This is a genomic window from Rhodanobacter sp. Root179 (genome assembly GCF_001428465.1).
GTDB lineage: Bacteria > Pseudomonadota > Gammaproteobacteria > Xanthomonadales > Rhodanobacteraceae > Rhodanobacter.
In genome coordinates, this window is record NZ_LMHR01000060.1 from 1 (window position 1) to 52,882 (window position 52,882).

At 66.7% G+C, this 52,882-nt stretch carries 45 protein-coding genes and 1 pseudogene; 17 read left to right on the forward strand and 29 right to left on the reverse strand.

Annotated elements, in window-relative coordinates; translation table 11 throughout:
• The 5 genes from ASD82_RS17650 to ASD82_RS04945 form a co-directional block, all read right to left on the reverse strand.
• The coding region (locus ASD82_RS17650; protein ID WP_157599187.1) for a Mov34/MPN/PAD-1 family protein at nucleotides 1-484 on the reverse strand (484 nt) is incomplete at its 3' end.
• On the reverse strand, nucleotides 481-2,145 hold the full coding sequence (locus ASD82_RS17315; protein WP_157599188.1) for a ThiF family adenylyltransferase: 1,665 nt from the start codon (nucleotides 2,143-2,145) through the stop codon (nucleotides 481-483). The genes ASD82_RS17315 and ASD82_RS17650, both read right to left, overlap by 4 nt.
• Nucleotides 2,142-3,149: a cyclic GMP-AMP synthase DncV-like nucleotidyltransferase gene (locus tag ASD82_RS04935; RefSeq protein ID WP_056716303.1), complete on the reverse strand. Its 1,008-nt coding sequence runs from the start codon at nucleotides 3,147-3,149 to the stop codon at nucleotides 2,142-2,144. Before ASD82_RS04935 ends, ASD82_RS17315 begins: the two co-directional genes overlap by 4 nt.
• Nucleotides 3,142-4,233 carry a patatin-like phospholipase family protein gene (locus tag ASD82_RS17320; RefSeq protein ID WP_082585245.1) on the reverse strand — a complete coding sequence of 364 codons (1,092 nt, stop codon included), beginning with the start codon at nucleotides 4,231-4,233 and terminating at the stop codon, nucleotides 3,142-3,144. The genes ASD82_RS04935 and ASD82_RS17320 overlap by 8 nt, the downstream gene beginning before the upstream one ends.
• A gap of 634 nt (nucleotides 4,234-4,867) precedes the next feature.
• Complete coding sequence (locus ASD82_RS04945) at nucleotides 4,868-5,758, reverse strand: LysR family transcriptional regulator (RefSeq protein WP_056716310.1); 891 nt, start codon at nucleotides 5,756-5,758, stop codon at nucleotides 4,868-4,870.
• Between the two features lie 203 nt (nucleotides 5,759-5,961).
• On the opposite strand from ASD82_RS04945, the gene ASD82_RS04950 reads away from it, so the two are divergent.
• Nucleotides 5,962-6,561 carry an NAD(P)-binding domain-containing protein gene (locus ASD82_RS04950; protein ID WP_056716313.1) on the forward strand — a complete coding sequence of 200 codons (600 nt, stop codon included), beginning with the start codon at nucleotides 5,962-5,964 and terminating at the stop codon, nucleotides 6,559-6,561.
• A gap of 231 nt (nucleotides 6,562-6,792) precedes the next feature.
• Entirely contained in the window at nucleotides 6,793-7,527 is a 735-nt protein-coding gene (locus tag ASD82_RS04955) for an SDR family oxidoreductase (RefSeq protein ID WP_056716316.1), read from the forward strand.
• Between the two features lie 72 nt (nucleotides 7,528-7,599).
• Here the strand turns inward: ASD82_RS04955 and ASD82_RS04960 are convergent, their stop codons facing one another.
• A complete protein-coding gene (locus ASD82_RS04960; RefSeq protein ID WP_056716418.1) occupies nucleotides 7,600-8,277 on the reverse strand; it encodes a class I SAM-dependent methyltransferase in 678 nt (225 codons plus the stop codon).
• 50 nt (nucleotides 8,278-8,327) lie between these two features.
• Between ASD82_RS04960 and ASD82_RS04965 the strand changes: the two genes are divergently transcribed.
• Both ASD82_RS04965 and ASD82_RS04970 read left to right on the forward strand, forming a co-directional pair.
• A complete protein-coding gene (locus tag ASD82_RS04965; RefSeq protein WP_056716319.1) occupies nucleotides 8,328-8,780 on the forward strand; it encodes an Rrf2 family transcriptional regulator in 453 nt (150 codons plus the stop codon).
• Nucleotides 8,770-9,657: an NAD(P)/FAD-dependent oxidoreductase gene (locus ASD82_RS04970; protein WP_056716322.1), complete on the forward strand. Its 888-nt coding sequence runs from the start codon at nucleotides 8,770-8,772 to the stop codon at nucleotides 9,655-9,657. Before ASD82_RS04965 ends, ASD82_RS04970 begins: the two co-directional genes overlap by 11 nt.
• A 25-nt stretch (nucleotides 9,658-9,682) precedes the next feature.
• Here ASD82_RS04970 and ASD82_RS04975 read toward each other — a convergent pair whose 3' ends face one another.
• The 8 genes from ASD82_RS04975 to ASD82_RS05010 all read right to left on the reverse strand — a co-directional run bounded on the left by ASD82_RS04975 (nucleotide 9,683) and on the right by ASD82_RS05010 (nucleotide 20,102).
• The gene (locus ASD82_RS04975; RefSeq protein ID WP_056716325.1) at nucleotides 9,683-10,495 is read right to left on the reverse strand and encodes an inositol monophosphatase family protein; all 813 of its coding nucleotides are present in this window, start codon (nucleotides 10,493-10,495) and stop codon (nucleotides 9,683-9,685) included.
• Nucleotides 10,496-10,499: 4 nt separating this feature from the next.
• Nucleotides 10,500-11,846 carry an MFS transporter gene (locus ASD82_RS04980; RefSeq protein ID WP_056716329.1) on the reverse strand — a complete coding sequence of 449 codons (1,347 nt, stop codon included), beginning with the start codon at nucleotides 11,844-11,846 and terminating at the stop codon, nucleotides 10,500-10,502.
• Nucleotides 11,847-11,999: 153 nt separating this feature from the next.
• Complete coding sequence (locus ASD82_RS04985) at nucleotides 12,000-13,496, reverse strand: CoA-acylating methylmalonate-semialdehyde dehydrogenase (protein ID WP_056716332.1); 1,497 nt, start codon at nucleotides 13,494-13,496, stop codon at nucleotides 12,000-12,002.
• Between the two features lie 157 nt (nucleotides 13,497-13,653).
• Entirely contained in the window at nucleotides 13,654-14,466 is an 813-nt protein-coding gene (gene iolB / locus ASD82_RS04990; protein WP_056716335.1) for a 5-deoxy-glucuronate isomerase, read from the reverse strand.
• Complete coding sequence (gene iolE / locus ASD82_RS04995; protein ID WP_056716339.1) at nucleotides 14,466-15,356, reverse strand: myo-inosose-2 dehydratase; 891 nt, start codon at nucleotides 15,354-15,356, stop codon at nucleotides 14,466-14,468. Before iolE ends, iolB begins: the two co-directional genes overlap by 1 nt.
• Nucleotides 15,353-17,185: a 3D-(3,5/4)-trihydroxycyclohexane-1,2-dione acylhydrolase (decyclizing) gene (iolD, locus tag ASD82_RS05000; RefSeq protein WP_056716342.1), complete on the reverse strand. Its 1,833-nt coding sequence runs from the start codon at nucleotides 17,183-17,185 to the stop codon at nucleotides 15,353-15,355. The genes iolE and iolD overlap by 4 nt, the downstream gene beginning before the upstream one ends.
• A gap of 1 nt (nucleotide 17,186) precedes the next feature.
• On the reverse strand, nucleotides 17,187-19,124 hold the full coding sequence (iolC, locus tag ASD82_RS05005) for a 5-dehydro-2-deoxygluconokinase (protein ID WP_056716421.1): 1,938 nt from the start codon (nucleotides 19,122-19,124) through the stop codon (nucleotides 17,187-17,189).
• An 87-nt stretch (nucleotides 19,125-19,211) separates the two neighbouring features.
• Nucleotides 19,212-20,102 carry a MurR/RpiR family transcriptional regulator gene (locus ASD82_RS05010; protein ID WP_056716346.1) on the reverse strand — a complete coding sequence of 297 codons (891 nt, stop codon included), beginning with the start codon at nucleotides 20,100-20,102 and terminating at the stop codon, nucleotides 19,212-19,214.
• Between the two features lie 146 nt (nucleotides 20,103-20,248).
• Here ASD82_RS05010 and iolG (ASD82_RS05015) point away from each other — a divergent pair, with 146 nt between their 5' ends.
• Both iolG (ASD82_RS05015) and iolG (ASD82_RS05020) read left to right on the forward strand, forming a co-directional pair.
• Nucleotides 20,249-21,232, forward strand: coding sequence for an inositol 2-dehydrogenase (gene iolG / locus ASD82_RS05015; protein WP_200950220.1), 984 nt, complete (start codon nucleotides 20,249-20,251; stop codon nucleotides 21,230-21,232).
• A 13-nt stretch (nucleotides 21,233-21,245) separates the two neighbouring features.
• Nucleotides 21,246-22,223: an inositol 2-dehydrogenase gene (gene iolG, locus ASD82_RS05020; RefSeq protein ID WP_056716351.1), complete on the forward strand. Its 978-nt coding sequence runs from the start codon at nucleotides 21,246-21,248 to the stop codon at nucleotides 22,221-22,223.
• Nucleotides 22,224-22,280: 57 nt separating this feature from the next.
• Here iolG (ASD82_RS05020) and ASD82_RS05025 read toward each other — a convergent pair whose 3' ends face one another.
• Both ASD82_RS05025 and ASD82_RS05030 read right to left on the reverse strand, forming a co-directional pair.
• Nucleotides 22,281-23,600 (reverse strand): histidine-type phosphatase, encoded by a 1,320-nt coding sequence (locus ASD82_RS05025; RefSeq protein ID WP_200950222.1) that lies wholly within the window; start codon nucleotides 23,598-23,600, stop codon nucleotides 22,281-22,283.
• 103 nt (nucleotides 23,601-23,703) lie between these two features.
• On the reverse strand, nucleotides 23,704-26,109 hold the full coding sequence (locus tag ASD82_RS05030) for a TonB-dependent receptor (protein WP_162253809.1): 2,406 nt from the start codon (nucleotides 26,107-26,109) through the stop codon (nucleotides 23,704-23,706).
• Nucleotides 26,110-26,367: 258 nt separating this feature from the next.
• Between ASD82_RS05030 and ASD82_RS05035 the strand changes: the two genes are divergently transcribed.
• From ASD82_RS05035 to ASD82_RS05055, 5 genes are all read left to right on the forward strand, one after another.
• Nucleotides 26,368-28,428 (forward strand): phytase, encoded by a 2,061-nt coding sequence (locus ASD82_RS05035; RefSeq protein WP_056716356.1) that lies wholly within the window; start codon nucleotides 26,368-26,370, stop codon nucleotides 28,426-28,428.
• 98 nt (nucleotides 28,429-28,526) lie between these two features.
• On the forward strand, nucleotides 28,527-28,817 hold the full coding sequence (locus ASD82_RS05040) for a hypothetical protein (protein ID WP_056716359.1): 291 nt from the start codon (nucleotides 28,527-28,529) through the stop codon (nucleotides 28,815-28,817).
• Complete coding sequence (locus ASD82_RS05045) at nucleotides 28,814-29,590, forward strand: biotin/lipoate A/B protein ligase family protein (protein ID WP_056716361.1); 777 nt, start codon at nucleotides 28,814-28,816, stop codon at nucleotides 29,588-29,590. The genes ASD82_RS05040 and ASD82_RS05045 overlap by 4 nt, the downstream gene beginning before the upstream one ends.
• 100 nt (nucleotides 29,591-29,690) lie before the next feature.
• Nucleotides 29,691-31,073, forward strand: a complete 1,383-nt coding sequence (locus ASD82_RS05050) for a pitrilysin family protein (RefSeq protein WP_056716364.1) — start codon at nucleotides 29,691-29,693, stop codon at nucleotides 31,071-31,073.
• 20 nt (nucleotides 31,074-31,093) lie between these two features.
• Nucleotides 31,094-32,500 (forward strand): pitrilysin family protein, encoded by a 1,407-nt coding sequence (locus tag ASD82_RS05055; RefSeq protein ID WP_056716429.1) that lies wholly within the window; start codon nucleotides 31,094-31,096, stop codon nucleotides 32,498-32,500.
• 249 nt (nucleotides 32,501-32,749) lie between these two features.
• On the opposite strand, the gene ASD82_RS05060 is transcribed toward ASD82_RS05055, so the two are convergent.
• The gene (locus tag ASD82_RS05060) at nucleotides 32,750-33,166 is read right to left on the reverse strand and encodes an NUDIX domain-containing protein (RefSeq protein ID WP_235580639.1); all 417 of its coding nucleotides are present in this window, start codon (nucleotides 33,164-33,166) and stop codon (nucleotides 32,750-32,752) included.
• Complete coding sequence (locus ASD82_RS05065; RefSeq protein WP_056716372.1) at nucleotides 33,145-33,633, reverse strand: 8-oxo-dGTP diphosphatase; 489 nt, start codon at nucleotides 33,631-33,633, stop codon at nucleotides 33,145-33,147. Before ASD82_RS05065 ends, ASD82_RS05060 begins: the two co-directional genes overlap by 22 nt.
• A gap of 100 nt (nucleotides 33,634-33,733) precedes the next feature.
• Here ASD82_RS05065 and ASD82_RS05070 point away from each other — a divergent pair, with 100 nt between their 5' ends.
• Together ASD82_RS05070 and ASD82_RS05075 are read left to right on the forward strand one after the other, a co-directional pair.
• Nucleotides 33,734-34,549, forward strand: coding sequence for a phosphodiester glycosidase family protein (locus ASD82_RS05070; RefSeq protein ID WP_056716377.1), 816 nt, complete (start codon nucleotides 33,734-33,736; stop codon nucleotides 34,547-34,549).
• Nucleotides 34,546-36,957 carry a penicillin acylase family protein gene (locus ASD82_RS05075; RefSeq protein ID WP_056716379.1) on the forward strand — a complete coding sequence of 804 codons (2,412 nt, stop codon included), beginning with the start codon at nucleotides 34,546-34,548 and terminating at the stop codon, nucleotides 36,955-36,957. The genes ASD82_RS05070 and ASD82_RS05075 overlap by 4 nt, the downstream gene beginning before the upstream one ends.
• Before the next feature lie 39 nt (nucleotides 36,958-36,996).
• On the opposite strand, the gene ASD82_RS05080 is transcribed toward ASD82_RS05075, so the two are convergent.
• The 9 genes from ASD82_RS05080 to dapD form a co-directional block, all read right to left on the reverse strand.
• Nucleotides 36,997-37,377, reverse strand: a complete 381-nt coding sequence (locus ASD82_RS05080; RefSeq protein WP_056716382.1) for a response regulator — start codon at nucleotides 37,375-37,377, stop codon at nucleotides 36,997-36,999.
• The gene (locus tag ASD82_RS05085; protein WP_056716385.1) at nucleotides 37,377-38,822 is read right to left on the reverse strand and encodes an ATP-binding protein; all 1,446 of its coding nucleotides are present in this window, start codon (nucleotides 38,820-38,822) and stop codon (nucleotides 37,377-37,379) included. The genes ASD82_RS05080 and ASD82_RS05085 overlap by 1 nt, the downstream gene beginning before the upstream one ends.
• On the reverse strand, nucleotides 38,819-39,472 hold the full coding sequence (locus ASD82_RS05090; RefSeq protein ID WP_082585247.1) for a YfiR family protein: 654 nt from the start codon (nucleotides 39,470-39,472) through the stop codon (nucleotides 38,819-38,821). Before ASD82_RS05090 ends, ASD82_RS05085 begins: the two co-directional genes overlap by 4 nt.
• A 4-nt stretch (nucleotides 39,473-39,476) precedes the next feature.
• Entirely contained in the window at nucleotides 39,477-41,399 is a 1,923-nt protein-coding gene (locus tag ASD82_RS05095) for a TonB-dependent receptor (protein ID WP_162253810.1), read from the reverse strand.
• A gap of 189 nt (nucleotides 41,400-41,588) precedes the next feature.
• Nucleotides 41,589-42,722, reverse strand: coding sequence for a succinyl-diaminopimelate desuccinylase (gene dapE, locus ASD82_RS05100; RefSeq protein ID WP_056716394.1), 1,134 nt, complete (start codon nucleotides 42,720-42,722; stop codon nucleotides 41,589-41,591).
• A gap of 63 nt (nucleotides 42,723-42,785) precedes the next feature.
• The gene (locus tag ASD82_RS05105) at nucleotides 42,786-43,850 is read right to left on the reverse strand and encodes a VIT1/CCC1 transporter family protein (RefSeq protein WP_056716438.1); all 1,065 of its coding nucleotides are present in this window, start codon (nucleotides 43,848-43,850) and stop codon (nucleotides 42,786-42,788) included.
• Between the two features lie 5 nt (nucleotides 43,851-43,855).
• The gene (locus ASD82_RS05110) at nucleotides 43,856-44,353 is read right to left on the reverse strand and encodes a DUF2165 domain-containing protein (RefSeq protein ID WP_056716397.1); all 498 of its coding nucleotides are present in this window, start codon (nucleotides 44,351-44,353) and stop codon (nucleotides 43,856-43,858) included.
• Nucleotide 44,354: 1 nt separating this feature from the next.
• On the reverse strand, nucleotides 44,355-44,711 hold the full coding sequence (locus ASD82_RS05115; protein WP_056716399.1) for an arsenate reductase: 357 nt from the start codon (nucleotides 44,709-44,711) through the stop codon (nucleotides 44,355-44,357).
• A complete protein-coding gene (gene dapD / locus ASD82_RS05120) occupies nucleotides 44,708-45,535 on the reverse strand; it encodes a 2,3,4,5-tetrahydropyridine-2,6-dicarboxylate N-succinyltransferase (protein ID WP_056716441.1) in 828 nt (275 codons plus the stop codon). Before dapD ends, ASD82_RS05115 begins: the two co-directional genes overlap by 4 nt.
• A 143-nt stretch (nucleotides 45,536-45,678) precedes the next feature.
• Here dapD and ASD82_RS05125 point away from each other — a divergent pair, with 143 nt between their 5' ends.
• The 4 genes from ASD82_RS05125 (at nucleotide 45,679) to tssA (ending at nucleotide 48,386) form a co-directional block, all read left to right on the forward strand.
• The gene (locus tag ASD82_RS05125) at nucleotides 45,679-46,233 is read left to right on the forward strand and encodes an NAD(P)H-dependent oxidoreductase (RefSeq protein WP_056716402.1); all 555 of its coding nucleotides are present in this window, start codon (nucleotides 45,679-45,681) and stop codon (nucleotides 46,231-46,233) included.
• 248 nt (nucleotides 46,234-46,481) lie between these two features.
• Nucleotides 46,482-46,766, forward strand: coding sequence for a hypothetical protein (locus ASD82_RS05130; protein ID WP_056716405.1), 285 nt, complete (start codon nucleotides 46,482-46,484; stop codon nucleotides 46,764-46,766).
• Nucleotides 46,767-46,854: 88 nt separating this feature from the next.
• Nucleotides 46,855-47,172 carry a hypothetical protein gene (locus ASD82_RS05135; RefSeq protein ID WP_056716408.1) on the forward strand — a complete coding sequence of 106 codons (318 nt, stop codon included), beginning with the start codon at nucleotides 46,855-46,857 and terminating at the stop codon, nucleotides 47,170-47,172.
• 176 nt (nucleotides 47,173-47,348) lie between these two features.
• Nucleotides 47,349-48,386 (forward strand): type VI secretion system protein TssA, encoded by a 1,038-nt coding sequence (gene tssA / locus ASD82_RS05140; protein ID WP_056716410.1) that lies wholly within the window; start codon nucleotides 47,349-47,351, stop codon nucleotides 48,384-48,386.
• Nucleotides 48,387-48,452: 66 nt separating this feature from the next.
• Here the strand turns inward: tssA and ASD82_RS05145 are convergent, their stop codons facing one another.
• Together ASD82_RS05145 and ASD82_RS17870 are read right to left on the reverse strand one after the other, a co-directional pair.
• On the reverse strand, nucleotides 48,453-49,565 hold the full coding sequence (locus ASD82_RS05145) for a hypothetical protein (protein WP_056716414.1): 1,113 nt from the start codon (nucleotides 49,563-49,565) through the stop codon (nucleotides 48,453-48,455).
• Nucleotides 49,562-52,882 (reverse strand): annotated as a pseudogene (locus ASD82_RS17870) (S-layer family protein); the annotation flags it as partial. The pseudogene ASD82_RS17870 and the gene ASD82_RS05145, both read right to left, overlap by 4 nt.

Here is a 52,882-nt window from a genome sequence, read left to right on the forward strand (position 1 = left end):
CCGCCCAGGGCGCGAGCCGGTTCTCGTCAAGAGTGAGGACGGTGAGTCCCATAGTCGTTTCCGCCTGTCCTTGAATAGCAAGAATGAGGGTTGCAGATGCACGCTCTGAATGTGCGCATAGGCGGGCAAACGCATCAATGTCGCTTCCGGACGGCTGAGGGTATCTCTCGGGGTGGGTATGCCATTCACCGAGATAGATCAGGCCCTTTTTGCGCATAGCACTAATCATACGATCCGCTGCTACAGGGTCTGATCGGTAACTGATGCGCGTTCTTGCATCGCTCTTATAAGGCCCGCTGGCCGCAATGACATGAAGTCCCGTTCCCACTCGTGAGCCAAAGAGTTGACCGCCCGCCTCCTTGGCGAAAGAATCAAGCTGACGATGTCGGCGCAAATGTTCCAGCACCTCTGGAGCAAAGAGGATCTCGTCCGCAAAGTCTTGGTGCACTGCCCGCCAAATGACAGCTTTCGCCGTGGGTGTCATGGAGCATCGATTTCCCTGAAAGCGCCGTCGAAGAATTGGCTAATTGTCGCCCCTCTCTCCTCCGGCACGCGTCGATCGCCGAGCCAGATGCGATGCATGGGAGCTTGTGCATTGCCAAGTAAAGCATCAAGGACGAGACGCGTGGTCGTCTGCACAGTACCAAGCATGTCAGTTGCGGTGTATGGCTGAAAGGAACTTCCACAACCTGCAGGGACGATACTTGCCAATGCCGCCGGCCAATTGCTTGTAAGGTTCGACTTTGGACGCCCACCGTCATCCAGAAATGTTTCAGCAGTAAGGCCCGGCGACAAGAGCATTGCGTGGCCCGCACAGGCGAACTCCTCCACCCAAGCGATGATCAAAGGCGGCGGACCGCTGAGGCTATCTCGCCAGCGCGCGATGCGGGTGATAGCCAAGGCGTCGACACCCGCCCCCAGAATGAGATCACAGCTAGCCAGTTCGTTGAGCGCCTCTGTGGCAAGCGTCTCAAATGCGTAGTGATGCGTGGCTGCTTTGGCAAGGTGAGGGAATTGTTGACCAATCGCCTTAGCAAGAGCAGTCGCTTTCCACTGCCCGACATAAGTTGCGCCGAGGGCGTGACGGGTTGTATTTGCGGACTCGAGGCGGTCCTTGTCGACGAACACGAACTGGCCGACGCCAGCGGCAGCCAGCAAGCGGGCAACTTCACTGCCGAGTGCACCGCACCCAATGATTCCAACAACCATTTGGGCAAGTTTCGCCGCGTCCCTATTGTGGTCGCGTCCGTGGACCCAGGTATGATCTTGGCGCATGACCTTCATACGAATGACCGGAGCCGGGCCGAAGACGGCGTCGCGCCGCTCCTCCCGCACTGGGTGCCTACGGTTCTTCGACAGCCCAGCCACGTCTGGCGGACGAATAACGACGGCGACCTGCACCATGCCCGGGGTCGGCACTTCAAGAAGAATAGGTACCGGGGCACGCGTTTGACAAAGATTCCGGACAAGGGGATCCAAGGCGAAGATCTCCGCGCCCGTGTTCGGATAGGTATCGGGTGCGGGAGCGTGGTCAAGGCGGATTAGGCGTGTGTGTCGCACAGCATCAAGTCGATAACATCCTTGCGCAAACCAGTGTTCGATCGTTGCGTTGTCCTCGGCAAATATGAAAGACCGCCCCCATGGCGCCCAGACAATCGAACGGCTCAAACCACCCGGCGTGATTAGCGAACGAGCCTCGGGAATCTTCCCAACATGGCGATCCCAGTAGGAACTGAACTCGCGAGCGAACTCATTCGTGCGCGAACCCTCGTCCATGCCAAGAATGGCAAAGGCATTCTGCACGGCAACACGAACATGGGATTGGATATCCAGCGGCAAAGGGCCGAGGCAAAGGCGCGCCATGTCCTCGACATGAGGCCAAGCTGGGGCACCCAGAACACTCGCGCCTGGCGCAAAGATTCGCATGCGGCTTAGAGGGAAGTCGCCGTCAACGCAAAGCCATACGAAATCTACATTCTCGTGGCCATGCTCCCCGGGCGAGGCATCAAGTCGCCAGCAGGCGTTGTTACCTTCTCCGGCAGGAGTGGTCTCGCCGTCTAAGGCGGAGCGCCATTCGCCAGGCCACCGATCGTTTAGTACCGCCTCGATGGTTTGGCGAGTGGGCGCGGAGACAAGGGGAATCAACCGTATACCCCGCCGCCATCGTTACGGTGGTCGGCCTTAGATTCATCCACGTCGAGACGCTTGTCGGGTGTCGGTTGCCGCGTGAAGTATGTCGTATCAAAAGTTGTATCCCAAGCCTCTCGTGCCTCCCTGCGTGTGCAATTGGTATCGAGGACTTCAAGTTCTTTGAGCGCATCGCTCAGTTTGTCGAGGAAAAAGCCGACCTTCTCGTCGCCCTCATCGGCAAGGTTCTTTGCACTGACGGGGTGGACGACGATGCAGGACTTCAAGAGGCGCGCCTCGATCGCCTGCCAAGTCTTCCGCAGCGCCTCATCGTCCCGCCCAGGAGCCTTTGCAAACTCATCGCAGACAAGGCGCGTAAGTGCAATTCCGCTGCCCGTCTTCTCCGACCACCCGTCACGACTGCGTGCAAAGGACTTGGTCAGGCGAACGACACGGCGAAGTTGTGCACGATCGTCCTTGTCACCGGCAGCGTCGATTTGTCGAAAGAACCATCGAGTGACTTCGCGAGCATCAGACGGCTCCCATGTGTCCTTCGTGGCGAGCTCATAGGTCTCAACCGTGTTGTTGGAGGCGTCCTTCGACGTCTTGACGCGGTAGACCGGGATGTCGATGTGGTAACCGGCCGGGTAAACCTGACGAACACAATTGTCATGGATGTCCGCTGGTTCCTTGAGGCGCTGGTCCTGGCGAATGGCGTCGCGGACACGTTCCTTGGCCTGCATCGTGGTGAGCTCAACATCGTCGGCATCGGTCAACGCGGCGAAAGAGAAATACGCGCCATCGTCAATGTCGAATTCCTTAGCATCGTCTTGGACCATCGTGTGCATCGCATACGATCCTTGCACGAAATAGCTGGGCGTCTTGTGCCCATCACGTTCCAGCCCATTGTCGAGACGGGTACGCCCGTTATTGCGCCGCTCACGCATCTCATCCTGCGTGTCAATCGAGAGGGTGACCTTGTCACCGTGGAAATTTCTCATTTCCTTGTTACAGTCAAACATGTGTCGGTTCCTCTTTTTGGAAGCACGCGGCCAGCGCGTTGTGGAAGGCGGCTGCATGGCCCTCAGGATCTCGAGCCGCATCGGCCCAGAGCATGTCGACGTCGGAGGCAGCTTGGCGGGACAGTGCACCCAGTACTTGCGGTCGCGCATCGTCCATGTTTTGCAGATAACGATGGAGCTCGCCCGACGGGCACTGAGCCGGTAGGCGATAAGCGAACGAAGAAGGGCGGAGTTCGAGCATCTTCTTAGCCACATAGTCGTAGCCAGCTGCCTGAGCGTTAAGACTGACAGTGACAGCTTTGATCCCTAATCCCCATCCAAAGGCCCCTCGATAGCGCGCAGCATCGGTGATTTCCTCACCACCTTGTACGGGAAGGGATCCGAGCATGAAAAGATGAACTGGACGTTCTTTCTCCTCGCGCTCATTGAGCACTTCGATGGCCTCGATGGCACCAAGCACGCCGGGATTGTTGGCCCAAAGCCCGCCATCGGTATAGACGACCCGAGCTGCGGAGCCAGGTTCACTAACAGCAGCTAACGCACGAAGAATAGGGGCCGCAGAGGTGGCCATGCACGCATCGACGAGCGTGCGCGCATCGTCGCGCCCGTTTGAGCGCTTTAGGTGTCTGGTTTTGAAAACGACGGGAGCATGGCGCGCCATGTCAATGGAGGGAATGGCAAGGGCGATGCCGCGAGTCTGTAGAACATCTGCGAAGGTCATGGCACCGAAAACATCCTCAAGCGCCGAGCGCAACGCTACCTCGCCAGCCTTCGCACCCCAGCCCAGACCGCGAACGATGGTCGAAACGCGTGGTATGGCGCGCAATCGCTGGCCTGGAAAGATGTCGCGCCCCTTCGTTTCGTAAAGCTCCCGTACCCGCATGAGCGGAACGCCTGCTGCGAGTGCGCAGGCGACAATTCCGCCAGTACTAGTGCCAGCGATGAGGTCAAAGCAGCGACCAACATCGGCCGCACCAGACTTTGCGCCTTGGAGTCGGCTCACAAAGGTTTGCAAGTAGGTTGCTTGATAGACGCCACGCATGCCGCCGCCGTCCAGGCAAAGCACCCGGTATGGGTCCGTCATTTGTTTTCCCTATTCCGTGTCCCACGTCACACTTTGAGGTGCATGGAAGGGATTTCAAGACCAAATTCTTGACAACGTGGCAGGCGTCGCTTTTGCAGGGTCCGCAAGCAGGTGCGCTGTAGGGTTGGAAAACCTCAGGGGCGGAGGAAGTTAAATAGAAGAGATAACAGCCGGTGCGCTGCTCCGGCTCTGCACTGGCTCTTCTGAAAAGTGCGGGCCAGGATGGCCCGCTGCTCTACCCGGGGCCCCTGTGCGGCGGTGAGGCGGGGTCGACAGGCCGCGCAGCGGGAGTCGACAGGGATGTCGACTCCTTTTCGCCAGGGCAGGATGCCCTGTCGAAAAGCCCGGCCTCGGCTCACGGACTTGCCGCCCATGGATGGGCGGCAAGCGCCAAGCGGGGTGGCCTTTCTCTTTGGTTATCTTTCTCTTTGGCCACGCAAAGAGAAAGTAACTCGGCTGCCGCAGGCAGACGAAAGCTTTTGCTCTGGGGCCGCACATAAGAGCAAAAGCGTCGCGGCTAAAGCCGCTCCTACCAATGCTCAGGGCAAGAGCAAAGGCGTCGCGCACAGGGTGCGCTACAAGTGCGCGACGCATCGAGTTGCCTCGATGTTGCTGAAGTGTGCTTCGCACGAAGCTAGGCTTCGCCCAGCAACTCCACCAACCGCGCCTCACACGCCGACAAATCATGCCCCCGCCGCTGTGAAACCACGAACGTCAGCGACCGGATGTGCCACGCGCGCCGCTCAAGCTCGACGAGCTGCCCACCGGCCAAATCCTCGGCCACAAGATGCCGCGGCAAGTGCCCCCACCCCAGCCCGGCTTTCAGCAAATCCCGTTTCGCACCGAGGTCGTTGACCAGCCATTGACGCTTGCCGGCCACGCCCTCCTGGGTCTTGTCCGCGCCGGGCTGGTTGTCGGTGACGATGATCTGGGTGTAGCGGCCGAACTCGTCCACGGGGATGGGTTTGGGAGTTGAGGCGAGCGGATACGTCGGCGCGCACACCGTCACCATCTCTTCCTCACGCAGCCAGTGGCGTTCGATGGCTTGCGGGTTCACTTCCGGCACGTCGTTGATGGTGACGGCCAGGGCGCAGACTTTTTCCAGCACCAGTTTTTCGCCACCCTGCATGGTGGTGATGCGCAGATTGATCGCGGCGGTGGGGCATTCTTCCTGCAGCGTGCGCAGGCAGCCGATCAGGTGGGCGCGCGAGAAGTAGGCGTCGACGGCCACCGACACCTGCGGCACGCCGGCCTTGGCGATGGAGCCGGCGCGGTTCTTCATTTCCTCCGTGCGCGAGATCACCGCCCGTGCGTCGGGCAGGAGGCTGCGCCCCGCCGCGGTGAGCTGGGCCTTGCGCGTGTTGCGCTCGAACAGCTCGACGTCGAACGCGCTTTCCAGCGCCTTGATCGCATGGCTGATGGCCGACTGCGCCCGCGCGAGCTTGCGCGCCGCCCCCGAGAAGCTGCCCTGGTCGCACACCGCAACGAACGCGCGCAGCTGGTTGATGGTGACGTTGTCGAGCATCGGCTATCCAGAAAATAGATCGTATCAAGCGATGTTTCGTCAATTGGATTGATGCGTCAAGCGACCCAGATTGGTTGGGCAACCGGTTCGAATCGCTCGGCACGCTCAAGTCACTGGATCCCCGCCTTCGCGGGGATGACGGCGACAAGGCAAGCGCCATTCGGGCCAGACCACTCCATCTCCATACTGAAAAGGACAATGTCATGAGCTACGCCATCATTGGTTTCGGTTCCATCGGCCAGGCCCTCGCCCGCGCTTTTGCCCGCAACAACATCGAAGTCACGGTTGCCAGTCGGCGGCCGCCCGAAGCGCTGTTGCCGCAGGCGCAGGCGATCGGCCCCAAGGTCATCCCCGGGACATTGCAGGAAGCGGTCAAGGCGGACGTGATCATCCTGGCGGTGCTGTTCGAGGGACACCAGGACATCGGCAAGCTGCTTCCGGACTGGACGGGCAAGACGATCATCGACGCGATGAATACGAATGACCCCGTCGAAACGCTCGACAACCTCCCCTCCTCCGCCTTTGCCGCCAGGTCGTTCCCGGGCGCCAGGTTCGTCAAGGGCTTCAATCACCTGCTGTCGCGCACCCTGGCCACCGACCCCAAGGTCGAGGGCGGCCACCGGGTGGTGTTCCTGTCGAGCGACGACGAAGCGGCCGCGGCGCAAGTCGCCGATGTGGCCAAGCGACTCGGCTTCGCCCCCGTCAACCTCGGCAAGTTCGACGAGGGCGGCGCCCTGGTGCAGGCACGCGGCCGCGTCTGGGGCCCGCTGATTTTCCAGGATCTGTTCAAGCAGGAGCCGTGAGCGCGGCTACTGCCGGCGCTGGGACGTAACCACTTATTCCAACCCATGGGACATCGGGTAACTCTCAAACGTCCGTCATTCCAGCGAGGCGCTTTTCAACAGCCGAAGGGCTGGTCAAGCTGGAATCCAGCGTCCCGGCTGTTCAATGGCCTGAAGTCACTGGATCCCAGCTTTCGCTGGGATGACGAGCTTGAAGCAGGGTTAGTCGAGGTTCCGCAGAGGACTTATGACATGAGCAAGTTGAATGGAAAGACCGCCGTCATCACCGGCGGCGCCACCGGCATCGGCCTCGCAGCGGCCGAGCGCTTCATCGAGGAAGGCGCCTTCGTCTTCATCTACGGCCGTCGGCAGGAAGCGCTCGACGCCGCGGTGGCGAAGCTCGGCCCCAACGCCCGCGCAGTGCAGGGCTCGGTCTCCGACCCGGCCGACCTCGACCGGCTCTACGCGGCGGTGAAGGCCGAGCGCGGCACCCTCGACATCGTGTTCGCCAACGCCGGGACCGGCGGCCTGCTTCCGCTGGGGCAGATCACCGCCGAGCACATCGACGAAACCTTCGACACCAATGTGAAAGGCACGATCTTCACGGTGCAACAGGCACTGCCGCTGATGGGCCAGGGCGGCTCGATCATCCTCACCGGATCGAGCGCCGGCACCACCGGCGCCCCGGCCTTTGGCGTCTACAGCGCGAGCAAGGCCGCCGTGCGCAACCTCGCCAAGACCTTTGCGGAGGACCTGAAGGGCACCGGCATCCGGGTCAACGTGCTGTCGCCCGGACCGACGGCGACCGAACTGGCGAAGGCCGCCGTGGGCGAGGAAGGCCTGAAGGTGTTCGCCTCGATGAACCCGCTGCAGCGCATGGCCGAACCGGCGGAGATCGGGGCAGCGGCGGCCTTCCTGGCGTCGTCGGACAGCAGCTTCATGACCGCCAGCGAGCTCGCCGTCGACGGCGGGCTGGCGCAGATCTGAGGCGTTGCGTATGGCCGGGTGCTCCTTCCGATGGATTGGAGCGCCTTGTCGATTGCCCGGTGGCCGCGCGAGTTACAAACCCGCATACGCCACCCACCCCTTGAACGTGAAAGCCGCATAGAACAGTTCATGCCGTTCGAAGCCGGCCTGCTCCAGCAAGTCGACCTCGGCTTCGGGGGAAAGCAGCGGGAGGCGGCTGGCCATCGCTTCGATCGTCGCGGCCATGTTCGCAACCGGCATGCCGTTTGACGTCATGAAGGCCACGTGCCGCCGTAGCCAGCGCAGCTTTTCGTCCGGTGCGTCGGGAACGCTGTGATGGGCCATCACCAGCGGGGCGCCGGGTTTCAACCGGCGCCTCAGCTCGCGCAGCGTGTGCAGGCGTTCCCCGAGGGACAGGAAGTGCATGGTCAGCAGGCAAACCGCGCCGTCGAATTCGATGGCCGGAGCCGCATCGATGTGGCCCTCCAGCAACTCCACCCGCGGCGCCAGCGGCCCCAGCGTCTGGACGGCCAATTCCAGCATCGGCGCGGACGGGTCCACGCCGAGCAAGCGCCACTGCGGATGGGCTTCGGCGAAGGCCTTGAGCTCCAGACCTCCACCGGCGCCCAGCACCAGCACGCGCCCATCGGACGGCACGTGCTCGTGCAGGAGCAGGCCGCTCATCTGGTGGAGCGCATGCAATCCGGGCACCTGCCGCAGCGGCCCGTCCGTGTATCGCGCCACCGCTTGGGGATCGTTGAAAGAAGACATGCTGCCCTCGCCGCTTGACATGGAGGCACTAACGTAACATCGTTTGTTACATGAAACGAGACAGCCGACTTTCCGCCGTACTCCACGCCTTGCTGCACATGGCCGAGCGCGATACGCCGATGACATCCGATGCGCTGGCGCAGTGCCTGGGCACGCATCCGGTGGTGGTCCGCCGCACCATGGGCCTGCTGCGGGAGGCTGGTTTGGTCACGGCGGATCGCGGACACGCCGGCGGCTGGCGCATCTCGGCGGATCTCAGCAAGGTCACGCTGCGCCAGTTGCACGAAGCGCTGGGCGAACCTGCGCTGTTCGCCGTGGGCAACCGGAACGAACATCCCGAATGCCTCGTCGAGCAGGCGATCAATGCGGCGCTGGACACCGCTTTCGCCGACGCCGAGGCACTGCTGCTGCAGCGGTTCGAGTCGGTCACCCTGGCCGCGCTGGCCGCGGATTTCGCGCGCCGCCATGGCGCCCATCGATCGAGGCACCGGCATGAAGCATGACGTCATCATCATCGGCGGCAGTTACTCGGGCATGGCCGCGGCCCTGCAGCTGCTGCGGGCGCGCCGCAGCGTACTCATCATCGACGGCGGCAAGCGGCGCAATCGCAGCGCCAGTCATTCCCACGGATTCCTGGGCCAGGACGGCGTCGATCCCGCCGAGCTGGCCCGTGTCGCCCGCACGCAACTCGAGGCGTATCCCACGCTGACCTGGCTGGACGGCGAAGTCGAGCAGGCGACCGGCGCGATGGACGACTTCCAGGTGGCCTGTGGCGGCACCACGTATTCAGCCAGGCGTTTGCTGCTGGCGATCGGCGTGTCGGACCGGCTGCCCGGAATCCCCGGCCTGGCCGAGCGCTGGGGCAGGAGCATCTTCCACTGCCCGTACTGCCACGGTTATGAACTGGATCAGGGCCGCATCGGCGTCATCGCCACGGGCCCGATGTCGATCCATCAGGCGCAGCTGCTGCCGGAGTGGGGAACCACCACGTTCTTCCCCAACGGCACGTTCGAACTCGACGAGACTGCCGCGCAAGAATTGACGCGTCGCGGTGTGACAGTCGAAACCACGCGAATCGAGCGGATCGACGAAGACGCCGACATCGTGCTCACCGACGGACGACGCATCAGCTTCGCCGGCCTGTTCACCGCGCCGCGGAACGAGCCTTCGACACCGATCGCGGTGCAGCTCGGCTGCGAACTGGTCGAGACGCCGATGGGCCTGCAGATATCGACCGGAGAAACCAAGGAGACCACCGTGCCGGGCGCGTTCGCCTGCGGTGACGCCGCGAAGATGCCGCACTCGGTTTCGCTTGCGGTGGGCGACGGCGCCTGGGCTGGCGCGCAGATCCACCGCTCGCTGGTGTGGCCGGCGTCGTAACCAACTTCCGAACCTGGCCCGCGATTCACGAAGCCGATGTCTCCAGCGCCCGGTTGAGCCGTTCCACCAGCGCGGCCTGGATGTGCCCGTTGGACACGCAGACATTGCCGCCATGCACGTCCACCGGGCCACCGGTGACCGAGCTGGCCACGCCGCCGGCTTCGCGCACCAGGATGATGCCCGGCGCCATGTCCCAGGCGCACAGCGAGCGTTCCCAGTACGCATCCCAGCGTCCGGCCGCGACGTAGGCCATGTCGACCGAGCACGCGCCGGTGCGACGGATGCCGGCGACTTCGCCGGACAGCAGCGCCATCTCGCGGGCGAACACCGGGTGATCGGGCTTGCCGGCGAACGGGATGCCGCAGCCGAGCACGCTGTCGACCAGGCGGTTGCGGGTGGAGACGCGGATCGGTTCGCTGTTGAGCCAGGCGCCCTCGCCTTTCGCCGCCACGAACATTTCACGCAACACCGGCAACCAGGTCACGCCGGCCACCACCTCGCCCTCGCGCGCCAGCGCGATGTTGACGCCCCAAAGCGGCGTGCCGAACAGGAAGTTGGTGGTGCCGTCCAGCGGGTCGACGATCCAGCTCTGCGCATCGTCGCTGCCGCCGGTGGTGCCGCCCTCTTCGCCGATGAAGCCGAACGATGGCTGCGCCTTGCCGAGGATCTCGCGGGTGCTGCGCTCGGCTTCCTCGTCGGCGATCGAGACCAGGTCGGCCGGACCGGACTTGGTGCGCGCCACCAGTTCACCGAGCTGGCCGAAGCGCTGCAGCAGGCCGTCGCCGGCTACCTGGGCGGCCTTGATCATCGCCTTGAGTTCGGGGGAAGCGCGCAACATGGTTTCAGTCCCTGCGTCGTGTGCGCCACAGGCTCAGCGCCAGCAGCATGGAGAGCACCGACGAGCCGATCCAGAACGCGATCGCCGGGCCGAAATTGTAGTGGCGCACGCCATCGACCATGGTCATGCCGTGCTGGATCAGCGTGCCGGACACCTGCTCCTGCACACCGGCGCCGATGTAGCTGCAGATGCCGATCACGCCCATCGCCGCGCCGGCCACGCGCTTGGGCGCGATGTCCACCGCGAACAGGCCGCCCAGCGAGGTGACCAGGCCGGTCAGGCCCATGCCGAACAGCACCATCGCGATGATCAGCGACCACAGGTGATTGGGGCCATAGAAGAACAGCAGCAGGCCAGCCAGTTCCAGCAGCGCGAAGATCAGGTTCACCGGCGGGCGATGCGCGTCGAACAGCTTGTCGGAAATGAAGCCGAACGCGATGGCGCCGGCCATGCCGGCCAGGGTGCTGATCATCAGCAAGGTGCCGGCCATGGTCAGCGAGTAACCGTGGATCTCCTGCAGGTACAGCACGCCCCAGGAATTGATCGCGTAGCGCGTCACGTAGGTGGTGGCCGAGGCCAGGCACAGCACCCAGATCGCGGGCATCTTCAGGATCGACAGCTGCAGCTTCAGCACCGAGGCGATCTTCGGTTTCGACGCTTCGCCGAAGTTGTCGTTCTTCCAGTCGTTGACCGCGGGCAGGCCCAGGGTGGGCGGGCGATCCTGCAGCAGCAGGTAGGCGCCGATCGCGGTGGCCACGCCGATCATGCCCGGCCCCCAGAAACCGAAGCGCCAGCCGAAGGTAGCCACGGTGGCGCCCACGACGAGAAAGGTCAGGCCTTCGCCAATCGAGTGCGCGGTGCTCCAGATGCCGTAGGTGCGCCCGCGCTCGCGGTTGGAGAACCACGCCGTCATCGCCACCACGCCGCCCGGCGCGCCGAAGCTCTGGAACCAGCCGTTGAGCCCCCACAGGATCACCGCCAGCCACACCGTGGTGACGAAGCCCATCGCCAGGTTGCACACCGCGGTGGTGAGGAAGGCGAAGGCCAGGAAACGCTTCATGTTCGCGTGATCGGCGAGGAAGCCGTTGGTGAGCTTGCCGATCGCGTAGGTATAAAAAAGTGCCGAACCGATCATGCCCAGTTCGGCGGGAGTAAAAATGCCGGCGTCGATGATCGGTTTCTTGACCACCCCGAGCGCCAGGCGGCAGGTGTAGATCAGGCCGTAGCCCAGCGTTATCGCAAGCATCACGCGCAGGCGATGCTTGCGATATTGCCGGTCGATGACGTCCCTGTCGGTGATCTCGGGCTGGTCAGCTCCAGTTGCGAAAAACGCCAGCCATCCACGCGCCATCGGACTCCCCCCCTCAGCGGCCGGCGCAGCACGCACCGGCCTCGTTGCAATCAGACTATTTCATATTTGAACAAATTGGAAGAATTATTCCATATACACCGAAACGCCTTGCTTCCCCCGCTGCGCGGAGGAAGGATCGTTCGTGTCACGCCGTCACAAGGTCGGGATCACGAAGCTCTGCTCGATCGCTTCGCCGCCCCGGGGCCAGCGCTGGGTCACCGTCTTGGTGCGGGTGTAGAAGCGCACGCCGTCCATGCCGTACTGGTTGAGGTCGGCGAAGCCCGAGCGCTTCCAGCCGCCGAAGCTGTGGTACGCCACCGGCACCGGGATCGGTACGTTGATGCCGACCATGCCCACCTCGACGCGGTCGGCGAACTCGCGCGCCGCGTCGCCGCTGCGGGTGAAGATGCTGACGCCGTTGCCGTAGGGATGCTGCGACGGCAGCGCCAGCGCTTCCTCGAAGCTGTGCGCACGCACGATCTGCAGCACCGGGCCGAAGATCTCGTCCTGGTAGGTCTTCATCGTGGGCTTCACGTGATCGAACAGCGTGGGCGCCAGGAAGAAGCCGCCTTCGTGGCCGGGCACCTTGAGGCCGCGGCCGTCGACCACCAGCTCCGCGCCCTCGTCCACGCCGAGCTGGATATAGCCCTCGATGCGCGCCTTGTGCGCCGCCGACACCACCGGGCCGTAGTGCGCATCGGGATTGCCGGAGACGCCCACCTGCAGCGCGGCGATCGCCGGCAGCAGTTTCGCGCGCAGCGCCTCGGCGGTCGCCTCGCCCACCGGCACCACTACCGGCAAGGCCATGCAGCGTTCGCCGGCCGAACCGTAGGCGGCGCCCATCAGGTCGGCGACGACTTGGTCGAGGTCCGCATCCGGCAGCACGATGCCGTGGTTCTTGGCGCCGCCCATGCACTGCACGCGCTTGCCGTGGGCCGCGCCGGCCGCGTACACCGATTGCGCCACGTCGGACGAGCCGACGAAGCTGACCGCCTTGATCGTCGGATGCGCTACGATCGCGTCGACGATCTCCTTGTCGCCATGCACCACGTTGAGGATGCCCGGCGGCAGGCCGGCCTCGATCATCAGCTCGGCCAGCCGCACCGGCACCGACGGGTCGCGCTCGGATGGCTTGAGGATGAACGCGTTGCCGGTGGCGATCGCCGGGCCGAACATCCACATCGGGATCATCGCGGGGAAGTTGAACGGCGTGACGCCGGCCACCACGCCCAGCGGCTGCATCGCCGAATAGACGTCTATCCGCGGGCCGGCGCCCTGGGTGTACTCGCCCTTCAGCAGGTGCGGGATGCCGCAGGCGAACTCGATCACCTCCAGCCCGCGCAGCACGTCGCCGTGCGCGTCGGACACCACCTTGCCGTGCTCGCTAGCCAGCAGCTCGGCGAGCTCCTGCTTGTGCACGTTGAGCAGGCGCACGAACTCGAACATCACCCGCGCGCGGCGCTGCGGATTCACCGCGGCCCACGCCGGCTGCGCCTCGGCGGCGTTGCGCACCGCGCGATCAAGCTCCGCGGCGTTGGCCAGCGACACCTTCGCCTGCACCTGGCCGCTGTTCGGATCGAAGACGTCGTTGTGGCGACCGGAGGTGCCGACAACGGTCTGGCCGCCGATGAAATGTTCGATGCTGCGCATGACTCACTCCTGCATGATGTTTTCTGGTGGGCGCCGGATGGCCGGCCCGATGACCCGTTCCCCGCGAGGTCTGGAATCTTTCGCTTCTCCCGCCGGCAGCAGGGCAGGAGACCTGCCCCTCCGCCCCGCCTTTGGTGCCCGCGTGTGGAAATCGGGGTTAGCCGGGCGGACGCCGCGCGATCCAGTCGTGGGCCGGGTCGTTGCGGAAAATCCATTGGCGATGCGGGCCCGCCATCACGTTGAGGTAGTACAGGTCGTAGCCGTGCGCCGTGCCGACCGGGTGGTAGCCGCGCGGCACCATCACCACGTCGCCGTCTTCCACGCAGACGGTTTCGTCGAGCGAGCGGTCATCGGTGTAGACGCGCTGGAAGGCGAAGCCCTGCGGCGGGTTGAGCCGGTGGTAGTAGGTTTCCTCCAGCGCGGATTCCGTGCCTGCCTCGGCGGTGTCGTGCTTGTGCGGCGGGTAGCTGGACCAGTGCCCGCCGGGCGTGATCACTTCCACCACCAGCAGGCTGTCGGCCGGCTCGGTCTGCGGCAGGATGTTGCGCACGTGGCGGGTGTTGGTGCCTGCGCCGCGCACTTCGCGGCTCATCGCGGATTCGGCGATCAGCCGCGGTTCGCCCTGCCCCGTGCCAGGCGCGGTACAGACGGCCAATTCGATCGGGCCACTGGCGACGACTTCATAGGCGACGCCCGCGGGCACGTAGACGGCACCGGGCGCGCGATCCTCGAACGGGTTGCTGCGACCACCGACGTGCGCGAAGTGCAGTCCGCCCGCATCGACGTCGGCCATGCCGGCAACGATCACCAGGCAGGCCTCGCGGCCGGCCTCGCCGCCGGCGAACCGCTCACCGGCCGCCAGTTTCACCAGGCGGAAGCCGACATGTTTCCAGCCGGCGCTGGCCGGAGTCACTTCCAGCACGGTGCCCGTGGCGTCGGGCGCATGGGGGCGGACGCGCAGGCCGGCCATCACTGCAACCCCGCGGCGGCGGCGCGCTCCCGCAGCGTGCCGAGGCCGAGTTGGGCGTAGGTGCGCGGATCGGCCAGGGCCGGGTCCTGCTCGGCCTCGATCACGATCCAGCCGCTGTAACGGATCTTCGCCAGTGCAGCCATCAGCGCCGCGTAATCCAGGCCGCCGTCGCCGGGCACGGTGAACATGCCGGCCAGCACGCCGTCGAGGAAACTCGAACCGGCTGCGCGCAGTTCGTCGAACACCTCGCGGCGCACGTCCTTGCAATGCACGTGGGCGATGCGCGCAGGGTGCTCGGCGATCAGCTGCAACGCGTCGATGCCGCCCAGCGCGGCGTGGCCGGTGTCCAGGGTCAACCCCACCGATGCGCCGGTGTGGCGCAGGAAGGCCTGCAGGTCCGACGCGCGCTCGACCACGGTGCCCAGGTGATGGTGGTAGGCGAAGCGGATGCCCTGCGCCTGGATGTAATCGGCCACCTCAGTCAGGCGCTGGCCGAACACGGTCCACTCGTCCGGGCCGAGTTGCGGCGTGTCCTGCATGGCCTGGTCGCGCTGGCCATGGATCGCGTTGCTGGTTTCGGCGAACACGAACACCGTGCTGCCCATCGCCTTGAGCAGTTCCAGATGCGGCTGCAGCGCCACGATCTCGTCGTGGGCGGACTGCGTCAGCAGCGAGCCGCTGTACCAGCCGCCGATCAGGTCGAGCTGATAGCGCGCCAGCAGCGGCTTCAGCGCGGCCGCCTGGCGCGGGAACTTGCCGCCCAGCTCGACGCCTTCGAAGCCCAGCTCCTGGATGTCATGCAGGATGCTTTCCAGCGACGTGTCGCCGCCCAGCTCGGGCATGTCGTCGTTGGCCCAGGCGATCGGGCTGACGCCGAAACGGATGCTCATGACAAATCCTTCTTCTGTCGGATGCCCTGCTCGTAGGCACGCCGCGCGGCCTCGACTTCAGGGCGTTCGGAAACTTCCGGGACCGCCACGTCCCACCACCAGCCGCCGGCTTCGGTGCTCTTCAGCGGATCGGTGTCGATCACCACCACGTAGCTGCGTGTGGCGGCGCGTGCACGCACCAGCGCGGCTTCCAGTTCGCCCAGCGTCGCGACGTGTTCGGACAGCGCGCCCAGGCTCGCCGCGTGGGCGGCGAAGTCGATCGACGGCAGCACGTCGTGCGCGGCATCGGCCAGCAGGTTGTTGAAGCCGGCGCCGCCGGTGGCGTGCTGCAGGCGGTTGATGCAGCCGTAGCCCCGGTTGTCCAGCAGCACCACGATCAGCTTGCGGCCCAGCATCACCGAGCTGGCCAGTTCCGAATTCATCATCAGGTAGCTGCCGTCGCCGACCATCACCACCACCTCGCGACCGGGCGCCGCCATCTTCACGCCGAGGCCGCCGGCGATCTCGTAGCCCATGCACGAATAGCCGTACTCGACGTGATAGCCGTCGCTGCGCGCGGTGCGCCACAGCTTGTGCAACTCGCCCGGCAGGCCGCCGGCCGCGCACACCACGATGGCGTCCTCGTCCACGCTGCGCTGCACCGCGCCGATCACCTGGGCATCGCTGGGCAGGACCTGTGCGGCGGCGCCGGCGGTGGCCGCATCGACGGCCGCATTCCACGCCCGCACCTCGCCCGCATCGATGGCAGGCGCGCGCCAGCCGGCCAGCTCCGCGGACAATGCCTGCAGCACCGTGCGCGCATCGCCGAGCACGGCCTGCGCATCGTGCTTGTGCGCATCGAACGGCTGCACGTTGATCTGGAACTTCCGCGCCTGCTCGAACAGGCTGCGCGAGCCGGTGGTGAAATCCGCCAGCCGCGTGCCGATGCCGACGACAAGATCGGCACGCGCGGCCGCCGCGTTCGCCGCGCTCGATCCGGTGACGCCGATCGAGCCCAGCGAGCAGGAATGATTCCACGGCAACGCGCCCTTGCCGGCCTGGGTCTCGGCCACGGCCAGGCCGGTGGCTTCGACCAGGGCGGCCAGCGCCGCTTCGGCGCCGCTGTACAGCACGCCGCCGCCGGCGATCAGCAGCGGATGCCGCGCCGCCTTCAGCGCGCTCACCAGCGCCGCGAATCCGGCGGCGTCGGCGCCGGGCCGGCGCTCTCGCCACAAGCGTCGCGCGAAGAATGTTTCGGGATAGTCGAACGCCTCGGCCTGCACGTCCTGGCAGAACGCGATGGTGGCCGGGCCGCAGCTGGCCGGGTCGAGCATCGTGGCGAGCGCCTTGGGCAGCACGTCGATGATCTGTTCGGGCCGGGTGATCCGCTCGAAATGGCGCGACACCGGACGGAAGCAGTCGTTGGCCGTTACCGTGGCGTCGGCGAAGTCCTCGACCTGCTGCAGCACCGGATCGGGCTGGTGGCTGGCGAACACGTCGCCGGGCAGCAGCAGCACCGGCAGGCGGTTGACGTGGGCCAGCGCCGCCGCGGTGACCATGTTGGTGGCGCCCGGGCCGATCGAGCTGGTGCAGACCATCGCGCGGCGACGGCGCATCTGTTTCGCGTACGCGATCGCGGCGTGGGCCATGCCCTGCTCGTTGTGCGCGCGCCAGGTGGGAAACGTGTCGCGCACGGCGTGCAGCGCCTCGCCGAAACCGGCCACGTTGCCATGGCCGAAGATCGCCCAGGCGCCGGCGAAGTACGGCACTTCCTCGCCGTCGACGATCACGTATTGCGCCGCCAACCAGCGCACCGTCGCCTGTGCCGCGGTCAGTCGCACGATGGCCATCTCACACCGCCTCGCTGCGGCAGGCCAGGGCCGCTGCGCGGGCCTCGCGCCAGGCCTCGACCAGCACGGCGAAGCGCGCGCAGAGATCGGCGATCGCCGCCTCGTCATCGAAGCTGCCGGACAACCAGCGCGCCGCGGCATCCGCGAAAATCGTGCGCCCCACCGCGAAGCCCTTGACGATGGGACTGGCCGCGGCGCTGCGGAACGAATCGGCGAGCACTTCGCTGGGCGCCTGCAGGCCCAGCAGCAGGACGCCGTGGCAAAGCGGATCGTTGCGTCGAATGGCGCGCTCGATATGGCCCCAGGTGGCGCCGTCGGCGGCCGGTTCGAGTTTCCACCAGTCCGGTTTCATGCCCCGATCATAGAGACACTGGATCGCCCGCGCCGCGGTGTACTGGTCGACCGGTCCGTGGCGCGAGGCGATCACTTCCAGCAGCAGCTCGTGGCGGGTCTTGCGGCAGGCGTCCTGCAGGCGCAGCAGCTGGCGTTCCTGCTGTTCGCACAACTCGCGCGGGTCGTCCGGGTGATAGAACACCAGGCACTTCACCACGTGGTTGTACGGCCAGGTGGCCAGCTCGGTGGCCACGTCGGCGGAGCTTTCGAACACCAGCGGGCGCGAACCGGGCAGCTCGATCGGACGGCCGATCCAGTACGGACGATCGGCGGCGGCTTCCAGCGCGCGCATGCCGTAGCGGCCATCCAGCAACACGCCGAAACGGTCGTCGCCACGCGCCAACCGGTCGACCGCCTGCAATACCAGCGCCTTGAACGCGGGGATGCGGGCCGGGTCCGCCCCGGTCTCGCGGCAGATGTCCTCGAACTGGCTGCGATGATCGACCGCCAGCACGGTGAGGTCCTCGTGCACGCGGGTCCGCGTGGTCGCCCAGTGCAGCTGTTCCAGCGCGGCATCGTCGCGCAGCCGGAACGGTCGTTCGCCGCCACCGAGGAACGCCTGCAGTTCGTCCCAGGTCGGCATCGCGGGCGCGCAGCCGTGGCGCGAGACCACGATGGCGCCGCAGGCATTGGCGTATTCGCAACACGTCGACAACGGCTCGTCGCGCAGCCAGCCGCGCAGGAAGCCGGCCATGAATGCATCGCCGGCGCCCAGCACGTTGAATACCTCGACCTGGAAACCGCGGCCGACCACGCCGTCGTCGAGGCGGTCGGGGATCGCGGCGGGGAACGCCGAGCAACCCAGCGCGCCGCGCTTGCATACCAGCAACGCGTCGCTGCGCGCGCGGATCGCCCGCAGCGCGGCGATGGTGTCGGTGCTGCCGCCGAGGATGTGGATCTCCTCCTCGGTGCCCACGATCAGGTCGCACAGCGGCAGCACCTGCTGCAGCCGCGCGGTGACTTCGGCGTCGGCGACGAAGCGGTTCTCGCCCATGTCCCTGCCGGTCAGCCCCCACAGCACGGGCCGGTAATCGATGTCGAACACCACCCTGGCGCCGGCGGCGCGGGCCAGTTCGCAGGCGTGCACGGAGGCGTCGAACACGTTCGGCCGCGACAGGTGCGTGCCGTTGATCAGCACGGAGCGCGCGGACTGCACCAGCTCCACGTCGATGTCCGATACGCCCAGCGCCATGTCGGCGCAGTTCTCGCGATAGAAGATCAGCGGGAACGTGTCCGGGTCGCGGATGCCGAGGAAGACCAGCGCGGTGAGCCGCTCGCGGTCGGTGACCAGGCCGTCGACGCAGACGCCTTCGCGCCGCAGCTGCTCGTGGATGAAGCGGCCGAAATGGTCGGCGCCCACGCGGGTGACCAGGGCGCTGCGCAAGCCGAGTCGCGAGGCGCCCACGGCGGCGTTGGTCGGACTGCCGCCGATGTACTTCGCGAAAGAGGTCATGTCCTCCAGGCGACCACCGGTCTGCTCGCCGTACAAGTCGATGCAGGATCGTCCGATGGTTACAAGGTCAAGCTGACGCTTTGCCCCTTCCATATGCACTTCTCTCACGGGTCTCCGGCGCCCACCGCTCCGGATGCACGTAATATATATTCTATTTTCTATTTTTTAGCAACATATGTTTCATTTCTTGGCAGACCTGGAAGACGGCAGCCGCGAACTGTTGCGCCGGGGCGTGCTGCTGGCGAAGGCGTAGGAGATCACCAGCGCCTGGGCCAGGCACATGGAAGCGGACAGCGAGCGGAACTTGCGCACTTCGGCCTCGCGCACCTGCAGCACCACGGTGGCAGGCTTGGCCACCGGGCTGACCAGGCTGTCGCTGATCGACAGCACCTTGCAGTGGTTCTCCGCGGCGGCATCGATCATCTGCACCGCCTCTTCCGCATACGGGTGGTAGCTCACCGCGATCAGCAGGTCGCGGCGGGTGATCGCGTGGATCTGCTGGCGGGTCATGCCGCCGATGCTGTCGATGAAGACGGTCTTCTTGTCCACCTGGTGCAGCGAATAGGCCAGGTAGGCGGCGACCGGGAAGGAACGGCGGAAGCCGGCCACGTAGACGGTGTCGGCCTCCTCGATCAGTTTCACCGCGGCCGCCAGGTTCTTGCGGCCCACCGCGTCGGCGAGGTTGTGCAGGGCCAGCACGTTGCCCTCGACGAATTCGGCCAGCACCTGCACCGGGTCGCCCACCGACTTGCCGTCGACGTTCTGGCTGAACTGCCGCACGCGCTCGCCGTAACCCAGCGCGGCGTTGCCCGACAGCAGGCCGTCACGGAACAGCCGCTGCATCTGGCTGGCGCCCTCGAAGCCGAACGACTTGGCGAAACGCACGATCGCCGACGGCTGCACGCTGCAGCGCTCGGCCAGCACGGCCAGCGTTTCCAGCGCCACCGCGTTGGGTTCGTCGAGCACGTAGCGGGCGATCTGCTGCAGGCGTTTGCTGAGCGATTCGTAGCGATCGAGGATGGCGGAGCGCAGTTCTTCGGCGCTGGCGGGCGGCACGTCCATTTCGACCATGGGGCTTTCCTTCGTGTTTCGCCGGGCTGCACGCGCAACACCGGCCTTTGTTGAAATATGGCGCAACTTTCCAGAAATTCTATTACACTCAAAAACAGAATATCAGTTCTATTTTTTTCGGCAACTCAGCTCGGGGGAGTCTACTCTTGGACAGAATCGACGTTGTCTTGATCGGCGCGGGCCGCATGGGCCAGGTGCACGGGCCCAATGCCGCCCGTCACCCGGGCCTGCACCTGAAGTACGTGGTGGATCCCCGCGTCGAGGCCGCGGGCTTCGCCGCCCTGCACGGCGCCAGCATGGTCAGCCTGGAACAGGCGCTGGCCGATCCCTCGATCGGCGGCGTGCTGATCTGCAGCTCGACCGACCAGCACCTGGGCCACGCGCTGGCGGCGGTCGAGGCGGGCAAGGCGGTGTTCTGCGAGAAGCCGATCGATCTGGATCTGGAAAAGGTGCGGGCGGCGCAGTCGCGCTTCGCCGGCGCCCGCTTCCTGCTCGGCTTCAACCGGCGCTTCGATCCGCAGTTTGCGCGACTGAAGCAGCAGCTGGACGCGGGCGCGATCGGCCGGCTGGAAACCCTGCACCTGGTCAACCACGACCCGGCCTCGCCGCCGGCGGGCTTCATTCCCACCAGCGGCGGCCTGTTCAAGGACTTCACCATCCACGACCTGGACATGGCGCGCTGGCTGATGGGCGAGGAGCCGGTCGAAGTGTTCGCCAGCGCCAGTTGCCTGGTCGACCCGGAGATCGGCCGCCAGGGCGACGTCGACACCGCCCGCTGCGTGCTGAAGACCGCCAGCGGCCGGCTGTGCGTGATCTCCAACACGCGCCGCAGCGGTTACGGTTACGACCAGCGCATCGAGGCGTTCGGCTCGACCGGCATGATCCGCGCCGACAACGTGGCGCAGGACACCGTGCACACGCTGACCGAGGCCGGCAGCTGCGGCGCGCCGATCATGCCCGCCTTCGCCGAGCGCTACCGCGAGGCCTATCGCGCCCAGATCGACCACTTCGCCGACGTGGTGCACGGCCGTGCCGTTTCGCGCACCGATTATGCCGACGGCGTGGCCGCGCTGATCCTGGCCGAGGCCTGCGCATGGTCCGCGCAGCACGAACAAGTCTTCACCCTCTGAGCGAGACACGATCATGCACAAAGTCGTCATAGTCGGAGCCGGCCGCATCGGTCGCATCCATGCCCGCAACGCCGCCCTGCATCCACGCATCGAACTGGCCGGCGTGATCGACGCGATCGACGCGTCGGCACAGGCGCTTGCCGCGGAGTGGAATGCCCCGGTCACCAGCCTCGACGCCGCGCTGGCCGATGCATCGGTCCGCGGCGTGATCATCGCCAGCTCCACCGACACCCACCTGGACTACTGCGTGCGCGCTGCCGCCGCCGGCAAGGCGATCTTCTGCGAGAAACCCATCGACCAGGATCTGGCCCGCGCCCGCGGCGCGGCGGCGAAGCTGTCCGGCGCCAACCTGCTGCTGGCCTTCAACCGGCGTTTCGATCCGAACTTCCGGGCATTGAAGGCGCGCCTGGACAGCGGCCGGATCGGCACGATCGAAAGCCTGCAGATCACCTCGAACGATCCCGCGCCGCCGCCGCCGTCCTACGTCGCCGTGTCCGGCGGCCTGTTCAAGGACATGGCGATCCACGACTTCGACATGGCCCGCTGGCTGCTCGGCGAGGAACCGGTCCAGGTCTATGCCGCCGGCAGTTGCCTGGTCGACCCGGTGATCGGCGAACTGGGCGACGTGGACACCGCGCGCACGCTGCTGAAAACCGCCTCGGGCAGGCTCTGCGTGATCTCCAACAGCCGCCGCAGCGGTTTCGGCTACGACCAGCGCATCGAGGCCTTCGCCTCCGGCGGCATGGTGCGGGCGGATAACGTGCTGGAGAGCACCACCCAGGTCTGCACCGAGGCCGGCGTCGCCAGCGACCGCCTGCAGAACTTCTTCCTCGACCGCTACGCCGAGGCCTATCGCAGCGAGATGGAGCACTTCGCCGACATGCTGGACGGCACGCGTGCCGCGGTCGGTTATGCCGACGGCGTGGCGGCGCTGGCGCTGGCCGAGGCGGCCAGCGAATCGGTACGCTCCGGCGCGCCGGTCAGGCTCTGAGTGAAGCGATGGCGGCGACCATCACGGTCGCCGCCATCGTGTTCCAGGCGGTCTTGATCAGGGCAGCACGGGCCGGCGCAGCACCGGCACCAGCTTGTCCTTCACGATCTTCTCGAAGTCCGCCAGCGGGCAGCGCTCCGCGCAACCCGGAATCGGGATGTACTGGTACGAGGCCGGATTGCCGGCGTCGAGCTTCTGCAGTTCGCGCACCTGGTCCATCGTCTGCGAGCGGTAGAACGCACGGACGAACTGCGCGCCCTGCGGATCGGCCAGCACCTCGAAACCGATCGCGCCGCCCGGCGGCGGATCGTCGCTGGGATAGCTGGGCACCTGCCAGTGCAGGTCGAGCATGCCGCCCAGGTCGGCAATGTTGGTGTCGTGTCCCACCAGCACCGTCAGCTTCGCGCCGTGTTCCACCGCCGCCAGCATGCGCGCGGCCAGCGGCGTGGCGGCGCGTGCCGCCACGTAGGGCGCGCGGCCTTCGTAGCGGAATTTCAGCGCGTGGAATTTCAGCAGGGTGGAAATCTGCTCACGGGTGAGGTGCCCCCAGGCGACGTCCTTCATCGGCTTCCCTTCGAGGTATTCGAGCAGGAAGGTCTGGCTGGCGGTGGAGGCGACGCCGAACGGATTGCCCACGCCGGGGCGATCACCGTCCTTGTGCTCCAGCCCGGCCGGCATCTTCGAGATGTCGCAAGCTGCGGCGGGCGCGCAGCCCATCGCCTGGTTGAGCAGGGCGAACAACGGCGCCTGCGCCTGCACTTCCGCCGCCATGCCACCGGCAGGCATCAGCGCCTGCACGGCCTTCAGCGCGGCATCGGCATCGATCGCCACCGCCCGCGTATCCAGCGGATGGAATTCCACGTCGTCGCGCTTGTCGGCCGGGAACGCGACGTTGATGCCGCAATCGGGAGCCATGCCTTCGACCAGTGCCCGTGCGGTGGCCTGGGTGCGCGACTTCGCGCTGGCGGCGACCTCGACGTCTCCGTTCGCCGGACAGCCGGTGGCCGGCAGCAGGCCGCGGGCGGCCCAGTTGATGCGATCCCACTGGCCGAGCAGGCGCACCGCATCGCGGCCGTGCCCGGTCAGCTCGCCGAAGTCGACGTCCCATTGCGGCCACGGCGACGGATTGGTGCCGGCCGGCGTGACTTGCTGCTTGGTCGGCGGCCTGACGCCGTGGCGCATCAGCATCACCACCCGTTGCAGCTTCAGTTCGACTGGCTGCGCGACGGCCGATGTCGCGGCCGACGCCGGCGTGGGCGACTGCGCGTCCGATGCGCGCGTGCACCCGCCCATGCTCATCGAGAACACCGCCAGCGGAATGCCGGCGAGCAGCTTCAGCGCAAGCGCGGATGAATTTCTGGAGTGCTTCAGTTGCATGTTCATTGCTCCTCGCAAACCGGACCTTGCCATGTTGCTCAAAAAAACGGCGATCCCGGGGAGAGGATCGCCGCCAGACACCGTGGGGACGGAATTCGAAGGCTCAGAACACGGCGCGCAGCGTGAGCGACCAGCGTGGCGACGAGCACTCGCGCTCGAGCTCCATGAAGTCGACGTTGTACGCCCGGTTGTTGGCCATCATCTCGGTGGCGTCGTCACCGGCGAAATCCTGTTCCAGCTGTTCGCTGCACGAGTCGAGCAGGTTGTTGCCGGTCAGGCGCAGCACGAACGACTTGCCGAGGCGCTTTTCCAGGAACACTTCCAGATTGCCGCCGTAGCTCGTGCTCTGCATTTCGCCGGGCGAATTGTGCTGGTAGGACGGCCCCTGCTTCTGGTAGCTGGCGCCGAAGCTGGCCTTCCACGCGGGAATGTCCTGGGTCACGCCGACGTTGTAGACGAACGACGGCTGGTCGTCGACGGTCACGTCGCGGCCGGTGATCGGGTTGAGCCGCTTGGAGAACAGCCGGGTGTAGTTGCCGAAGATGCCGGTGTTGGGCATGCCCAGCGCGCTCAGCGGCATCGACATGTCGAACTCCACGCCGCGGACCTTGGCGCTGCCGATGTTCTGGAACGTGTACAGGCCACCGGGGAAATCGTCCGGGTCCTGGCCGGCATCGGTGACCGGTCGCGTGGTGCGGACCATGCCGATCAGGTCGGAGATGTTGCGCTGGAACAGGTTGACGCCGACGATGCCGCTCTTGCCGATGCTGTGCTCGTAACCCAGGTCGAAGCCCAGCGAGCGCTCCATCTTCAGGTCCGGGTTGCCGATCGTCACGTCCCACTCGCCCGGCGATTCCAGGGTCACCGACGGCACCAGCTGCTCGACGCTGGGACGACGCACGGTGCGCGCCACGCTGAAACGCAGCTGGTCGGCATCGGTCAGTTTCCACTGCAGGTGCGACGACGGGTTGAGCATGAACTCGTGGCTGTCGGCGTGACCGGTGGTCTGCGCGTCCTGCACGTAGTTGACGTAGTTGGTGGTGACGTAGTCCTGCTTCGTCCGGGTCTTTTCGCCGCGCACGCCGGTAGTGAGGGTGAACGTCGGGCTGAATTCCCAGTCCACCGTGGCATAGGTGTCGAAGCGGTCTTCCTTGTAATCGAACCGCCCTTCGGTGCCCTTCTGGGTCGACTTGCTCAGGCCCGAGAGCTCCGATTCGGTATAGGTGCGGTCCTTGTTCTTGACCTGCACGCCCACCTTCAGCGTCGCCGCGTCGAGACCCATCGAGCTGGCAAGATCCGGCATGCGCCGCGTGATGGAGGCATCAGCCATCCAGTTCTTGTCATCGGCCGCCGTGCCCTTGTTCTTGTCCCGGGTATCCGGCGTGTCCTTGAAGTAGTGCTTGACCTCGCTGCCCTTGGTGCTGTTGCGGCCCAGGTAGGCCTCGAAATCGGTGCGGTCGTTGAACGAGGTGTTGAACAGCGCGGACAGGCCGTAGCTGTCCTCGTCGATCGGCGTGTTCTCGAACTTCAGTTCCGGATTGGCCAGGTCGAGGCCGCCGACACTGCCATCGCCCTCGTAGGTCCGGGTGTTCTCGTATTCGGTGCGGCGGGTCTTGATCGCGAAGGCGTCCAGCCGCAGGCTGGAGACATCGGACATGCGCCAGGTCACGTCGCCGTTGAAGGACAGGTCCTTCGACTCGCGCTCGTCGCCCTGCTCTTCGCGCCCGGTCGCCCGCGACTTGCTGATGTCGTCCCAGCTCTGCAGGCCGCGACCGTTGCTGCCGGCGGCCACCGCATCGCTGAAGCCGACCGTGTCGCCGTCGACCACTTCCTGGATCGCATGCTTCTCGTTGAAGCGCTTCTGCGCATCCACGGTCAGCGAATAGAACACCGTGTTCGCGTCGTTGCGGCCGGACCAGGACACGGCCGCATTCGGGCGGATCCGGCCGGTCTTCTTGTCCCAGGTTTCGCCGACGCGGACGATGACGCCGGGCGGCAAGGTCGCGCCGTCCTTGAGGATGATGTTGATGGTGCCGCCCACGCCCTGGCTGTCGAAGTCGGCCGATGGCGAACGGACGATCTCGATGCGATCGATGATCTCGGCGGGGATGCGGTCGACGGCGACCGAACGGTCATTGCCGATGCCGGGCACGGCGCGGCCGTTGACCAGGATCTGCGTATAGCCGTTGCCCAGGCCGCGCATTTCCGGCGCCACCGATTCGCCGACGTCGCCGACGAAGGCCACGCCCGGTACGCGACGCAGCTGGTCGCCCACCGAGACCGGCTCGAACTTGGCGAAGAACTGCTGGTCGTACACCAGCACCGGCGCCGGCACATCGATGTGGCTGCGATAGCCGATGTTGCCGGTGACCACCATCGCCTGCAGGTCGATGGCCTCCTGTTTCTTCTTCTCATCCGCCTGCGCGGCGGCCTGATCGCCACCGCCAGCCTGGACGCCCGTAGCCGGCTGGGCGGCCTCCTGCGCAAACACCAGGCTGGGCGTAGCCAAGGCGCAACCGCTCAACAGTAGTGCCGCCTGCAACGCATTTCGACGAAAAGTGTGCATGGATCATCTACCCCCAAAGATTTGGCCACCCTCCCCTGCGACCCCCGCGGCGAAGTGCTGGCAATCCGAGAATACGAACAAAGATTCTAAAATGCAACACGTTTAGAATGTTTAGTGCAAAAAAGTTTTTGATGCCGTATGGTGGCCGCACGACAGCCAAGACACCGCGCGGGCGCAGCGGTCATCCGAGGAGAAAGGGGAATGAAAACACTGCTTCTTTACAGCGTCGCGACATCGCTTGCCCTGCTGCCGGCAGCCGGAACCGGCAAGTCCGCCGCACGCGACGCCGCCGCACCGGTGGTGCAGGCAAGCCTGCAGACCCAGGCCACCAGGAGCGGCAAGACCGACGCCAGCGTGATCGTCACCGGCACATCGCCTTCGGCGGTGCCACACGTGGTCGCCACCGCGGCGCTGGGCGGGCTGGAGGTGTATGGCGTCGATGGCCAGCGCCAGGCCAGCGTGCCCGCCGGCGAAGTGGCCGGTGTCGATGTCAGCTACGACTTTCCGATCGCGGGCAAGCCGCGCACGGTGCTTGCCGCGGTCGACGCCACCGGCAACCGCCTGCGCCTGTTCACCATGGACGGCGGCGTGCCGGTCGAAGCGGGCGCGCGCGCGATCCCGCTCGGCTTCGCGGTCGAAGGCGTGTGCCTGTTCCGCCAGCGGCTGGACGACGCGCTCTACGCCGTTGCAGTGGGCGACGGCGGCGAAGTGGATCAGCAGATGATCTACGCCACCGCCGACGGCAAGCTCGATGCACGCCAGGTGCGGCGGATCAGCCTTCCCTCCAAGCTGAAGCAGTGCACTGCCGACGGCGACGGCAACCTGTATGCCGCCGAGCAGGCCGTCGGCATCTGGCACCTCGACGGCAATCCCGAGGCCGACCTGTCCGCCACCCTGGTCGATGCGCCGCGACTGGGCCACCTCGGCAAGAAGGTCGAGGGCGTGGCCTTGTACGACGGCGGCAAGGGCAGCCGGTGGCTGCTCGCCGCGGACACCTCCGAAGGGCGCATCAATCTCTACGACCGCGCCGATCACGATGCCTACCTGGGTAGCTTCGCCGTCACGGCACAGGGCAAGCCGCTGGACGGTCCCGGCCCGCTGTTCGCCACCAGCGTGGCGCTGGGCGCGAAGCTTCCCCACGGCGTGCTGCTGATCAGCGACGAGGACGGCGGCGCCAACCACAAGGGCGTGTCGATGGCCGACGTCGCCCGCGCGCTCAAGCTGCAGCCGGGCACGCCGCAGGACCCGCGCGCAGCGGCGAAGCCGTCATTGGCAACCGTCACCGCCCTGGTGGAAACCGTGCCGGTGGCGAGCTTCGGCGACGCGGCCGACGACCCGGCGATCTGGGCGCATCCCACCGATCCGGCAAAAAGCCTGATCGTGGCCACCGACAAGAAAGCCGGCATGTTCGTCTACGACATGCAGGGCAAGGTGGTGCAGTTCCGTCCCGACGGCAAGATGAACAACACCGACCTGCGCGACGGCTTTCCGCTGGGCGGGGACCAGGTGACCCTGGTCACCGCCAGCGACCGCACGCACAAGTCGGTGGCGATCTACCGGCTCGATCCCGACCGGCGCGAACTGGTGGACGTCGCCGACGGCGTGCAGGCCACCGGCATGGCCGATCCCTACGGCCTGTGCATGTATCGCAGCCCGAAGAGCGCGAAGACCTACGTGTTCATCAACACCGGCGACGGCCTGATGCGCCAGTGGGAATTGCTCGACGCCGGCAAGGGCCGCGTGCGCATCAAGCAGGTGCGCGAGTTCCGCATGGCCAGCCAGGCCGAGGGCTGCGTCGCCGACGATGCCAGCGGCGTGCTCTACGTCGGCGAGGAAGACGTGGCCTTGTGGAAGATGGACGCCGAACCGGATGGCGGCAACGCGATGACGGCGATCGACCGCGTCGCCGGCAACAAGGCGATCAGGGACGACCTCGAAGGCGTCGGCATCTACGACCTGGGCGGCGGCCGCGGCTACATCGTGGTTTCCAGCCAGGGCAACAACACCTACGCGGTGTACCGCCGCGAGGGCGATCATGCCTACCTGGGTTCGTTCGCCGTGGTGGCCGATGGTGCCCGCGGCATCGACGGCATCTCCGAGACCGACGGGCTGGAGGTCACCAGCCGCAACCTCGGCCCCGGCTTCGAGCACGGCGCGATGATCGCCCAGGACGGCCGCAACGTGCTGCCCACGCAGAACCAGAACTACAAATACGTTCCCTGGGAGTCGATCGCCCGGGCGCTGAAGCTGGAAATGCGCTGAAACTCACAAAGACGGCGGCCTGAGGCCGCCGTCTTTGGCATCGGTGCCGCCAACGAGGCAAACTGCGCGTCTGTCCAGACGACACGCGGAACGCGCCCATGCACGGCGAATACAAGATGCCCGGCGGCAAGCTGGTGGTGATCGACCTGGAGTTGCATGGCGATCACCTGGCCAAGGTGCAGCTGAGCGGCGACTTCTTCCTGGAGCCGGACGGCGCGCTCGACCTCATCAATCGCGCGCTGGAAGGCCAGCCCGCGGCGGCCACGGAAGCGGAACTGGCCCGCGCCATCGCCGGCCCGCTCGACAGCGACGTGATGATGTACGGCATTTCGCCCGAGGCGATCGCGGTCGCCGTGCGCCGCGCCCTGCACAAGGAATCTGCAGCATGATCCGCACCGACTGGCGCGACCACGACTGGCAGCTGATCCACACCACGCCGCAATCGCCCACCCTGCACATGGCGCTGGACGACGTACTGACCCACGAGGTCGGTGCGGGCCGCCGCGCGCCCACCCTGCGCATCTGGGAATGGGCTTCGCCCGCGGTGGTGATCGGTCGTTTCCAGTCGCTGCGCAACGAGGTCGACGCCGAGGCGGCGCAGCGTCACGGCATCGAGGTGGTGCGCCGGGTTTCCGGCGGCGGCGCGATGTTCATCGAGCCCGGCAACACCATCACCTATTCGATCTACGCGCCGAAATCGCTGGTCAAGGACCTGTCGTTCCAGGAGGCCTACGCCTTCCTCGACGAATGGGTGCTCGAAGCGCTGGCCGAGCTGGGCATCAAGGCCTGGTACCAGCCGCTCAACGACATCACCTCCGAAGGCGGCAAGATCGCCGGCGCCGCCCAGGTGCATCGCGGCGGCGCGGTGCTGCACCACGTCACCATGGCCTATGACATCGACGCGACGAAGATGCTGGACGTGTTGCGCATCGGCCGCGAGAAACTGTCCGACAAGGGCACCACCAGCGCGGCCAAGCGGGTCGATCCGCTGCGCAGCCAGACCGGCCTGCCCCGCGAGGCGGTGATCGAGCACATGATCGCCACCTTCCGCCGACTGCACGGCCTCGGCGACGGCATGCTGCGGATGGATGAACTGACCCAGGCCGAAACCCTGGCGCAGTCCAAGTTCGGCAGCCGCGAATGGACGGCCGACGTGGCCTGAGCAGCTGCACGGCAGGGCCATACCTGCCATTCGTCACTTGTCAGCCGTGGTTCGCGAGGCAGAGGATCGGGCTTCCGTTCGCGCTGACAAGGAGAAGTAGATGCGTGCTTCACGACTATCCGTCCTGGTCGCCGGGCTCTGCCTGGCCTTCGCCGCCCACGCCGCCGACACCGACACCTGGAAGCTCCCGGTCGCGGTGAAGAAACTCGACAACGGCCTCACCGTGGTGGTCTCCGAAGACCACAGCTCGCCCACCGTCGGCATCAGCATGGTCTACCACGTCGGCATGCGGCTGGAGCCGCAGAATCGCACCGGCTTCGCCCACCTGTTCGAGCACCTGATGTTCGAGGGCACGCCGGACGCGCCCAAGGGCACCTTCGAGCGGGTGATCCAGGGTGGCGGCGGCGTGTTCAACGGCTCCACCCGCGCCGATTACACCAACTACATCGCGTCGGCACCCTCGTCCGCGCTGGCGCCGATCCTGTGGATGGAGGCCGACCGCATGAAGTCGCTGGACTTCAGCGCGAAGAACCTGGCCAACCAGCAGAACGTGGTGAAGGAGGAGATCCGCGTCAACGTGAAGAACCAGCCCTACGGCCTGTTCTACTGGACCGACCTCAACCGCCTCGCGTTCGACAAGTGGGCCAACAACCACGACGGCTACGGCTCGTTCAAGGACCTGGACCACGCCAGCATCGCCGACGTGAAGACCTTCCACGACACCTTCTACCAGCCGGCCAATGCGGTGCTCGGCATCGCCGGCGACGTCACCCCGGCGCAGGCCTTCGCGCTGGCGCAGAAATACTTCGGCCAGCTGCCCGCCCGCGCGTTGCCGCAGCGTCCCGACGTCACCGAGCCGCTGAACACCAAGCCGCGCCACGAGGAGCAGACCGACGCGCTGGCCAAGGTGCCGGCGCTGGCGATCGGCTGGAAGATGCCGGCCCGCGGCAGCAAGGACCAGGTGCCGATGATGGTGCTGTCGCAACTGCTGGTGGGCGACGATGCCTCGCGCTTCTACCAGGGCCTGGTCAAGGGCCGCGAGCTGCTGCTCAACATCAACGGCGGCGTGAACTTCCCGCTCGGCGACGGCAGCGACTACGCCGGTCCGACCCTGCTGGGACTGTTCGCGCTGTACAAGCCCAACGCCACGCCGGAGCAGGTGCTGGCCGCGATCGACGAGGAGATCGGCAAGGTCGCCAAAGACGGCGTCGACGACGCTACCCTGGCGCGGCTGAAGACCAAGATGCTGTCGGACTGGTACGGCGGGCTGGAGTCCTTCCTCGGCCGTGCCGACACGCTGGCCAAGCTGCAGACGCTGTGGGGCGACGCCAACGTGGCCAACCGCATGCCGGGCTGGATCGAGGCGGTGAGTTCGGATGACATCAAGCGCGTGGCCCGCGCCTATCTCACCGACGCCAACCGCAGCGTGATCGTGCGCCGCCCGGCCGCTGCTGCCGCTCCCGCCACCAAGACCGCCAAGTGAGGACCGCCATGAAGACGAACATGACATTCAGGACGCTCGCCATCGCGCTTGGCCTGGCACTGGCCGGCATGGCGCAGGCCTCCACCACCGCGCTGCCGAAGGACCTGCCCGCCTACGGTCCGGACAAGCCGCTGCCGGTGCCGCAGATCGCCCAGCGCACCCTGCCGAACGGACTCACCGTGTGGGTGGTGCCGCGCGAGGGCCTGCCCAAGGTCAACGTGGCGCTGTCCGTGCTCGGCGGCACCGCGGCCGACGCCCCCGCCACGCCGGCGATGTCGCAGATGATGGCGCGCCTGCTCGACGAAGGCACCGCCAGCCGCAGCTCGCGCGACATCGCCGAGGCGCTGCAGGCGATCGGCGGCGACTACGGCGCCGGCGCCGACGACGATGCGATCGGCATCCGCGCCAGCGCGCTGGCCTCGCACGCTTCGCAGTTGCTGGCGCTGGTGGCGGACACCGCGCTGCATCCCAGCTTCCCGGCCAGCGAAGTCGCCCTGGCGAAAGCCAATGCGCTGCAGGGCCTGAAGGTGCAGGAAGCCGACCCGGACTGGCAGGCAGGCCGTGCGTTCAATCATGCGGTCTATGGCGAGCATCCGTATGCGCGCGATTCGCTGGTGGAAGCCACCGTGCAGGCCACCTCCAGCGACTCGCTGCGCGCGCTGCACGACGCCCGCTTCCGGCCCGATCGTGCCCTGCTGGTGATCGTCGGGCGCATCGACGCGGACGCGGCGTTCAAGCTGGCCGAACAGCAGTTCGGCAGCTGGAAGGCCGACGGCAAGGCCCTGCCCGACACTGCGCCGGCACCGCGTGAAGCAGCGCCGCAGCGGCTGCTGGTGGCGCGCGACGGCGCCGTGCAGAGCAACATCCGTTATGGCCGTCCAGCCGTCCCCGCCAGCGACCCGGACTACATCCCGCTGACCGTGGCCAACACCATCCTGGGCGGCGGCTTCACCAGCCGCATCACCCAGGACATCCGCGAGGACAAGGGCTACTCGTACAGTCCGTGGTCGCGCTTCAGCGCCAGCCGCGTGGGCGGCAGCACGGTGGCCACCGTCGACGTGCGCAACGAGGTCACCGGCGCCACCCTGGCCGAACTGTCCAAACTGTTCGACAGCATGGCCAGCCAGCCGGCCAGCGCGGAAGAACTCAACGGCGCCAAGCGCCTGGTCGGCGGCATCTACCTGCTGCGCAACCAGATCCAGGGCTCGCTGACCGGCACGCTGGCGAACTACTGGGTGGACGGCCTGCCGCCGAGTTTCCTCGGCAGCTACGTGGCCGAGGCGAACAAGGTCACCGCCGCGCAGGTGCAGGCGATGGGCCGCAAGTATTTCGCCGCGAAGGACCAGAGCATCGTGATCGTCGGCGATCCCAAGGCGATCGATGCGCAGCTGAAGCCGTACGGGACGTTTGCGGCGTTCAAGCCCTGAAGAGCGACCCCACCCCAACCCTCCCCTGCACGCAGGGGAGGGAGCAAGGACGCGCATTCACGCTCGTCTTCTGCATGACAGGGCAGGAGCAAAACCGCACGCTCGATCCCTCCCCCTGCGCAGCAGGGGGAGGTCAGGAGGGGGTGGCTTTTGACTTTGCGGCGAAGAGCGACCCCACCCCGGCCCTCCCCTGCTCGCAGGGGAGGGAGCAAGGCTGCGCACCCGGCCCTACCCATACAAGAAGCAGGCTCACAACAGCGGCAGGATGTGCTCGCGGCTGAGCTGGGCCACCGGCACGTCGGGCCGGGCCGGATCGATCCAGCGCAGTTCGGCGATCTCGGCCAAGGCCGTGATCGTGCCGCGCACTTCCACCGCATAGACGGCCGCCTCGACCACGTGGCCGGGCTCGTTTGCCGCCGGCGCGCGGCAATGGCACAGCAGGCGGGCCGAGTCCGGCAGCAGTTCACAACCCAGCTCCTCGCGCAGTTCGCGGGCCAAGGTAGCCAGCTCGTCGATGTCGCCCGGATCGCGCTTGCCTCCGGGTTGCTGGAACACCGCGGCGCCATGCTTGCGCACCAGCAGGCTGCGTCCCGCCGTGTCGCGGATGACCGCAGCGACGATGCGGATGACCGGTTCCGCCGCGCTCACAGCCGGGTGTACGACCACGACTGCATGCGGCCGTCCCTGTACGGCATCACGCCGTGGAACGGCCGCGGGTCGGCGTCGAACACCAGCGGCAGGAAGTGGCGGTCGCCTTCCCACATCGGCAGGGTCAGCAGGCGCTCCAGCGCGACCCATTCCAGGGTGCCTTCGGGATTGACCATGAACGGCGTGCCCGCGTAGCGGTCGATCACGAAGATGAAGCCGAGCCAGTCCTCGCCCTGCTTGCCGAAGCCGGGCCAGTTCAGCGTGCCGCGCAACTGCATCGACTCGCAGGTGATGCCGGCCTCCTCCAGGATCTCGCGCTGCATGCAGGCGGCGATGTCCTCGCCCGGTTCCATCTTGCCGCCCAGGCCGTTGTACTTGCCCAGGTGCTGGTCGTCCGGGCGGGCGTTGCGATGGATCATCAGCACTTCGCTGCGATCGGGCGACAACACGTAACCGAGGGTTGCCACTATCGGCGTATAGGGCATGGGCGGGCACCGGGGAAAAGCGCAAGTTTAACGGCAGCCGGGCTCCGGCGCAGGCGGCGGCGGACTTGCACGCGCAACGCAGGGCGGCGACCATCGACGCATGGCTTCTTCTCCCCCGCTCCACCCCCGCCCCCGCCATTCCCGATGGCAGCGCGCGCTGTTGCCCGTATTGCTGCTGCTCGGCGCGCCCGGTTGCGCGCCCACGGCGCAGGCACTGGCCAGCGGCGAGATCGCCTTCGAAGGACAGAACTACCGGATCGTGCACGTCGACCTCAGGCGCGAGAACCTGTCCCTGCACTGGCGCGACCCGCAGAGCGGCCAGCCCTTCAGCAGCATCGAGACGCTGCGCCAGTGGGGCGAGCAGCACGGCCGGCACCTGCTGTTCGCCGCCAACGCCGGCATCTACGACCACAAGTTCGCGCCGCTCGGCCTGTACGTGGAAAACGGCAAGACCGTGGTGCCGCTGAACCTGGCCCACGGCAACCCGGCCTCGGGCAATTTCTCGCTGCTGCCGAACGGCGTGTTCGCGGTGTATCCGGACGGCCACGCCGCAGTGCGTACCAGCGCCGCGTTCAAGGCCGACGGCAAGAGCGCGAAGTGGGCCACCCAGTCCGGCCCGATGCTGCTGATCGACGGCAAGCTCAACGAGCAGTTCGTCGACGATTCGTCCAGCCTGAAATGGCGCAGCGGCGTCTGCGTGAAAACCCCGACCGAAGTGGTCTTTGCCGTGAGCGAGGCGCCGGTGAACTTCCATACGTTTGGACGGCTGTTCCGCGACAAGCTGGGCTGCCGCGACGCGCTGTACCTCGATGGCAGCATCTCGCAGCTGTACGTGGACGGCGAAGGCTACGCCGGCGCGCCGGCGTTCATGGTCAAGCCGTACGCGGGCATCTTCGCGGTGTTCGCCAAGCCATGACGACGCGTCGTCGCCGCATCCTGCGCATCGCGCTGCCGAGCCTGCTGGCGCTGCTGCTGGCCGCCTTCCTCGTCGGCTGGTACCTGTTCGCCGGCAGCCGCGCCCGGCTCGACGGCACGCGCCAGACCACCGGCCTGTCCGCTCCGGTCAGCATCCGTCGCGATGCGCTGGGCACGGTCACCATCGAGGGGAAGAATCGCACCGACATCAGCTATGCACTGGGCTACGTGCATGCACAGGAGCGCTTCTTCGCGATGGACCTGATGCGCCGCGTGAGCGCCGGCGAACTGTCCGCGCTGGTCGGGCCGGCCGCACTGAAGGTCGACCTCAACCATCGCCGCCATCGGTTGCGCGCCGTGGCCGTGGCCGCCTATGCGCAGATGGCTCCTGCAGAGAAACACGAACTCGACCGCTACCGCGACGGCGTCAATGCCGGGCTTGCCGACTTGCGCGTGCGGCCGTGGGAATACCTTTTGCTGGGCAGCCAGCCGCAACCGTGGCGCTCCGAAGACAGCGCGCTGGTGATCGCCGCGATGTACCTGGATCTCAACAGCGACGGCCGCAACGAACGCGAGCTGCGCATGGCGCAGATGCGCGCGGTGCTGCCCGCTTCGCTGGTGGATTTCCTGCTCGCGCCCGACCCCGACTGGGAAGCGCCGCTGAGCGGCCGGCTGTCACGCACGCCGGTGCTGCCCGCCGCCAGCGTGTTCGACCTGCGCCAGCTCGCGCCGACTGCAGCGTCGACGGCGCTGGCCGCCGCGCTGGCACCGGCGCTGGATGCACCGCGCCCCGGCAGCAACAACTTCGCCGTGGCCGGCACGCTCACCGGCAACGGTGCGGCGATGCTGGCCAACGACATGCACCTGGGCCTGCGCGTGCCGAACATCTGGTTCCGCACCCGCCTGCGCTATCCCGATTCCGGCGCGCCGAACGGCCAGCGCGACGTCAACGGCGTCAGCCTGCCCGGCACGCCGGCGGTCATCGTCGGCTCCAACGGCCAGATCGCCTGGGGCTTCACCAACAGCTACGGCGACTGGCAGGACTGGGTGCGCGTGCTGCGCGATCCGGCCGACCCGACGCGCTACAAGGTGCCGGACGGCTGGGCGAACATCGAGACCCACGACGAGCACATCCGGGTCAAGGGTCGGCCCGACACCATCCTCAAGGTCGAGGACACCCGCTGGGGCCCGATCATGGGCCAGGACGCCGACGGCACGCCGCTGGCGCTGGCGTGGATCGCCGGCCGGCCGCACGGCTACAACCTCGACCTGATGCAGCTGGAGCACACGCCCGACGTAGCTGCGGCGCTGGACCTCGCGCCGCATCTCGGCATGCCGCCGCAGAACCTGCTGGTCGCCGACAGCCACGGCAACATCGGCTGGACCCTCGCCGGCAACAGCATCCCGCTGCGCGCGGGGATCGACCCGCTGCTGCCGTCGGACTGGTCGAAACCCGGCAGCGGCTGGCAGGGCTGGGCCGCACCCGAGCGTTACCCGCGCATCGAGAATCCCGCCGATGGGCGATTGTGGACGGCCAACAACCGCACCGTCGACGGCGACGCGCTGGCCCTGCTCGGCAACGGCGGCCACGACCTCGGCGCCCGCGCCCAGCAGATCCGCGACGACCTGCGCGCCCGCCCCAGTTTCACCCCGGGCAACCTGCTCGACATCCAGCTGGACAACCGCGCGGTGTTCCTCACGCGCTGGCAGCGCCTGCTGCAGGACACCCTGGCCGGCAGCACCGACCCGGCGCTGCAGCAACTGCGCCAGCTCACCGCCACCTGGCGCGGCCGCGCCGCGGTGGACAGCGTCGACTACCGGCTGGTGCGCGCGTTCCGCAACCAGGTCAGCGAGGCCGTGCTGGCGCCGTTCGCCGCCCGCGTCAAACAGCGTTACGCAGACTTCAGCTGGCCCGGCGAAAACAGTGCCGAAGCCGCCGTGTGGACGCTGATCCACGCGCGGCCGCCGCAACTGCTCGACCCGCGATATCCCGATTGGCACGCCCTGCTCGTCGACGCCGCGAAACAGGTGACGACCGGACTCGGCCGGCAACCGGGCGGCCTCGCCGCCCGCAGCTGGGGCGAGCGCAACCGCGCCGACATCCGCCACCCACTCTCCGCCGCGTTGCCGCGCTGGCTGGGCCACTACATCGACATGCCCGACCAGCCGATCCCCGGCGACAACAACATGCCCCACGTCGCCGCGCCCGGCTTCGGCGCATCCGAGCACCTGGACGTCGCGCCCGGCCACGAAGCCGATGCCATCCTCAACATGCCCGGCGGCCAGAGCGACCACCCGCTGTCGCCGTACTTCGGCGCGGGCCACGAAGACTGGGTCGCGGGACGACCGACCCCACTGCTGCCGGGTTCAACCGTGCACACGCTGACCCTGCAACCCGCCACGCGCTGACCGTCATCGGAGATTGCGGCTGGCGAGCGCTTCGAAGGCTCACGCCTCCAGCGCGGCAGCCACCGTCTCAGGCAAGGTGTTCAGCGAGAACGGCTTCTGCAGCACGCGATAGACCAGCGCCTGCAGCGCTGGCGGCAGCGGCGATGGCGCGTAACCGGTCATCAGGATCACCTTCAGTTCCGGACGCAGCGTCTTGCCGATCCGGGCGACCGTATAGCCGTCGATGTCGGGCAGCTTGATGTCGCTCAGCAGCACGTCGATGCGCTGGTCGGATTTCAGCGCTTCGACCCCGCTGCTGCCGTCACTGGCTTCGACGACGCCGTAACCTGCGTCCTGCAGGTTTTCCATGACCAGTTCGCGCAGGAAGGTCTCGTCTTCGACAAGCAGGATGCATGGTGCGGAGGGATCGGGGGAAGACATTACGCTACCTCGGTAGTCGCTTCGCCGGCGACGTGCGGCAAGACGATGTGGATGGTGGTGCCGCGGCCGGGCTCGCTGTCGATGCTGGCCAGTCCGCGGGACTGCACGGTGAAACCGAAGATGGTGCTGAGGCCCAGGCCGGTGCCCTTGCCGACCGGCTTGGTGGTGAAGAATGGCTCGAAGGCCTTGCGGCGAACTTCCTCGCTCATGCCCATGCCGTTGTCGACCACCCGCAGATGCACGTAGTCGCCGTCCGGCAGGCCTTCCATGGGGTGATCGGCATCGATGCGCAGGTCGTCCACGCCGATGACGATGCGCCCGCCGTCGGGCATCGCATCGCGCGCGTTGACGACCAGGTTCAGTATCGTGTTTTCCATCTGGTTGGCATCGCACAGCACGGGGCGATGCGAGTCGAGCCGGTAATCGATTTCCACGCCGCTGCCCACCGAATGCTCCAGCAGCGGGTGGATGTCGCGAACCAGCACATCCAGCCGCAGCGACCGGGGCGACAGCGGCTGTTGCCGCGCGAAGCTGAGCAGGCGCTGGGTCAGGCTGGCCGCCCGATCGATGCCGTCCTGCGCCACGTCGAGGTAGTGCCTGATCCGCTGTTCCCGCGCTTCGCGGCCATCGTCTGACTCGCGCTTCCGCGGCGGCGAGGCGGGCGTGCCATCCGCCGACGGGTCGCCCTGCAGCAGTTTCTGTTGCAGCAGGGTGAGGCTGCTCTTGATGATCATCAGCAGATTGTTGAAGTCGTGCGCGATGCCGCCGGAAAGCTGGCCGATGGCTTCCATCTTCTGGCTCTGCCGCAGCGCCTCCTCGGTACGCGCGCGCTGCGCCATCTCGATGTTGAGTCGCTCGTTGGCGTCGGCCAGTTCGGTGGCGCGCCGGTGCAGGGCATCGTGGGCGCGGGTCAGCACGCCCTGCGCCACCGCCAGCGCGGAAAGCATCAGCACCGCCATGATGGTCAAGAGCGCCACGCCGCTGTAGCGCGCCAGTTGCACCATCAGCGGCGTGTCTGCGACGCGCAGATATACCCGGCCGACGGTGGTGGCGCCCTGGCGCGCCGGCACTTCCACCACTTGCCGCTGCTGCGGCGCGCGGCCGTCAGCGGCCAGGCTGTCGGCGATCGGCTCGCTGCCCGCCCGCTGGAAGCCGGCCACCTGGCGGTGCGCCTCGTTGTACACCGCCGCCGCATCCAGCCGGGGGTCGAGCATCAGGGCGTTCACGTATTCCTGCGCGGCCGCGCGGTCATCGAACGCGATCGCCGCGGTCACGCTGGCGGCCAGGATGTTGGCCTGGGTGATCAGCTGGTGTCGCCGCTCGACCCGCGCCGAATGGTATTGGTAGGCAGCGGCAAGCGCGCCGGCGATCAGCAGCATGCCGGCCGCGACCAGCAGCATCACGGGCCGGAACTTGTAGGGCCGTTGGTCCGCGCGTGCCTTCATCGCGAATTGACCTTCAGGGCCAGGCTCAACAGCTTCGAACTGATCGTGAGATGGTTGCGTGCGGCGGCGGCGATATTGATCTCGAAGCCGACCCGGCCCTGGCGTATCACGAACTGCACGATGCCCCGCTCATCCGGCGTGGCGGAGTCGACCACGGTCAGCACCGGCTTGCCGTTCACCGCAGCCAGCGCCTGCCGCGTGGTCTGCACCGGCAGCTGGCCGATGAAGGCGATCTGGCAATCCGCGTCGGCCGTCAGCGCATCCAGCCGGAGCACTTCAAAGGCATGCGTGCCGAAGCGACGCCCGACCACCGCGTCAGCCAGAAAGCCGCGGAACGGATCGTCGCCGACCACGCAAATCCTGAAAGGCACATCGGGGCTGGCGAACTCCCCGGGCGGCCAGTTGACGAAGGGCGCCAGCTTGTAGAGATACGTCGCCTTGACCGCGTACTCCAGCGAGATCGCCGGTGGCGCTGGCGACGCCTGTCGTGGCAATTGCACCGCGTTCGCCGCCGCCACACCCAGCGCGTACAGCAGCAGGACGACCAGACATGCCGGGCCGCGGGTACGCACCGCGTGCCATCCCGTGCGCAACGCGGCCACGGCACGCAGGGCGTGTCCGGACGCGGCGTGATGGGGCGGGATCGGCATGTGCTCAGAATTTCAGGCGGGCATCGAACAGCACGCTGCGTCCGATGCGGTCGCTGTCCGGGAACACGTATTCCTGATGCCACGAGTGCAGCAGGCTGGAGCCGGACAAGGCGAGATCCAGTTTCTCATTCACCCGCCAGGCCAGTCGCGCGTCGAGCTCCACGTAGCCGGGCACCTTCGGGTCCGGCAAGGCACTGACCCCGCGCAGTTCGGCCACCAGAGTCCAGCGATCCGAGAGGTTCATCACCGACCGGATGAAACCGTGACGCTCGGGGTCATCGCCGGCCTGCGACAGGCCCAGCAGGCCGCTCGCACCCGGCTTGAAGCGCAGCCGTTGCCGCTGCGTGGCGAAGCCTGCGCCCAGGCGCCAGGAGTCGCCGATCGCGTAGCTGCCCCAGGCTTCCAGCCCCCAGGTATGGCCTTCCATGCCATTGCCCCACAGCAATGGAAGCAACGTGGGGGAATACTCGATGGTCCGCAGGTCGTCGTAGACGTTGTAGTACACCGAAACCGACACGGTCGCCCGGGTTGCCACCTGTGCCCGCCAGCCGGCTTCATAGGCGGTCAGCTGCTCGCGTCTGAAGTCCGGATTGCCGACCAGGAACGTGGTCGAACCGAGTTTCTCGATGACATCCTGGTCGAACGGCGTGGGCGTGCGCACCGCACGCGAAGCGGCCGCCCACAGCAGCACGTTCCCGCCCGGCTTCCATGACAGTTTTCCGCTGGGCATCAGCGACACGCCCGAGTAGGGATCGTCCTCGGCCTTGAGGCCCAGCGTCAGCTGCACGCGCGGGCCCAGCCCGATCTGGTCCTGCACGAACGCGTTCGCCAGGTTCTGCGTGTTCACCGCCGGGTCCCACAGCAGTGAACTGGCCGGACTGATCCGCGGCTTGATGTCGTAGCGATAGTTCCGGTTGCCCGCGCCCCAGACGACCTGGTTGTGCTCGCCCAGGGCGAAGTTGTGCTGCAGCTCGATGTCCCAGGTGTCGAGCGCGAAACCTTCTCCACTGGCGTCGTTGCGACGATGCACATGATCGTAATAGGTCTGCACCTGGAAGCTCGAGGTGTCGCTGATCGCATGCTGCCAGCGCGCCAGCACGTCGCCTTCGGTGCTGCGCGAATCGGGCGCGCCGGCCTGCTCGACGCGGCCATCGTGCAGGTCGCCCTGCAGCATGAGGGCATCGGCCGCACCGCCATCCCAGTCCAGCCGGAAACCGACCTGCGGATTGCTCCAGCCGTTGCGCGCGTCGTGCCCGGCGCTGTTGTCGAACGAATCCCGGCGAACGTCCCGCGCGTAGACCCGGTAATGCGCGTGTTGTCCCAGCACGCCGCCGTATTGCACGGACGCGCCGCGCTGCAGGTTGCCCACGCCCACGTGCAGCACCCCGCCCCGGGTGTCGGCAGCCTTGCGGGTGATGATGTTGATCACGCCGTTGACGGCATTGGCGCCCCACAACGCACCACCGGGACCGCTGATGACTTCGATGCGCTCGATGTTCTCGGGCAGCACGTACTGGTCATCCCAGTACATGCCGGAGAATATCGGCGAATACACGCTGCGACCATCGATCAGCACCAGCAGCTTGTTGGGGAAATTCTGCGCGGTGTTGTTGCCGCTGAACCCCCGCGCGGTGATCACGTAGTTGCTCGGACTGGTCTGGAAGACCGCCAGGTTGGGCGCCAGTCGCAGGATGTCCGGCAGGCTGGTGGCGCCCGATCGCAGGATGTCGTCGTGGCCGATCACGTACACCGCTGCCGCGGCGTCGCCCAGCGGTTCGGGGGTCTTCGCCACCGAGGAGATCACCACCTTGCCCAGATCCTCCAGCGAAAGATGGCTGAGATCCTGCGGCAGTGACACTGCGCTGGCCACGTCGACCGACAGCGCCAACAGACCCAGCGCGACCACGCCGGGCCGACACGCGCGCATCGCCATGCTCCTCATGTCGCGATCCTTACGCAAGCGCTACCCGAACAGCACATGAAAGCCCCCTGGCACGCCCCGGATGCCGGCATCGGGCGATATTATGCCGCCGATGCTCATGGCGACATGTCTAGGGCTTCTTCACACTTCGCGGTGGCACCTCCCTTCGCCTTGTGCCAGGCGCTCGCCCCGCGCCTATCCCAGCAGGCGTTCGCACACCGCCCGATACAGCGCCGGAAGCGCGTCCAGATCCGCCACGTCCACGCATTCGTCCACCTTGTGGATGGTGGCATTGACCGGGCCGAGCTCGACCACTTCGGCACCCATCGGGGCGACGAAGCGCCCGTCAGAGGTACCACCCCCGGTGCTCTGCTCGGGATCGATGCCGCACAGCTCGCGGCAGACCGCCACCACGGTTTCGCGCAGGACACCACCGGTTGGCGTGAGGAAGGGTTCGCCGGAGAGGTTCCAGTCCAGCGCGAAGTCCAGGCCGTGTCGTTGCAGGATCGCCTCAGTGCGGGCACGCAGATGCTCGGCGCGGCTGGCGGTGCAGTAGCGGAAGTTGATCAGCGCGGTGAGTTCGCCGGGGATCACGTTGGTGGCACCGGTGCCGGCGTTGAGATTGGAGAACTGGAACGAGGTGGGCGGGAAGTTGTCATTGCCTTCGTCCCAGCGTTCGGCAGCCAGTTCGGTCAGGGCGGGGGCAAATGCATGGATCGGGTTCAGCGCCTTCTCCGGATACGCCACGTGGCCCTGCACGCCCCGCACCACCAGCGTACCGGACAGCGATCCGCGGCGGCCCACGCGAATCAGGTCGCCCAGCCGTTCCTTCGAGGACGGTTCGCCCACCACGCACCAGTCGATGCGTTCGCCGCGTTCGCGAAAATGTTCGACCACCCGCCGCACGCCGTCGAGATTGGTCGGGCCTTCCTCGTCGCTGGTCAGCAGCAGGCCGACGCGGCCACGATGCGCGGGATGCGCCGCCACGAACTGCTCAAGCGCCACCACCATCGCGGCAACCGAGCCCTTCATGTCGGCCGCGCCTCGGCCGTATAGACGTCCGTTCCTGACGGACGGCTCGAACGGCGGACTTTGCCAGGAGGCTTCCGGGCCGCTGGGCACCACGTCGGTGTGGCCAAGGAACGCCAGCGTCGGTCCGGCGTCGCCATGGGTGGCCCACAGGTTGTCGACTTCGCCGTAGCGCAGGTGCTCGACGCGAAAACCCGCACGCGCCAGCCGTTCGCCGATCAGCGGCAGGCAACCGGCATCTTCCGGCGTTACCGAACGGCGGCGGATCAGCTCACAGGCAAGCTCGAAGACGTCGGACATGGGCACTCGCGATAGTCACGCAGGGCAAGAGCCGCAGCATACCAAGCGCGCCTGCCCGGGCGCTCAACCGGTCAGCACCACGCCCAGCAGATGGCCCACCCCGTAGGTGATCGCGGCGGCCGCGGCGGTGATGCCGAACTGGCGGGCGATCGAGAACAGCATGCTGCGCCCGGTGAACAGCGAGGTGCCGATGCCGATCAGGGCCAGCCCGGCGGCGGTGGAGCACGCGCTGGCCAGCATGGCGACATCGCCGCCGAGGAAGAAGTACGGCGCCACCGGAAACAGCGCGCCACAGGCGAACAGGAAGAACGAGGAGATCGCCGCACCCCAGGCCGAGCCGCCCAGTTCAGCCGGGTCGACGCCCAGGTCTTCGCGCACCAGCATGTCCAGCGCCGCGCGCGGCGTTTCGGCCACGTGCCCGGCCAGGTGTTCGGCCGCCGCCGGTTCCAGTCCCTTGTCGCGATAGATGCCGGCGATGTGTTCCAGGCCGTCTTCCGGCGCCACTGCCAGGCGCTCGGCGCGCTCGGTGATCTGCGCCTGGTAGAACTCGCGCGAACTGTTGACCGACAGCCATTCGCCCAGCGCCATCGAGCATGCCCCGGCGACCAGTCCGGCCAGACCGGCCAGCAACACGGCGCGATCCCCCGAGGCGGCACCGGCCATGCCCATCACCAGGCTGACGTTGGAAACCAGTCCGTCGTTGGCGCCGAGCACGGCGGCGCGCAAGGTGTTGCCGCTCTGGGCGCGATGGCGCAATCCGTGCGGACCGGCCGGCTGCGGCAACGGGAAATGGTCGCGATGGCCGCTACGGTCGACCGGCGTGACGGCATGGTCGGCGTGTTCCAGCCGCACCACGGTCGGCATCACGAACTCGGTGCCGAAGCGTTGCGCGAACCAGCTCAACGTGCGCACGCGCAAGCCGATCCGCGGCGACGGCACGGCCTCGCCCAGTTTTCGCAGGCGCTCCTCCCAGAACTGCGCATTGGCCCGCTCGCCCGCCGCGATGCGTCGATAGGCCTGGCTCAGTCGCGCATCATCGGCCAGCTCGGCCAGCCGCGCGTACAGTACGGCGTTGTCGCGCTCGATGCGAAGGTTGCTGCGGAAGCGGCGGATGCGGTGCGTACTCATCATGGTCAGTCGTCGAGTTCGTCGTCGCGCTGGCCCAGGTAGACCAGCGCCAGCAGCAGCACCACGACGAAACGGAATGCACTGGCCAGTCCGTTCCACTGGCTGGACATCCACATGCCGAACCATTCGCCGCCGATCGCCATGAAACCGCCCAGCCACAGCAGCACGCCGACGCCGAGTCCGGCCACGGCGAGGCGCTTGGCCCGATGGAACAGCGCGGCCGGTGAACGGCGTGCGCGCCACAGGCGCCACGTCCCCAGCCCGCACAGCACGGCGGCCAGCGTTTCGGTGGCGATGATCAGCACGTAGGCCGCATGCTGCAGCAGCGGCGCATGGATCGCGCGGTAATGGATGGTGGCGTCCGGGAAGATCGAGTCCATCGCCAACACGTGCTGCACGAAGACCAGGTTGCTGCCGTAGTCGGTGAGGTTGCCGAATGCGACCAGGGCCAGCCACAGCGCGATCGTCGCCATCAGCCCGATCTTCGAAAGCCGCGTCGGCATGTCAGCGGCCGAACAGTTTCTTGAAGCCGTTGTCGCTGAAGCCCACGCTCACCGTGCCGTCGGGCTGTACCACCACCGGGCGGCGGATCAGCGCGGGATATTCCTTCAGCAGCAGCGTCCATTCCGGATCGCTGCCGGGATTCTTGCGCTGCGGCAGCAGATTGCGCCAGGTGGTCGAGGACTTGTTGACCAGCTTCTCCCAGCCGCCGAGCTGCGCGGCCCAGTCCTTCAGCGTCGCCGCCGGCACCGGGTTGACGCGGTAGTCGACGAAGTCGTGCGCCACCTCGAAACGGGCCAGCCAGTTGCGCGCCTTCCTGCAGGTGTCGCAATTCGGAAGTCCATATAGCACGGGGTTCATTCGCCACTCCGCAGCAGTTCGTTGATGCTGGTCTTGCCGCGGGTCTTCTCGTCCACCTGCTTGACGATGATCGCGGCGTACAGGCTGTGGCTGCCGTCCTTTGCGGGCAGGCTGCCGGCCACCACCACGCTGCCGGCTGGCACGCGGCCGTAACTCACTTCGCCGGTGGCGCGGTTGTAGATGCGGGTGGACTGCCCCAGGAACACGCCCATGCCGATCACGCTGCCCTTCTCCACCACCACGCCTTCGACCACTTCGGAGCGCGCGCCGATAAAGCAGCCGTCCTCGATGATGGTGGGATTGGCCTGCAGCGGCTCCAGCACGCCGCCGATGCCGACGCCGCCGGACAGGTGCACGCCGGCGCCGATCTGCGCGCAGGAACCTACCGTGGCCCAGGTGTCGATCATGCTGCCGGCACCGACATGGGCACCGATGTTGACGTAGCTGGGCATCAGTACGGCGTCCTTGGCGATGTGCGCGCCCCGGCGCACCAGCGCCCCGGGCACCACGCGCGCACCGAGCTGCTCCAGCTCGGTGTCATCGCCGTGGGCGAAGCGCAGCGGAACCTTGTCGAAGGCTTGGGCCGGACCACCGTCGACCACGCGGTTGTCGTTGATGCGGAAGTACAGCAGCACCGCCTTCTTGATCCACTGGTTCACCGTCCAGCCGCCGTGGCCGTCCGGCTCGGCCACCCGGCGCTCGCCGGATTCCAGCAGGTCGAGGACCTGGCCGATCGCCGGACGCAGACGGGTCTCGATCTCGGCCGGGTTCAGCGTGTTGCGACGTTCAAAGGCTTCGTCGATCAGGGTTTCGATGGCTTGCATGGGGTTCATTCGCGGAAGATGATGATGACGGTCGGCTGGTGCGGCCACCAAGAATACAGGCCGGATCGGCATTTGCCTGCCCGGCTTCATCCGTATTTGACGACGGCGCATCCATTGTTTCACAGCACTCAACGGAGTCGGAAATGAACCAGATCAAGATTGGCGTGATGGTGGGAAGCCTGCGCATGGATTCGTTCAATCGCCGACTGGCCCGGGCCGTGGAGAAGCTGGCTCCCGACGATCTCGCCTTCCGGCACATCCAGATCAACGACCTGCCGCTGTACTCGCAGGATTTCGATGCGGCCTACCCTGCTGCCGCCACCCGACTGAAGAAGGACATCGAGTCCGTCGATGCCCTGCTCTTCGCCACGCCCGAATACAACCGCTCGATTCCGGGCGTGCTGAAGAATGCGATCGATATCGCTTCGCGGCCCTGGGGCACCAACTCGTTCGCCGGCAAGCCCGCGGCCGTCATCGGCGCTTCGATCGGTTCCACCGGCACCGCCCTGGCGCAGCAGCATCTGCGCAACGTGCTCGCCTACCTGGACATGCCCGTGCTGGCCCAGCCGGAGGTGTTCATCCATTTCAAGGAAGATCTTGTCGGCGAGGATGGCAGCATCGGCAATGATGGAACCCGGAAATTCCTGCAGGGCTTTGTCGACAACTATGTCGCCTGGGTCAGGCGATTCGTTCGGTAAGCAAGAAGCGCGACGCGTGTGCTGGTCGCGCGCGTCGGCACGGCGCTGTCGGAAACTGTCGCGGCTTCCTGCGCCAGGCGCCGTGACACGGACTTTCGGGTGCTCCGATCAGCGGATCGAACAGGCGATCGGGGCAACTCCCTTCACCATCACGAGACGTCCTGCGGGTCCATGATGCACCCGTACCCGCGCGTGCAACCGGAACGCGCGAGGGGTACCGTTTCGTCATCTCCCCCTGGAGGAAGCCCATGCACGAGCAGATCAGTCAAGGCTCCATGGTTTTCGTCACCGATGGTGCCGACGGCATCGGTGCCGTGCGGGAGATCAGGCGCGGCTTGCCCGAGCTGCTGGTCTACATCGAAAACGCCGGAGACTTCGTGATACCGATATCGGCCGTCAAGGATGTTCATTCCGGCAAGGTCGTGCTGGATTTCGACAGGCTGGATCTGCGCCTGCGCAATGCCATCCGCCATGCGCGCGATGCGGAAGACCGCAATTACGTTGCACCGGCTTCGGGGGAAGAGGAAGAGTAGCCGTCGACATGCGCCAGGCCGATCACCCCGCGGCCTGGAGAACGCTTTCCGGCAAGACCTCCGGCTTGTCGACGGAACCCCTCATGGCATGATCAACCGAGACGAAGAACGACTGAACCGCCAGCTGGACCGGTTCGAACGCGAGTTGCCCGCGTCGTTGAGTCGAAGCATGCGCTGGCTGCGCGAACCTTCGTCGCGGTGGATCCGGATTCCGGCCGGCCTGCTGCTGATCGCTGGTGGCATTTTCAGCATCCTGCCCCTGCTGGGCCTGTGGATGCTGCCGCTGGGGCTCCTGCTTCTGGCCCAGGACCTGCCCTTCCTGCGGCGCCCGACGCGGCGCGCCCTGCTGTGGATGGAACGGCGCTGGGTGCGCTGGAAACGGAGGGGGCGCAACAGGCCGGGGTAACCGGAAAGCCGGCTTGGCCGATGCTGCCGTGTGGCCCGATCCGCTCGCCTTCGGCAACCACTCCGCGGCCGCCCCATGAATCGTCGATGCATGGCCTTGAAAAACCGCTGGTGACTGGTTTTGTGTGGATAATTCGTGATAATGGCGTGATCCCACCTGGAAGGCGGTGCAAACCCATGACGCAATATGATCTTGAGTCTTTGTTGGCACCGATCGGAGACGAATCCCCGTCGGGTGACGATCTCGAATACGATCCCGAATTTCTCGCACTGGAGCGCGCCGCCGCGCCAAAAGCGGAGCGCGCGATCGGCGACAACGTCAAGGCCGCGGAAGAGCCGGACTGGGAAAAGGTCGCCGAACTGGCCGAGGCCCTGCTGCACCGTTCCAAGGACTTGCGTCCAGCCATCCACCTCACCACCGCCTGGATGCGCACCTCGGGCATGCGTGGATGGAGTGCCGGGCTCAGCCTGATCCGCGGGCTGCTTGAACACTTCTGGGACACCGTCTATCCGCAACTGGACGCCGAGGACGACAACGATCCGACCATGCGGGTCAATTCGGTCGTGCCACTCGGTGACCTGCAGGGCGTGCTGCGCTATTTCCGCACCACGCCGTTCGTGCAATCGCCGCGGATGGGCCGCTTCGACCTGCGCGACCTGCGCATCGCCAACGGAACGTTGAAAGTCACGACGGAAGGCGAGCCCGGTCCGTCATTGACCGAGATCGAAGCCTGCTGCATGGACTGCTCCGAAGACGACCTGGTGGCGGTCACCGCCGCCATCGGCCAGTCGCTGGAAAGCGCCAAGGCCATCGACGGCATTTTCAACGACCGTATCGGCACCGCCGGCCCGGACCTCAAGAATCTGCTCAGCGATATCTACGAACTGAAGAAGTTCCTGGACCCCCAGCTGGCACGCCGGCTTCCGCAGGAAGGCGCGGGTGGTGAGGGTGAGGCGGGCGAAGGTGGCGGCGAAGGCGGAACCGGCGGCACCCGCGCATCCAACGGCGCCATTTCCGGGCCGCAGGATGTCATGCGGCGGCTGGACGAGCTGTGCGACTACTACTCGCGCAACGAACCGTCGAGCCCGGTGCCGCTGCTGCTGCGGCGCGCCCAACGACTGGTCGGCATGGACTTCATGGACCTGCTGAAGGATCTCGCCCCGGGCGGCATTTCCGAGCTGCGCGTGGTTTCCGGCACGCCCGAAGACGAATAGCCCGAAGACGACCATCCCGAAGACGAACCGCCCGCAGATCCGATCCGGTAGTTGCAGGGGCAGGCTTCAGTAGACGCCCTTGCAGCTGTTCGCGCCGGAACGAACGAAGAGCTGACGCACCGACGGGTCCCAGCTAAGGGTCAGCCCAGCCGGCAGTCCCGCGGTGATGCCGGCCGAAGCGATCTGGCTGATTGGCCCCACCGTGGTGGTGCGGCCATCCGCGAAGGTGACTCCCGCGCTGATCGTGTAGCGCAGCGGATCGGTGCACGCCCCGATGTCCACCTGCCTGGAAACGGTGTTGCCGCCGGAAAAGTCCGGCATGGTGCCGGCAATGGGCGACCCGACCTTCTCGCTGCCATCTCCGGCACGGCACGTGGTGGTCAATACATAGCTGATCGAAAGTCTCGCCGGGGTGGCTACCTGCACCACGGCCACCGCCTCGGGCTGGGCGCCACAGCCAAGCAGGAAAGCCTTGCGCCTGGACGCCACGTGGAGCACGTAGCTGCCAGGATCGAGCTTGACACCTGCGGGCAACTCCAGCTCGATCCGGACGGGCGAGACCCCGGTCACCTTCGGCTGCACCGCCTGCGGCTTGCCCTGGGCATCGGTGGCCGTGACCTTGGGGTCCTCACACTGCGCATCGAACAGGTTGGCTCCCACCAGCGCGAAGCTGGTCTTGCCCGGGATGTTTCGCAACACGAACAGCGGTCGATGATCGGCAGTCTCGACGGCATCGACGACCGGCGGCAGCTTCGCTCCGTCCGACGCTTCGGCAAGCTGGGCCACCGTCGTCGCCAGCGCATCGGCCATGGCTGTTGCGTCCGTGTCCAGGCAACCCTTGCTGGCTGCCAGAAACGCCTGCACCCGCTGGCTGGCCGCATGGGCACGATAGGCGTTGCTTTTGGGTTTGGCGTCGATGATGTCGATCGGCTTGTCGACATCCTTGCCCAGCGATTTCCGCAAGGCCTCGCTCATCGTGGCGAGACGCTCGCTGGTCGCCCCCAGGCTGGAGCCCGGCATGCCGGCCGCACGAGCGGACAGCTCATGCTGGGCCGTGCCCAGTTCTTCCAGGATCGCCGTTCCACTCAGTCGCGGCGCAAGCTGCGCCGCGAGTGGCGTAACCCACCCCGGCGCCAGCAATCCGACCAGGACGGCCGCGCCGAGCTTCAGCATGCTCATCGGCGACCATTCATCATGAAGCCCACCATCCCCACGGTGTCGCCTTCCTGGCAATCCTGCTGATCCGGCTGGTCCGGATCGCACCCGCTCTGCTGATCGGCCGGCAAACGCACGCCGGACGGCACGATGCCGTAGGAGCGATAGTTCGCCGTGATCACGCTCGGGTCGATGTAGGAGTCACCGTGATTGCCGTTCTGCGCACTGCCTGCGCCGGTTGCGGTCGGCACGTTGATCGCGAAGCCGCCACCCAGCGGCAGCAGGTTGCTGCTGCTGTCGATCGCGTAGAAGTAAGCGGGTGGGAACCCGACATTCGCAATCATCTGCAAGCCGGTACCGACCACGTAGATCGGCGCCGAGGCCTTGCCCATCCGTCCGGTTGAGCCCCAGGTACCCGTGCTGTTGTAGAGCGGCGTGGTGCCCAGCTGGAACAGGTCGCCATTGGTCACCGACAGATAGGTGACCGCGTTGCCCGCGTTGACCGTGAACGTGCTGCCATCGACCGACGCCAGGGTCAGGGTCTTGTTGTTGGTCATGCTGAAGCCACCCGGCGACGAGAAGTTGCCAAGTGTGTCGACCATGTTGTTGATGCGACCCGAGGCACTGCCCAAGGTGGTGACACCCGCCGCGCTTCCGCTCAGGGTGCTGGCCGTGATCAGGCCGCCGGAGCCTTCGGTGATCGCGCCAGCGGACTTCAGCGTGGTCTTGGTGCCGCTGATCGCCCCGTCGATGGACAGTCCGCCGGAGGTCGTGGTCAGGGCCAGGGCGGAGCCGCCGTTGACCGCGCCATTGACCGTCAGCGCCTGCGCATTGCTCAGCGCGAAGTTCGCTGCACTGAAGCTGCCCAGGGTGCCGATGTGGTTGGCGCCGGTGAGGGTTGTCGCACCGACCGACTGGCCGCTCAGGGTGCCGGCCGTGATGCTGCCGCCGGCGCCTTCGCTGATCGCACCGGCCGACTTCAGCGTCGTCGTGGTGCCGCTGATGGCACCGTTGATGATCAGGTCACCCGCGGTGGTGGTGAGTGCCACGACTGGGCCGCCATCGAGTGGCCCGACCACCGTCAGCGTCTGTGCATTGGTCAGACTGAAGTCCGCCGTGAAGCTGCCCAGCGTGTTGATGTGGTTGTTTCCGTCCAGCGTCGTATTGCCGGTCGACTGCCCCGTCAGCAGATTCGCGGTGATGCTGCCTGCCGCGCCTTCGGTGATCGCCCCGGCGGAGTTGAGCGTGGTCGTGGTACCGCTGACCGCCCCGTTGATCGCGAGATCGCCAGCGGTCGTGATCAACGTGGTGCTGGCGCCGCCCTGGAGCGGACCACTCACAGTCAGTGAGCGCGCATTGGTCAGGCTGAAGGCCGTCGCGCTGAAATCGCCCAGCGTGGTGATCTTGTTGGCCTGGTTCAGCGTGGTGCTGCCGCTCGAACTGCCGGTCAGCGTGCCGGCGGTGAGGATGCCACCGCCCTGGCTGATGTTGCCGGTGGAGTCCAGGTTCACCGTCGTGCCGGTGACGTTGTTGCCCAACGCCAGATCGCCAGCCGAGGTCAGCGAAACCTCGTCACCCGTGACGGCCGTGTTCACGCTCAGCGCCCCGCTGGTCGTGGTCAGGCTGATGTCGCCAGTGCCACCCGTGGTGGTCAGCGGACCACCCACACTCAGCGCTTGCGCATTGGTCAGGGCGAAATTGGCGGCGCTGAAGCTCCCGAGCGTGCCGATGTGATTGGCCTGGTTCAGCGTCGTGTTGCCGACCGAGCTGCCATTCAGGGTGGTCGCGGTGATGCTGCCGCCACTGCCTTCGGTGATGTCCGCGGCGGAGTTCAGCGTGGTCGTGGTGCCGCTGACCGCACCGTTGATGGCCAGGTTGCCGGCCGTGGTGGCCAGGGTCGTGCTGGTGCCGCCGCTGACCGGACCCGTGACGGTCAGTGCCTGCGCGTCGGTCAATGCGAAGCCAGCCGCCGTGAAGCTGCCCAGCGTGCCGATGTGGTTGCTGCCGTTGAGCGTCGTTGCTCCGCCCGAGTGGCCTGTCAACGTGGTTGCCGTGATGGCACCGCCGGCGCCTTGGCTGATCGTCCCTGCGGAGGCGAGTGTCGTCGTCGTGCCGTTGACTGCCGCGTTGATCGCCAGGTTGCCGGCGGTCGTGGTCAGCGCCGTACTGGCGCCACCGTTCAGGGCGCCGGCGATGGTCAACGACTGTGCATTGGTCAGGGCAAAACCCGCAGCACTGAAACTGCCCAGGTTGGTGACATGATTGCTGCCGTTGAGCGTGGTCGCACCCGCCGACTGCCCGGTCAGCGTCGCGGCGGTGATGTTGCCGCCAGCTCCTTCGCTGATCGTTCCGGCTGACTTCAGTGTGGTAGTCGTGCCGCTCACCGCACCGTTGATGGCCAGGTTCCCTGCCGTCGTGGTCAACGCCGTGCTGGCGCCGCCATCGACTGCTCCGGTCACGGCCAGCGACTGTGCATTGGTCAGCGCAAAGCCGGCAGCAGTGAAGCTGCCCAGGGTGCCGACATGGTTGACTCCGGCAAGACTGGTTGCGCCTGCCGAATGACCGGTCAGCGTGGTAGCCGTGATGCTGCCCGCCGGTCCTTCGTTGATCGTACCGGACGAGTTCAGGCTCACTGCCGTGCCGTTGAGCACGCCGCCCACGGTCAGGTTGCCCGAATTCACCGTCAATGCGCCCGTGCTCACCGTCCCGAGCGTCAAGGCATTGATGTCACTGATCTGCGTGGCGCCACCGGCGAGATTGACCACGCCACCGAAGTCATTGCTGCCGCCAGCGAGGGTAATCGCGCTGGTGCCGGCATTGACCGTGGTCGTGCCCGCCACGGCCAGCGCCGCGCCCGTCTGCGATACCGCCCCGCTGCTGGTGATGAGCAAGTTGCCACCCACCGTGGTCGCGCCCAGCGTCGTGCTGGTCCCGGCACCGGTCGTGGTGATCGTGAGCGTGCCGGCCGCGTTGCCGCTGATGCCAAGATTGCTGCTTGCCGTCACCGCCGCGATGCCGGAAGTGGTGCCGCCGACCCCCGTCGTACCCGCACTGGACAGGTTCACATTGACCGGCGTGGTGTAGCCCGAGTAATCCAGGCTGCCGTTGCTGCCAGCATTGAGGTTGCCCGAGATATCCCCGTCGGCCCCCGAATGCATGAAGAAGTGGCCGGTACCGGTGTCGATCAAGTTGCCGATGCCGGAGAAGGTCCCGGCCAGATTGGTCACCGTACCCTGGTTGTGGCCGGTGAGGCTCCAGTTCTGGTTGGATGCGGTCAGCGTGCCGGTGCCGGCATCGGCGATGTTCTCGAACGAGGTCCAGACCAGCGTGCCGCCGTTGCC

Bases quoted from the DNA above. Each gene is read 5' to 3' on its own strand.
- ASD82_RS04935 (WP_056716303.1), bottom strand. From the start codon at position 3,149: ATGTTTGACTGTAACAAGGAAATGAGAAATTTCCACGGTGACAAGGTC.
- ASD82_RS17320 (WP_082585245.1), bottom strand. From the start codon at position 4,233: ATGACGGACCCATACCGGGTGCTTTGCCTGGACGGCGGCGGCATGCGT.
- ASD82_RS04945 (WP_056716310.1), bottom strand. From the start codon at position 5,758: ATGCTCGACAACGTCACCATCAACCAGCTGCGCGCGTTCGTTGCGGTG.
- ASD82_RS04950 (WP_056716313.1), top strand. From the start codon at position 5,962: ATGAGCTACGCCATCATTGGTTTCGGTTCCATCGGCCAGGCCCTCGCC.
- ASD82_RS04955 (WP_056716316.1), top strand. From the start codon at position 6,793: ATGAGCAAGTTGAATGGAAAGACCGCCGTCATCACCGGCGGCGCCACC.
- ASD82_RS04960 (WP_056716418.1), bottom strand. From the start codon at position 8,277: ATGTCTTCTTTCAACGATCCCCAAGCGGTGGCGCGATACACGGACGGG.
- ASD82_RS04965 (WP_056716319.1), top strand. From the start codon at position 8,328: ATGAAACGAGACAGCCGACTTTCCGCCGTACTCCACGCCTTGCTGCAC.
- ASD82_RS04970 (WP_056716322.1), top strand. From the start codon at position 8,770: ATGAAGCATGACGTCATCATCATCGGCGGCAGTTACTCGGGCATGGCC.
- ASD82_RS04975 (WP_056716325.1), bottom strand. From the start codon at position 10,495: ATGTTGCGCGCTTCCCCCGAACTCAAGGCGATGATCAAGGCCGCCCAG.
- ASD82_RS04980 (WP_056716329.1), bottom strand. From the start codon at position 11,846: ATGGCGCGTGGATGGCTGGCGTTTTTCGCAACTGGAGCTGACCAGCCC.
- ASD82_RS04985 (WP_056716332.1), bottom strand. From the start codon at position 13,496: ATGCGCAGCATCGAACATTTCATCGGCGGCCAGACCGTTGTCGGCACC.
- iolB (WP_056716335.1), bottom strand. From the start codon at position 14,466: ATGGCCGGCCTGCGCGTCCGCCCCCATGCGCCCGACGCCACGGGCACC.
- iolE (WP_056716339.1), bottom strand. From the start codon at position 15,356: ATGAGCATCCGTTTCGGCGTCAGCCCGATCGCCTGGGCCAACGACGAC.
- iolD (WP_056716342.1), bottom strand. From the start codon at position 17,185: ATGGCCATCGTGCGACTGACCGCGGCACAGGCGACGGTGCGCTGGTTG.
- iolC (WP_056716421.1), bottom strand. From the start codon at position 19,124: ATGGAAGGGGCAAAGCGTCAGCTTGACCTTGTAACCATCGGACGATCC.
- ASD82_RS05010 (WP_056716346.1), bottom strand. From the start codon at position 20,102: ATGGTCGAAATGGACGTGCCGCCCGCCAGCGCCGAAGAACTGCGCTCC.
- iolG (WP_056716351.1), top strand. From the start codon at position 21,246: ATGCACAAAGTCGTCATAGTCGGAGCCGGCCGCATCGGTCGCATCCAT.
- ASD82_RS05025 (WP_200950222.1), bottom strand. From the start codon at position 23,600: ATGCAACTGAAGCACTCCAGAAATTCATCCGCGCTTGCGCTGAAGCTG.
- ASD82_RS05035 (WP_056716356.1), top strand. From the start codon at position 26,368: ATGAAAACACTGCTTCTTTACAGCGTCGCGACATCGCTTGCCCTGCTG.
- ASD82_RS05040 (WP_056716359.1), top strand. From the start codon at position 28,527: ATGCACGGCGAATACAAGATGCCCGGCGGCAAGCTGGTGGTGATCGAC.
- ASD82_RS05045 (WP_056716361.1), top strand. From the start codon at position 28,814: ATGATCCGCACCGACTGGCGCGACCACGACTGGCAGCTGATCCACACC.
- ASD82_RS05050 (WP_056716364.1), top strand. From the start codon at position 29,691: ATGCGTGCTTCACGACTATCCGTCCTGGTCGCCGGGCTCTGCCTGGCC.
- ASD82_RS05055 (WP_056716429.1), top strand. From the start codon at position 31,094: ATGACATTCAGGACGCTCGCCATCGCGCTTGGCCTGGCACTGGCCGGC.
- ASD82_RS05065 (WP_056716372.1), bottom strand. From the start codon at position 33,633: ATGCCCTATACGCCGATAGTGGCAACCCTCGGTTACGTGTTGTCGCCC.
- ASD82_RS05070 (WP_056716377.1), top strand. From the start codon at position 33,734: ATGGCTTCTTCTCCCCCGCTCCACCCCCGCCCCCGCCATTCCCGATGG.
- ASD82_RS05075 (WP_056716379.1), top strand. From the start codon at position 34,546: ATGACGACGCGTCGTCGCCGCATCCTGCGCATCGCGCTGCCGAGCCTG.
- ASD82_RS05080 (WP_056716382.1), bottom strand. From the start codon at position 37,377: ATGTCTTCCCCCGATCCCTCCGCACCATGCATCCTGCTTGTCGAAGAC.
- ASD82_RS05085 (WP_056716385.1), bottom strand. From the start codon at position 38,822: ATGAAGGCACGCGCGGACCAACGGCCCTACAAGTTCCGGCCCGTGATG.
- ASD82_RS05090 (WP_082585247.1), bottom strand. From the start codon at position 39,472: ATGCCGATCCCGCCCCATCACGCCGCGTCCGGACACGCCCTGCGTGCC.
- ASD82_RS05095 (WP_162253810.1), bottom strand. From the start codon at position 41,399: ATGCGCGCGTGTCGGCCCGGCGTGGTCGCGCTGGGTCTGTTGGCGCTG.
- dapE (WP_056716394.1), bottom strand. From the start codon at position 42,722: ATGTCCGACGTCTTCGAGCTTGCCTGTGAGCTGATCCGCCGCCGTTCG.
- ASD82_RS05105 (WP_056716438.1), bottom strand. From the start codon at position 43,850: ATGAGTACGCACCGCATCCGCCGCTTCCGCAGCAACCTTCGCATCGAG.
- ASD82_RS05110 (WP_056716397.1), bottom strand. From the start codon at position 44,353: ATGCCGACGCGGCTTTCGAAGATCGGGCTGATGGCGACGATCGCGCTG.
- ASD82_RS05115 (WP_056716399.1), bottom strand. From the start codon at position 44,711: ATGAACCCCGTGCTATATGGACTTCCGAATTGCGACACCTGCAGGAAG.
- dapD (WP_056716441.1), bottom strand. From the start codon at position 45,535: ATGCAAGCCATCGAAACCCTGATCGACGAAGCCTTTGAACGTCGCAAC.
- ASD82_RS05125 (WP_056716402.1), top strand. From the start codon at position 45,679: ATGAACCAGATCAAGATTGGCGTGATGGTGGGAAGCCTGCGCATGGAT.
- ASD82_RS05130 (WP_056716405.1), top strand. From the start codon at position 46,482: ATGCACGAGCAGATCAGTCAAGGCTCCATGGTTTTCGTCACCGATGGT.
- ASD82_RS05135 (WP_056716408.1), top strand. From the start codon at position 46,855: ATGATCAACCGAGACGAAGAACGACTGAACCGCCAGCTGGACCGGTTC.
- tssA (WP_056716410.1), top strand. From the start codon at position 47,349: ATGACGCAATATGATCTTGAGTCTTTGTTGGCACCGATCGGAGACGAA.
- ASD82_RS05145 (WP_056716414.1), bottom strand. From the start codon at position 49,565: ATGAGCATGCTGAAGCTCGGCGCGGCCGTCCTGGTCGGATTGCTGGCG.